The organism is Weizmannia acidilactici (assembly GCF_008974225.1).
GTDB classification, from domain to species: Bacteria; Bacillota; Bacilli; order Bacillales; family Bacillaceae_C; genus Weizmannia; species Weizmannia acidilactici.
Genome location: NZ_BKZR01000019.1, coordinates 1 through 55,075, shown reverse-complemented (window position 1 = coordinate 55,075; position 55,075 = coordinate 1). Strand labels below are relative to the sequence as shown.

The following is a 55,075-nucleotide window of genomic DNA, read 5'->3' as shown; positions in this document are numbered from 1 at the left end:
GACATGTCAATCTATACATATTAATATAAAAACATAATGTAAGCGCTTTAAAACGAAAAGGGGGGATCTTATGGTGGGAGTGCCTTGAAATGTTTGCCGGAATCGTTAATCAAATGGTGCACTGCTGTGATGTCTAAAGCATAAAACTAACCGGGGGGCTTTAAAAATGAAAAAAATGAAGCGGGTAAGAAATGTTTTGTTTTGTGCAATTCTTGTTTTAATGGTTGTTTTATCCGGTTGTTTAAGTTCAAAATCATCAGGATCCGGCAGTGGAAAAACAGAAATAAAAATTACATGGAGAGACCAGGGGGAGCATGACAACCTAAAACAATTCCTGACGAAAACTTTTATTCCTAAATTTGAGAAAGAAAACCCTGATATTAAAATTGTTTTGAGCCCGATCCAGGCAAGTGAAGGAGATTATTTCTCAAAGGTTGCGCTTGCGATGAAGTCAAGCAGTACAGCTCCGGACGTCGTGGCGGAGGATTCATTCATGTTAAATTCGGATGCAAACGCAGGCTATTTATTAAAGCTTGATCACTATTTGAAATCCTGGGATGAATGGAGCAAATATGAAGAAAACTTAAAAGCGGGTTCCAGAGCACAGAACGGGAGCTATTATGCGATACCTGGAACATCTGATTCGAGGGGACTTTGGTATAACAAGAGTGTATTTAAAAAAGCAGGATTGCCGACAAATTGGCAGCCAAAAAATTGGGATGACATCATCACTGTAGCAGAAACGATTAAGAAAAAACTTCCGGATGTTGTGCCATTATCAATGGGGGTAGCAAAGGCAAATGGCGAATCGGTTTCGATGCAGACGTTTGAAATGCTGCTCTATGGAACAAATGATACATTGTACGACGATAACATCAAAAAGTGGATTGTTTCAAGTAAGGGAATCAATGATTCTTTGAAATTTATAGATGAAGTATTTAATAAGAAGAAATTAGGTCCTCCTTTATCAATCGCGATGAATAGTAATTATGGTTCTGTTATGTTTCAAGATAAACTGCCGAAAGGAAAAGCGGGAATTATTTTAGACGGCTATTGGAATTTAGGAAACTATAAACCTGATGGTGCGGTTCCGATTAAAAATGTAGATAAAGTATTCGGGTTTGCCGCAATGCCGACACAGTACGGGCAAAAACCGGGCACCACGACAATGGTCGGGGGATGGACCTGGGCAATTCCGGCTAAATCACAGCATCATGACGCAGCATGGAAGGTCATTAAAGCATTGGGAAGTAAAGAAAACCAGGCGGCCAGAGCCATTTCTGAAGGAAACTTAACAGTACGTTCCGATTCGGCTGCTATGCCTGCTTACAAAAACAGAACCTTTATTCCTGAAGCTACCAAATATTTGAAAAACGGGCATTTCAGACCGGCGAATGACAAGTATCCAAATGTTTCTACAGAAATCCAGAGTATGGTCGAATCGGTTGCTAGCGGAAAAGCAACACCTAAAAAAGCAGCCCAAACATTTAAGAAGAATGTAACACGAATTGTAGGATCGGACAATGTCATTACGCGATAAGTCATATTGGAAAGGAGTAGAATGGACGCAACATCTGCTCCTTTCTCAAAAAACTTCGGACTATGAATCGGGGTGGCAAAATGGCAATGCAGTATCAGGAGGCAAAACATCAGGTAAAGCAGATAACGAGGAAAAGAAATGATGGTTTAAAATCTGTTTTTTTCTTGGCACCATCGTGGGTTCTATTGCTCCTGTTTTTTATCACACCAATGCTGCTGACCATCTTTTTTTCCTTTACAAATTTATCTTTGACAGGATCCGCAGCAAGCAAATTGGAATTTGTTGGATTTCAGAATTTTGTAAATATTTTTGAAGACCCGCAATTTAGAAGCAGCATTTACAAGACAATTATTTTTCTGTTTTTTTCCGCTATTATTGGGCAATGCTTCTTCGGCTTCTTCATTGCATTTCTGATGAAAGAAAAGAACAAATTGTTTCGGCAAATCATCGGATTGATCATTATTGCGGCATGGGTAACCCCTGAAGTGGTTGTGTCTTTCTGCTGGGTGGCATTTTTGGGCGATAATGGTACATTGAATCAGTTAATTGAATTGTTTCATTTTAAGCCAATTGCCTGGTTATTCACTTTCCCAATGATTAGTGTCATCATTGCAAATATTTGGCGGGGGACCGCTTTTTCCATGATGGTTTTTCAGGCCGCACTCGATGATATTCCGAAAGAAATAGAAGAAGCAGCGATCATTGACGGTGCTTCAAAATGGAAAGTGATCACGAAAGTTACGATTCCGATGGTAAAAGGGACGATTGCTACCAATATGATGCTTGTAACACTCCAGACGCTAGGGGTTTTCACGCTAATCTATACGATGACAGGCGGGGGCCCTGGAAATGCTACGATGACCTTGCCGGTGCTTATGTATAAACAGGCTTTTGTAAGTTATCAGCTTGGTTACGGCACAGCCATATCTTTGACGCTATTATTAATCGGCGTTGTGGCGAGTTTGTTGTATATGAAAACTTTAAAGATGAAAGTGTAGGCGATCATTATGGCAAAACGTAGTCATCGCTTCGAGATAGCCATTCATTATCTGATCTTAAGCATTTTAGGCATTCTCTTTCTGCTGCCTCTATTATGGATGCTGTTTGCTTCAGTAGACCCGAATGCCATTCAGGCTTTGAAAGTTCCGGAAAAAGTGACTTTCCAAAACTTCAACTCCATTTTAACGGATCCGGGACTGATGCGTTCATTTGTCATTGGGTTTTTCATCTCCGGCGGGCAGGCTTTGCTGGTGGTGTTCTTATGCATTATTGCAGCCTACCCTTTATCCCGCTATACTTTAAAATATAAAAAATCTTTTATGATGACGATTCTTTTTCTGACTTCTTTACCGATCACAGCGGTTATGGTACCGGTCTATCAATTATTTTTGACGTTAAAGCTGCAGGATTCATTGATCGCTACAACATTGTTTCTCACCGCGTCTTCACTCCCGTACGGCATATGGATGATGAAGAATTTCATGGATTCTGTGCCGATCGAACTGGAAGAATCAGCTTGGGTTGACGGTGCATCCACATTGAGAGGGATCAGGTCCATTGTAGCACCATTAATGTTGCCGGGCATTTTTACAGTAGGGATTTTTACTTTTGCAGGAAGCTGGGGAAACTTTTTTGTTCCGTATATCCTCATTCAAACACCTGAAAAAATGCCCGCATCTGTTACGATCTTTCAGTTTTTTGGGAATTTCGGAATGGTCAACTATGGAAGGCTTGCTGCATTTTCGGTGCTTTACACCATTCCTGTTGTTGTGTTCTATGCATTTTCTCAAAGCTATATGTCGAAAGGATTTAGTTTGGGCGGCGCCACAAAAGGTTGATTTAACAAAGGGGAGTGAAGGAAATGTTTTTTTTTAAAGAAAAATTGAAAGCCAGAATAAAAGAATTAGAGCCTTACCGTTATATGGAACGGACGCCGGTTACAGGCTGGTTAAAGAAAGAGGATCCGACAAAATCGTTGAAATATCCTCCTGAAATAGACGAATCATGGGAACACTTGAAAATGGGGGAATATTGGGAGGGAAGAGACAAGTATCTCTGGCTTCGGGCTGAATTTCAAGTTCCGGACTGCAGGGGAAAAGAACTGGTTCTTTTATTTGATTTTGGAAAAACAGGCGGGGGTCATAACTCCGGTTTTGAATCATTGTTATTTATAAACGGTGAACCCTATCAAGGTGTGGATTCAAATCATAAAGAAGTTTTTCTGGACGAACAGTATTTTGGCAAAAAGATTGAACTGGCTTTAAAACTTTGGTCGGGCCTTGAGGGCGGGGGACCGCAGAAAATTATGAGACACCAGTTCAAATACGGGGATTGTGCTATTTTGAATCCTACGGTGGATGATTTGTATTACACGTCAAATAATATGTTAAAAACGGTCGAAGCCATCGATCCGAATCTGCCCGAAAGCGTGCGGCTATTAAATGCTTTGGAAAGGGCTTTCCGGGAAATAGACTGGTCCTATCCGGGTTCTGAAATATTCTATCAATCTTGTGAAAAGGCAAATGAAGTGTTAACGGCAGAATTGTCCTCGATGGAAAAGAATACTTCTGTGAATATTACAGCAATTGGGCACACCCATATTGATGTGGCCTGGCTGTGGCGGCTGAAACATACAAGGGAAAAAGCGGCACGTTCGTTTTCCACCGTTTTGCGCCTGATGGAAAAATACCCGGATTATGTTTTCCTGCAAACACAGCCGCAACTCTACAAATTTATAAAAGAAGATTATCCGGAAATTTTTGAAAAAATTAAATCGAAAGTTAAAGAGGGGAAATGGGAAATAGACGGTGCCATGTGGCTCGAGGCGGACTGTAATATTCCGTCCGGTGAATCCTTTGTCCGCCAGATTCTCCACGGCAGCCGTTTCATCAAAAAAGAATTCAATCAGGATATCCATTATTTATGGCTCCCGGATGTATTCGGCTATTCCTGGGCATTACCGCAAATCTTGAAAAAATCGGGCATCAACACATTTATGACAACGAAAATAAGCTGGAATCAATACAACCGGATGCCCCATGATACTTTTATTTGGCGGGGAATTGATGGAAGTGAAGTATTGGCGCATTTTATCACTACACCGGAACCGGAGAATATTGGGACGGGTTCATGGTTTTATACGTATAACGGTTTGCTTGAGCCGAGTACGGTAAAAGGGATTTATGACGGATACCGCGATAAGAATATCAATCAAAATTTGCTTTTGTCTTACGGTTACGGGGACGGGGGCGGCGGAGTAAATCGAGATATGCTTGAAAACCGGAGACGGTTGGATAAAATTCCGGGGTTGCCGTATGTGAAAACCGGAAAAGCTAAAGATTTTTTTGAGGAGCTTCACGAAACCATTAATGATACAGATCAATATGTTCACACATGGGATGGGGAGCTTTACCTGGAATATCACCGGGGGACCTATACTTCTCAGGCATATGTTAAAAAAATGAACAGAAGGTTAGAATTTGCTTATCGGGAAATGGAACTGCTGCAGTCGTGGGCGTACAAAACATTGCCAAATTGGGAATATCCCGCTGAAAAGCTTCATGCCGGCTGGGAAATCATTTTAAGGAACCAGTTCCATGATATTATTCCGGGATCTTCTATACATGAAGTATATCAGGATAATAAAGAGGATTACGCAAATGCTTTAAAAATCATCACTGAATTAAAAGAAGACATGGCAAAAAAATTGTTTAAGGCATCCGGCTGTTCCTGGACTTTTATGAATACCGCCGGCTGGGAAAGAAATGATATTGTCAAGATACCGGTTCACCAAGAAGGCTATTTTCTCGATGAGAACGGACAAAAGTTAAACAGTGTAAAAACGAATGAAGGCTATGAAGTTCAATTAACCGGTTTGCCTGCATTAGGAAGCAAACAAATTTCGTTTATCACGGGCCCGGAAAATGGGCAAAAAGAAATCCCGTTTAGGGCAAGGGAAAAAAGAATCGAAACGCCGTTTTATCATATTGAATGGAATAATGAAGGGCAACTAACAAAAATATACGATAAGGAATATCAAAGGAATGTCCTGGATGAAAGTGGGAGAGGAAATATCCTCCAATTGTTTGAAGACAAACCTATGAATTTTGATGCTTGGGATATTGATTTGTATTATATCCAAAAGAAAAAAGAGTTGAAGGCTTCATCTATTGAAATGATCGAAGTAAACGCACTGTATGCGGTGATCCAATTTACCTACGAATTCGGTAAATCCCGGATTGTGCAATATATGAAAGTCTATCGGGATAATCGGAGAATCGATTTTGAAACAAAAGTAGATTGGCACGAACGGCAACAACTACTAAAAGCTGCTTTCGAGGTTGATGTCCGTGCAACTCAGGCAACTTATGACATTCAATTTGGTAATGTAAAAAGACCGACACATTGGAATACAAGCTGGGATATGGCGAGATTTGAATCTGTGGCACACAAATGGGTTGATTTGTCGGAAAGAGATTACGGCGTTAGCCTTTTGAATGACAGTAAATACGGGCATGATGTAAAAGATCATACGATGAGAATTACGCTGCTAAAAGGTGCGATTTATCCGGACACAGAAGCTGACATCGGGGAACATGCGTTTACCTACAGCCTGCTTCCACACAAAGGTGATTTTGTGGATGGATGGGTTGAACAAGCCGCATGGGAACTGAACAATCCCCTTTTAGGAATGCAGGGTATTACTTCTTTTGGACATACGCCGTTTTTTGAAATTGAAAATGGCGAGCATGTTGTTATTGATGCGGTGAAAAAACAGGAAGACGGGGACGGCCTGATTGTCAGAATCCATGAATTTACGGGTTCAAAGACAAAAGTTAAGCTTCGCCCTACTTTTGCTTTTCATCAATGGGTAGAAACGGATCTATTGGAAAATATAATAGATGGCAAGGTTGCGCAACAGTCGGATGCCGCCGAACTGTCATTTAAACCGTATGAAATTAAAACCATTTTATTTCATTAAATCTGTTAAGGAACGGGATACCACTTAAGAGCTGAGAAGGCCGTTTCAGGAGAAAAAATTATGAGCAAACGGTCCAGAGAAGGCTGCTGAACTTGCTAAAGACCACTTCATGGAAAAAATGAAAAGGGGGTTTTGAGACAGCCCCTTTTCTTTACAGTTTTTAAAAATAAACCTGGCAATCATCCGTTCATTTGTAGACTCTTATTTAAAAAAAAATCACCTGATTGTGGAATTGGTTAAAATGGAATGATCGCCCTATTATACTAGATTTCATGCCGACTTTTCGAGATTGAGTGAAAATTTTGTCGCGGATTCATAAATGCAGACTCCTGCGGAACCAGCCATTTTCCTTTTCTCTCTTTAAAATGGCCCTCTTCATAAATCACTTCGCCGTTGGATAAGGTCATGCTGATTTTGCAAGGAAACGTATGCCCGGTATAAAGGCTTTGTTTATGTTTGGCAAAAAAGTTTTCTTCCGACACCGTAAACGTTTCGTCAAGGGCAACAACAGCAAAATCCGCATCCTTTCCTTCCGCGATGCTGCCTTTTCCGGAAAGGCCGAACCGTTTCGCCGGGTTTTCGGCCGTCCATTTTGCCACATTAGTAAGCGGAATGTCGTGTTTTTTGGCCAGCTCAATGGCAGAGAGAAGGGTAAACTGGCCGCCGCTGATTCCGCCCCATGCTTCAAAAAGGCTGTGTACGGCCGGATCTTTTAATGCATATGGGCAAGGGGAATGGTCGGAAGCAATCATATCAAACTTGCCTTCTATGAAGAGTTGAATCAGTTTCTCCTGCTCTTCTTGTTGGCGGAGCGGCGGTGCGCATTTCGCAACCGCCCCTTTTTCGTCAAGGTCATCATGCGTAAACAATAAATAATGCGGGCAAGTTTCGACAGTCACATCCACGCCTTCCTGCTTTGCCGCTTCAATTTTTTGAATGGCTGCTTCACTGCTGATATGGACGAAATGCAAGGCGCAGCCCGTGAGTTTCGCATAGGTGATGGCCCGTTCAACGGCTTCGGCTTCCGCAAGCACGGGGCGGGTTTCCAAATAATCATCCGCACTCAGCGCACCTTGCTGCTCCTTTTGCTGTTTTAACCAATCCGTAATCGCCGCGCTTTCGGAATGGAGTGCAAGGATTTTCTCAAATGCGGCAATTTCTTTCATGCCGTTTAACAGGGTAAAATCGTCCGCGCGTTCAAATTCCGGATTTCCGGAGTCGGATAAAAAAGCTTTAAAACCGATCACGCCGGATTCGGCCAAATCTTTTAAATCAGCGAGATTCCCGGGCACGAGCCCGCCCCATAAGCCGAAGTCGGTAACGGATTTTTGCGTAGCGATTTCCGCTTTCTGAAGCAGCGCCTCTTTCGTTACGGTAGAGGGGATCCCGTTTAATGGCATATCAAAAAAGACAGTGCCGCCGCCTGCAGCGATCATCTTTGAACCGGTTTCAAAACCTTCCCAGTCTTCCCTTCCCGGCTCGTTAAAATGCACATGGATATCAATCATCCCGGGAAAAACATATTTGCCGGCTGCGTCGATTTCTTTTTGGCCGTTTCCGGGTATTTTAGGGCCAATGCGGACAATTTTTCCATCTATCACGGCAATGTCGGCCTGCTTCACTTCATCCGGGAGCACTATAAAACCGTTACGCAGGAGAAGATCATAATTTGCCATTTTTCCACCTCAATTCATCACAACGGATTTTGTTTTTTCTGCTGCGTACACATCCAGTGCCGCCTGCAATCCTTCGCCGCGGTTTAACTTTACACCATGCCGGATCAGCACCGCTTCCAATGCGCCTAATAGTGTAAGAACATTATCTTTTCGGCAGCCGTACCCCATTGTACCGATCCGCCATATTTTTCCATGGAGCGGACCGAAGGAAGAGGCAATTTCAATGCCGAATTCGTCAAGGAGCATGCTGCGCACCGATTCGCCGTCCGTCCCGTTTGGAATTTCCACGCATGTCACGCAAGGCAGCTTATGCGCCGGATTGCCGAATAAGGTTAAGCCCATTGCTTCCAACCCGGCGATGAGCGCTTTTTCATGCAATTTATGGCGCAAAAACCGCGCTTTAAGGCCTTCTTCCAATACAAGCCGCAAGCCCTCCCTTAATGCATAGATCATGGAAGTAGCCTCTGTATGGTGGTTCAACCGGCGCGGGCTCCAATAATCCTGGAGCATTCCCAAATCAAAATAATTACTGGCAATCGGGCGCATGCTTCTCGTGTAAGCGTGGTCTTCATCTGTGGCGATCCCGCGTTCCACTTTTTTTCTCGCCAATACGATTTTTTCGACCCGTTCGTTGTACGTGATCGGAGCCATGCCGGATGGGACAGACAGGCATTTTTGTGTTCCGGCAACAAGGGCATCAATAAACCATTCGTCGGTTTTGACATCGACACCCCCGATGGACGCGACTGCATCGACGACAAGGAGGACGCCTTGTTCGCGGCAAGCCTTCCCGATTTCTTCAAGCGGCTGCATTCTTCCTGTGGATGTTTCGCCGTGCACCATTGCCAGCACTTTCGGGTTTACCCTTTTCATTTCAGCAATGACCCGGCCAGGTTCGAATACTTCTCCCCACTGGCATTCGATCGTGTGGACGTCTGCGCCGTACCGTTCGCAAATTTCCGCGAACAAGTGGCCGAATCTGCCGTAAATCGGGACAAGAACGCGGTCCCCCGGCTCAAGAATGCTGCATAATACCGCTTCGAGCCCTGAGCGGGAAGTGCCGTCGACCGGGAACGCCCAGTGGTTTTTTGTTTGGAACACCTGCCTGAGCATTTCCATTACTTCGTTCATGATCGCTGTAAAAGCAGGATCGAACTGCCCCAGGATCGGTGTGCTCATTGCCCGCAATACCCGGGGGTCGACCTCAACCGGGCCGGGTGTCATAATGATTCTTTTTGGAGTACATAATTCCGTGTAAGCCAAAATGATCCTCTCCCAACTTGTGTAAAATGTTTTGGCCGCAATGCCGGTGCCATTTTCCGGATTTCCAATTCGACACCTAATTTGTCAGTAATGAACGCCGTGTAACTTGTGCATTTTTCGTAACCCTGCTTTTTTCGTGAACCGGCCGGCAATGCCACATCTGTAATCTCCCGCAAATATTGCGTGAGCCGTAATGCGGACATATCATTCTGAAAATTTCTGGCGCCCCTTATCCACATGCCGCCGATTCCTTATTCATAAGCCAGCTTGTATAAAATATTTTCCAATAAAAGGATACCGGTTTCCAAGTCCCGGATGGCGGTGTATTCTTTCGGGGAATGGCTGATGCCGTTTTGGCTCGGGACAAATAACAGCAAAGTCGGGCAGAACGGGCCGAAGATTTGCGAATCATGGCCGGCGCCGCTGACTATATCCTGAAAAGCAATCTTTTGCTGTTTTGCAATTGACCGCGCCGTCTCGGCCAGTTCCCGGTCCAGTTCAACCGGTTCAGCATCCAGCCATTTCGTCACGGCCACGCCAACCCCCATTTTTGCGGCATCCCGTTCAAATGCCGCAAAAATATCTTCGCAATATTGCTCGATGACTTCCGATTGGTGGTGGCGGACGTCCAGGCTGAACGCCACCTCGCCCGCCACGACATTCGAGACATTCGGCTTGACATCGATTTGGCCGACTGTGGCAACCAATCGGGGATCCGTTTCTTTTGCCTTTCTTGTTAAATAAGAAATAAATTCTGCGGCTGCGCTGACCGCGTCTTTCCGCAACTGCATCGGTGTCGTCCCGGCATGGTTGCTTTCACCTTTGATCCGGACTGTATAGCGCCGCTGCCCGACGATGTGCGTCACAACCCCGATGGCTTTTTCATTTTTTTCCAGCACCATGCCTTGTTCAATATGAAGCTCCACGAATTTTTTCACATCCGGACGGACAGGAGGCGTATAGTGTTGCGGGTCAAATCCTGAGGCACGCATGGCATCCAAAAAGGCAATGCCATCCGTATCCTGTATCTTTTTGGCGACGTTCAGATTGTAGATGCCGCAAATATTTTTTGAGCCCCAAAATGTTAAAGGAAAGCGGCTGCCTTCTTCCTCGCACAAAGAAACGATTTCGATCGTTTTTTTCGGGGCGCCGTACTTCCGGAACAGCCTTGTAACGGCAATGAATCCGGCGATAATGCCGTACGCGCCGTCATATTTCCCGCCTTCCGCAACCGTGTCGATATGCGAACCGGTTAAAATCGTTCCGCTATTTTCCGTTCCTTGTAATCTCCCGAATAAATTGCCGACGCTGTCAAAATACGTTTGCAGCCCTTCTTCTTCCATTTTTGCTTTTAAGGCCTGCTGTGCTTCCTTCCAGGCGGGGGTGTACAAAAGCCTTGTGACCCCGCCGCTCTCTGTTTTGCCGAATGAAGCAAGCCACTCGATCATGGCACTGATTTGATTTGTTTCGGATATTGGATTGACGAGCATGGCGTTCCCGGCCACTCCTTTCACATTGAATGTTATTTTTCCTAACATAAACAATTATGATAAATCAAGTTTACCGACTGTTCGGGAAAAGTTCATTATGGATACTGCACAAATTTTCAAAGTTTTTTGTTCATGTTCACTAATTCGTGGTACAATAAGTCAAAATTAGAAATTTTGGAAATCGGAGGCGTCCCCATGAAAGTATACGAACTGTTCGAGATTCCAAAGCTCGCCGGCATGTCGCTCATCGCGGGAAAATCGGGAAAAGATCATGAAGTCCAGACGGTCAATATGATGGATGCACCTGATATTGTCCATTTTTTAAAACCGAATGTTTTTCTGGTCACTACCGCGTACCATTTTAAAGATGATCCGAAAAAACTTGCGGATTTGATCAGGACGATGTCTGATAAGGGGTGCGCTGCGCTGGGGATCAAAACAAAACGGTTTTTGCAGGAAGTCCCGAAAGATGCGCTTAATCTTGCCGACCAGTTGGCTTTCCCAGTGATTGAACTGCCGCTTGACTTGGCGCTCGGGGAAGTGGTGGACCTCACATTACGGGCCATCGTGGACAAAACGGCCCAGGAATTAACGATCGCCCTCGAGGCCCATAAGCGGTTTACGCATGTCATTATGCAAGGAAACGGCATCCGGCCGCTCCTCCATGAACTGTCGAAAATGATCCGTCACCCTTCTGAATGTATCGACCAGCACTTAAACGTGATTGCACGTAATCCGGGTGCCGGCGCCGTTTTTTCCGCACTGGAAACCGTCCTGCCCGTCCATTTTCCGGCAGAAACCTTATCCTCTCCTTTAATGTTTTCGGCTGCAGCGGAAAGGCAGACGTACACGCTATTTCCGATGCACATGAACGAAAAAAAGATCGGTTTTTTGGCGGTCCACGGGGAGCTGGACAAAACGGACCATTTGAGCGCCCTGATTATAGAGCAGGCGATGAATGTCATTTCTTTTGCTTTGATGAAAGAGCAGGCGATCAAGCAGCATGCGCGCAGCATCCGCAATGATTTTTTCCTGCATTTTCTCGAGGGGGCTTTTTCATCGCGGGAAGAAATGATCCACCGCGCTGCTGAATTTTCCTTGCGCAATGACCAGTCGTATATTTGTGTTGCCGGAAAAATCGACGGCAGTTGTGGGCATGCCGATCTCAGGCAGCAGGAGGAGATTTATGAATTTATCGAGGATGAGGTTGCGAAAACGGATCCGAAAGCCCATTTTTTTACAAAAGGAGACTACTGCATCCTGCTGTATGAAGTGCAGGAATACGGAAGCTTTTCTATTGAAGACCTGCTGCGGTATATCCAAGAGAAAGTCTCCGCTTATTTTGGACATACAATTTCGTTCGGAATCAGCAATTTGAGTCATTCTTTCCTGCAGGTTCGAAATGCTTATAAAGAAGCGGCCGATGCCCTTAAATCGGGGGAGATATCGAAAAAAACCGGTTACATCCAGACTTATTTGACAAAAGACGTGATGGCGCTGTTGCGGTTGATTCCGCGCCAAGATCTGGAAAATTTTTATGCATTCGCGCTTCAAAACTTCTATCATATGAAATCCGATGAACGGGAGTCCCTGCTTGCCACATTGTCCGTTTATCTGGAAACGAACTGCCAAATTTCCGAAACGGCAAAGCGGCTCTATGTCCACCGCAATACGGTCGTTTACAGGATTGAAAAATGTGAAGAGCTGCTTGGAAAAAGTTTAAAAGATCCGGATACCAACCTTCAGTTGAGGATCGCGTTGAGAATCCGCAACATGCTCGAGCCGATCGGTTAAGGGGCTGGCCTAAAATCCCCTTTTAAGCAGAAATTTTTCTCAATGGTCTTTATAAAACTTCTTGGGATCATTTTAGGAGTTTTATTTTGCTCTAACGGTCGTGACAAAGCTTCTCAGAATCGTTTCCACGGAAAAATATGTCTTGAGATAGACTGTACAGACTGCCCATTGAAAGAGAGGTGTACGAAAGCAAAGGCCAAAAAGATCCTTTGGTCTGGCGGGGGCGCGCAAATTCACGCCCGGAGAAAAATCGGGGTGGAAAACGCGTTCGGTCATATCAAAGGCAATCTGTCATTCCGTAGATGTTCATTGTGGGGGCCGGCCGCATCGCCACAACTTTCTAAAGGGGCTGTCCCAAAGGGCGGTAATCTGGCTGGGGGACGCCCCTTCTTTGTGTAAAGCATTGTTGGAGGTTGTTGATGATCGCGAAATTCACTCGCTTTCCGCATGCGTCGCGAGCCTCCTCGCTTGTTCCTCACGTCACTCGCTGCGGGGTCTCTTCTTGCTCGCTTTTCCCGCAGGAGTCTCGTAAATTTCGCGATCATCAACGCGTGCTAAACGAAGAAAGCGCAAAAAAACCGCCTTTTCCATTATAATGTAAGTGACTAGCAAACATTGAATGGAGGCGGTTTTTTTGAGTAACTATTCAGCTACCTTTATTGATTATAACATGGGACAACTCATTCTTCCATGGATTTCAGTGACATGATTCCAAAAGGCCATGTAGCCCGCGTTGTTAAGGATATGGTGAATCAAATCAGCGACGACTTCTTCTTCTCGTATTATAAAGGCGGAGGCCGTCCTTCGTATCACCCTAAAATGATGACAAAAGTAATTCTCTATGCTTACGCTGAAAAAAGTTATTCTTGCCGGGGTATCGCAAAAGCCCTTCTTGAAAATCTTCCGATGATGTGGCTGTCTGGGCAACAAACGCCAGATTTCCGAACCATCAACCGATTCCGTTCGGAACGGATGAAAGACATGATCGAGCCCCTTTTTACCGAACTCATTAAGCTTTTATTGGAACAAAATATATTACGATGGAAAACTATTTTATGGACGGCACGAAGATCGAAGCAAACGCCAATAAGTACACGTTTGTCTGGAAAAAAGCGACAGAAAAATATGAAGAGAAACTCCAATAAAATCTTCAAAAGACGTTTCAGTTGATCGAAGAAACAATCGAATTAGATGAAAAAAACGTTAAAAGAAATGAAAGAACAAGCTGAACGCGTTAGTGCAGAGCAGCTGGAGAATATTGCAAAAAAAGGTGGAGCAAAAAGTCAAAGAAGCTGAATCAGACGCAGACCAAGAAAAAGACAAAGAAATTAAGAAAGAGAAAAAGGCAGTGTATCGATCAAAACAAAAAGTTTACAAGAAACTCGCGGAAAAGAACCGCCTGCTTCAGAAAGAAGACCCTGGAAACAAGAAAAACCGTCGAGAAAAATTATGTTCTCAACGGTTTTTCTTGTTTAAAAAGGGGTTTTTGGGATAGCACCTTAGCTTTTCTTAATTATGTTAGATTTACTTACATAATTTTTTTGATTATTATCTAAATTCACCAGAAAAACACATTGATTTTAGTTAAGGTGTACATTGAATAGCGAGAGATATTTGGTTATTATGTGAAGTAATATAACTTGAAAATGTTATAAAATTCTACGGTGACAGTGAGGGAGGATTTGATGTGGATCAGAAAATCGGGATTTCGAAAATTTTTTCGCTTGGCGTGCAGCATGTGCTTGCGATGTATGCGGGGGCCATTTTGGTTCCGATCATTGTTGGCGGGGCATTGAAATTTACGCCGGAACAGCAGGCCTTTCTCGTCTCGGTCGATTTGCTGACATGCGGGTTGGCGACGCTTTTGCAGTCGTGGGCACCTAAGTTTTTTGGAACAGGCCTTCCGGTTGTGATGGGGACATCCTTTGTTGCCGTTTCCCCGATGATTACGATCGGCACCAGATACGGCGTTACCGCGGTTTACGGTTCCATCATCGCCGCCGGTTTGTTCATTATTTTGTTTTCCAAAGTGTACGGGAAATTATTGAAGCTTTTCCCGCCTGTTGTGACAGGGACCGTTGTCATGATTATCGGATTATCCCTGATCCCGACCGGCATCAATAATATGGGCGGCGGGCAAGGCAGCAAAGATTTCGGGTCCGCTGAGAATTTAACTCTTTCTTTCGGCGTCCTCGCGTTGATTTTGGTGATGAACCGTTTCTTTAAAGGGTTTTTCCGCGCCATTTCCGTTTTGCTCGGTATTATTGTCGGAACCATTGCGGCGGCATTCATGGGGAAGGTGGATTTCAAAACGGTTGCTGAGGCTTCCTGGTTCCGTGTCCCGGACCCTTTCCATTTTGGTGTCCCAACGTTCCACATTGTCCCGGTCATTACAATGATCATTGTCGGCACGGTGATTTTGGTGGAATCTACGGGGGCTTTCCTCGCGCTGGGAAAAATGACGAACAGGAAATTAACCGGGGATGACATCACGGACGGCTACCGCGCAGAAGGGCTTTCCTTTATTCTCGGCGGTATTTTCAACGCATTTCCGTACAGCACGTTCTCGCAAAATGTCGGGCTTGTCCAGCTTTCTGGCATTAAAACGAGAAAAGTGACGATTGCAGCCGGGCTGATTTTGATCTGTCTCGGGATGTTGCCAAAAATTGCCGCGTTGGCGACGATCATTCCAACAGCAGTGTTCGGCGGCGCAACCGTCGTGATGTTCGGGATGGTCGTATCCGCGGGGATCCGGATGTTGCGGGAAGTGGATTTTTCCGACAACAGCAATCTCTTGGTTATTGCCTGCTCAGTATCACTCGGGCTTGGTGCGACGGTTGTGCCGAATTTATTCCATGTTTTGCCTTCCATGTTCAGAATTCTCGTCAATGACGGGATTATTTGCGGCAGCCTTTGTGCCATTATTTTAAATCTCCTGCTGCCAAAGAAAGGGCGCAAACCGGCTGAAGCAGTTCCGGCTCCGGCAGTGGAAGCGGGCTTAAGGGAAGGCTAAAGGGGTTTTGGGCATGATGTTGACAATCCATGAGTTGAATCAAGCCACGCAGGATGAATTTGTGGAACAGCTCGGGGGGATTTTTGAACATTCCCCTTGGATTCCTAAAAAAGCTGCATCCTTCAGGCCATTTTCTTCATTGGATGAATTGCACCGGACGATGGTCCAAATTGTAGAAAATTCGGGTGAAGATTTGAAGCTTGCCTTGATCCGGGAGCATCCGAATTTGGGAGAGCGGATTGCGATGAGTGAGGATTCCGTATCGGAACAAAAAGGGGCCGGGTTGTGTGACCTTACAAGGGATGAATATGAAAAATTTAAAACCGCCAACGCGCAGTATATGGAGAAATTCGGGTTCCCGTTTATTTTAGCGGTGCGCGGTAAAAACAAAGGCCAAATTTACGGGGCAATGCTGGCTAGGCTGGACAACAGCCGGGAAGAAGAAATTGAAACGGCGCTCCAGCAAATCTATCAAATTGCGTACTTTCGGTTAGAGGAACTGTTCCGTACATCAATTGAGAATGAAAGGATGGAAGATCATGAGTTTAGAAGCGCTGAATGAGCGGGTACATAAAGATCTTTCCTGCCTTGCTTTTGGAGGGCCGGATTGGGTGCGCCCGTTCAGCCATCCGGAAGGGCATGTGTATGACGTGGTGATTGTCGGGGGAGGGCAATGCGGCCTCGGCGCTGCGTTCGGTCTGCTGCGGGAGCGGATCTCGAACATCCTGGTGATCGACGAAAATCTCGAAGGTTATGAAGGCCCGTGGGATACGTATGCACGGATGTTGACACTGAGAACCCCGAAGCATTTGACATCAATTGATTTCGGTATCCCTTCCCTGACTTTCAGAGCCTGGTGGGAAGCGCAATACGGGGAGAAGGCGTGGGACGATCTCGATAAAATCCCGCGCGGCGAATGGATGAATTATTTGCGCTGGTACCGGAAAGTGCTTCGTCTTCCTGTCCTGAACCAAGTTACGTTAAAACTGATTGAGCCGGAAAAAGGGATCCACCGATTGCATATCGGAGGGGAAGGCGCGCCGTCAAGCTTCCTGCTGGCCCGGAAAGTAGTTTTGGCAACCGGCATTCAGGGCGGAGGGGAGTGGCATGTGCCGCGGATGATCAAAGAAAAACTTCCTTCCTATTTATATGCCCATACCTCGCAAACGATGGATATGGAAAGGTTGAGGGGCAGGAAAATCGGCATTTTAGGCGGCGGCGCATCCGCTTTTGACAATGCGAATTATGTGCTGTCGGAAGGTGCGGCGGAAGCCCATGTGTTTATCCGCAGCGACGATTTAAAACGGATTAATCCGATCCGCCAGATGGAAGTTTCGGGCATGATTGAACGGTACCATGCTTTGTCTGATCATGACAAGTATGCGGTAATGGCCCATTTTTTCAAATACAATCAGCCGCCGACAAACGATATTTTTAACCGCGCTAGCGCATGGCCCGGATTCCGGCTGCATACCGGGTCGCCTTGGCTCGATGTAAAGGCGGAAGGCGGCGGGGCGGTTGTCACCACCCCGCATGGAGATTTTCAATTTGATTTTTTGATTCTCGCAACGGGGCTTGTTTCTGACCCATCGCTGCGGCCGGAATTGCGGCTTGTGGAGCCTTACATTGCCCGCTGGGGTGACCGGTACCGCGCGCCTGAAGATATCGCCAATCTTTTGATTGATGCCCATCCATATCTCGGCCCGGATTTTGCATTTGTAGGGCGTGATGAACGGGGGGAACATCGGTTGCACGGCTTGTTTGCTTTCAATTACTCGGCCTTGATCAGCTGCGGCCTCTCCGCTTCTGCTTTATCCGGATTAAGATTTGCGCTGCCGAAACTCGTGCAGGGCATCGCCGACCAACTATTTCTTGACGACCGCGCGGAAATATTAAAAGATTATTTTGCATACCGTGAAATCGAATTTACCGGAAAGTGGCCGGGAACGGAAAATGCAGTGTTTTTCGCGTCCGCTGAAAATTCATGATCGGAAAGGGAGATATGATGTCTGGTTTAACGACGCATATTTTGGATTTAACACATGGCAAACCTGCGGCCAATGTGGCAGTACGGCTGTATAAGTTTGAAGATTCATTGTCAGATTGGAAACTTTTGGAAGAATCCGTAACGAATGGGGACGGCCGGCTGGATGCCCCGCTTCTTTCCGGGGAAGAGATGAAGATCGGGGTGTATCAGCTTATTTTTTCGATCGGCAGCTATTTCCGCAGCCAGGAAACGAAACTGCCGGAACCGCCTTTTTTAGAAGAAGTGCCCGTCCAGTTCGGGATTTCCGACCCTTCCGCGCATTACCATATTCCGCTGCTCGTTTCTCCGTGGGGGTACCAATTGTACCGTGGGAGTTAAGTTAGCAACCTTCAGGCATGCGCCTTGTTTTTCTAGGGCAAAATGCGTGGCGGACTGCTTCGGGGCGGGGAGGGGCTAAGTCCGATTTCGGATAAAATATTTTGCTGAAATGTCTCTTAGGGAAGAGCTAAGGGACATTTTGGTAAAAAAATTGCTGTCAAAATGCTTCAAAAGCAGCTGGATCTAAAATTTATTACAGAAGTGACCGGCCTGAGTGAGGATGAAGTGCTGAAAATAAAGCAGCAGATGAAGGAGTAGTGTGATTTAAAAAATCGGTTTGACGGATCAGCAATCGTTTTGTCAGAAAAAAACAAGGCCCTTCGCGGACATTTGCGGAAGGCCTTGATTATAGTTCCAGAATCAATCATCAGGGGTAAAAGATGAGTATGTAAAAGGAAATTCTCCCCCTTTATCGAATAAAAAAGAAACATGTATGTTGATTAGATGAAATGGGGGAAGTGCAATTGCAAACTGCTTTTATCGCCGGCCACGCCAAGCTGCCTTCCGGGATGGCCGCCAAAAGTATTTATGAAACTTTGACAATCACTGCTGAAATTGAAATGAAGTATGGCGTTATCCTTGATGTTTCCTGCACATTAGCCACGGAACACGGCAGAAGATTTATTTCCAATCTGCTTAGAGGGTACAGCTTAAATGACGGGATTGAAGAGCCGCTTAAACAGCTCCAGGAATTTTATTTGGGAAAAGCTTCGAATGCATTGATTTCTGCTTTTAAAGATTTGTACAAGCAGTATCATATCATGCTGAAATCAAAACGGGGGGAGTAGCATCCCCCACAAGTTAAAGCGACATATCCATATCTTTTGTTTCTTTCCAAATCCATGTCATAAGAATAAGAAATGCTGCCGAAGACAGGACGCCGACCGTCATGACAGTTCCGAATCCGTACGTGCCGGAAAGCAGGCCGATGATCACCGGTGTAAGCATGCCGCCGAAGAAATTACCGGCATTGTATGTCAGCCCGTGTCCGGCAGACCGCATCCGGATCGGGAAATGTTCTGCGGTATAGGTCGCATTTATGCTCCAAACGCCGCCGGGGCCAAAAAATCCGACAATGATGGCGCCGATATAAAGAAGAATATTATTATGAAGCATGACAAACAATGGCGCGCCAATCATAGAACCGAGTGCTGAAATGGTGATCGTCCAGCGCCTGCCGATTCTGTCTGAAAAATAACCAAATATAATGCTGCCAATGACAGCTGATAAATTTAATAGAATTGTAACGATGCTGATCATTGTCACAGTGAAGTGGTGTTCGACCTTTAAAAACGTCGGATACCAGGAGCAAATCGAGTAAAACAACACCAAAAATCCGGCATTGACCAGAATGGAATGAATGGTGTTCCAAAACTGTTTTCCGACGAATAGATTTACAAGCGGAACTTTATCGATTCCATGCTGTTCCGTTTCTTGTTTTATCCAATTCTTTGTTTCTTTTAAAGTGAGCATGGTATAAATGCCCAACAGAATCGGAGGAACCGCAGCGATATAGAACATTTCCCGCCAGCTTCCCGTTGAATAAATGCCCAAATACAGGAGGCTTGCCAAAATCCCGCCGGCAGGAAAGCCGATTTCAAGCAACCCGGAAGCCAACCCCCTCTTGTTTGGAGGGACGGATTCCATAAGAAGCGGAACCCCTACGGAATACATTGAGCCCATCCCGAGGCCAAACAGAAAACGTACGGCATATAAGAATGTAAATGTTGGAGAAAAACCGGAAACGAATTGGAAAATGCCATACCAAATCATCGACACGATCAATGGGATTCTGCGCCCCCATTTATCTGCGACGGTACCGACCAACGCGCCGCCGATCAGTCTTGCAAGAACAGTGATCGAAGTGACGGTTCCAAATACAGCAGCGGTAACATCAAATTCTTTCATGATGTCGACCGCAATGTATGTCAGCATCAAATAATCAAATGCGTCGAAGATCCACGCCAATGTAACAATCACCAAAATATTGATTTGTGTTCTGCTCATTTTTTGGCTGGATTTACCCGGCGCATGATGGACAGGCATATTCATAATGGTAACCTCCTTAATCCGTTTGATATAAAACGCTTTCAATTCAGGAGAGATGTACCCAATCCCTTTTACAAAGAACTTCCAAAAGACAGTTTGCGACGGACGGCCCGCCGAATTGTCTTATTGAATGTTTTAAAAAGACAGATCGGGCGCGTGCTACCGCCGAATTGCCTTTTTTAAAAGGGGTACCGAGGTCGTCAATTGGCTTCTTAAACAGCCTTATTATTTTACGACTTCAACACTCCGCTGTCTTCAAACGGCCATGCCGGCAGGGTTTTGTTCAGCGGTTTGTCCGTGCGGTAGCCGAGGACGTATTCCGCCTGCATGATGGTATGGATTTCGCGTGTGCCTTCATAAATGACCGGGGCTTTCGAGTTTCGCAAGTAGCGTTCAACCGGATATTCACTCGAGTAACCGTAGGCGCCGTGAATTTGGACGGCATCGTTGGCGGCTTCGTTGGCGAAATCGCAAGCCTGCCATTTGGCGAGGGATGTTTCCCGTGTGTTCCGCTTGCCCTGGTTTTTCAGCTCGCCGGCGCGGAAGACGAGGAGGCGGCTCATTTGGTATCCGGCTTCCATTTTCGCGATCATTTGCTGGACAAGCTGGTGTTTCCCAATTTCACGGCCGAACGTTTTCCGTTCATGGCAGTATTTGACGCTCGCTTCAAGGCACGCCATGATCAAGCCGCACGCACCGGCAGCCACGGTGAAGCGCCCGTTATCTAACGCCGACATCGCAATTTTAAAACCTTCCCCTTCTTCGCCAAGGAGATTTTCTTTCGGCACTTTCACGTTATCGAAGAACAATTCCCCTGTATTGCCGGCGCGGATACCGAGTTTGCCATTGATCGCTTTGGAAGAGAAGCCGGGCATCGTACGTTCAACGATAAAGGCGGAAATGCCGTGATGCTTTTTCGATTTGTCCGTGTAGGCAAATACAATGAAATGGTCCGCTACGTCGCAGAGGGAGATCCACGTTTTCTGTCCATTTAAAATATAATGATCCCCTTCTTTCACGGCAGTGGTGCCAATACCGGCCACATCCGAACCTGCACCCGGTTCCGTCAGACCAAATGCGCCGATTTTTTCACCTTTTGCCTGCGGGACCAAATATTTCTGCTTCTGTTCTTCCGTTCCCCACTGCAAAAGTGTTAGGCTGTTTAAGCCGGTATGCACGCTGACCGCGGTCCGGAAGGCGGTGTCCCCTCGTTCCAGTTCCTCGCACACAATCGCGAGGGAGTTGTAATCCATGCCGCTCCCGCCGTATGCTTCCGGGATGCAGACGCCCATCAAGCCAAGATCTGCCAATTTTTTCAATAAGCTTGTTTCAAAATGGAGGTTTTCATCCCATTCCCGGATATAGGGCATAATCTCTTTGTCTACAAAATTTCTCACTGTTTTCCTTAAAAGCTCCTGTTCTTCCGTCAGTTCAAAATTCATTGTTCAAGCCTCCTAAATCACTTGTTTTTGTTGGTATTGGGCAATTTCCTCCGATGAATAGCCGAGTTCACGCAAAATTTCTTCGGTATGTTCCCCCGGAATCGGCGGATGTTTTTCATAGCGGACCGGGGTTTGTGAAAGTTTTAAAGGGCTGCCGACAAGTTTGATCTCCCCGGCAACAGGGTGGTCCAGTTGAATAAACATTTCCCTTACCTTCAGCTGCGGATCCGCCGCGACCGCCTGCAAATTTTGGATCGGCCCGCACGGAATTTTTTGCTTTTCGCAAGCTTTTTGCCAGTAAGCGGACGGTTTTGTTTGAAAAACTTTTTCCAGGATCGGGATCAGTGTTTTACGGTTTTCAACCCGCTTCGGATTTGTGGAAAATTTTTCATCAGCTGCGAGCTGCGGCAGGCCAAGGATTTGGCAAAGCTCTCTGAACTGGCGGTCGTTTCCCACGGCGATCGCGATCTCCCCGTCGCTTGTTTGGAAAGTTTGATAGGGGACGATATTCGGATGCCGGTTGCCAAGCCGCTCCGGGATGTTGCCGGACATAAGGAAATTGCCCGCAATATTCACGAGTGCGCTTACCGCTGAGTCGTAAAGCGATAGGTCCATTTTTTGCCCCTTCCCGGTGTGTTCCCTTGCCAAAAGGGCTGCCTGGATGCCGATGCAGGCGTACAGACCGGTTAAAACATCCGTGATGGCGACCCCGGTTTTGAGCGGAGGGCCAAAACGCTCGCCGGTAATGCTCATCAGCCCGCTCATCGCCTGGATGATAAAATCATAGCCTGGCAAATCTTTGTACGGACCGGTTTCCCCGAATCCCGTGATCGAACAGTAGATGAGCTGCGGATTCAGCGCGCCCAGTGTTTCATAGCCAAGCCCGAGCCGCTCCATTGTGCCGGTTTTAAAATTATGGATGACCACATCGCATTTTTTGGCCAACCTAAGGATGATTTCTTTCCCTTTTTCACTTTTTAAATTCACGGTCATGCTTTTTTTATTTCGGTTGGCACAAAGATAGTAAGCGCTTACGTTTTGCTGGAACGGCGGCCCCCAGCCCCGCGTTTCGTCACTTCCTCCCGGTGCTTCTACTTTGATGACCTCTGCACCTAGATCGCCGAGGATCATCGTGCAGAAAGGTCCGGCGAGCACTCTTGTCAAATCTAGGACTTTGATGCCTGATAATGCGGATGGCAAGCGATCACCTCCTTTCTTGATAGGTTCGATGTCTGCGAAATTCGCCTGCAGACAAAGCCTTTTGAGAATAGAAAAAGCCAATAATTTCCATTCCTTGTGCAACCATTGCAGGAATAAAAATTACTGGCTTTTTTCTGCCGGACGCTTTGTCTTGCGTGATAAGCAGGCAGAATAAACAGCGTTATTTTCAGCGTAATCATCCACGCGCTGGCTTTGTTTGCGTATCCCGGCATGGAACTTCGCACAAAGCTTGGCGGGTGGTTTGTATTTTTTATGATAAACAACTGAAAAAGATTTGTAAATAGTTTTTTAAACATTTTTTATATTTTATCTATCCACTTCATTTTTTTTGACCCCGCTTTTACGTGATGCTACATTAGAGGATATTAGACTGTTTTTCAGGAGGGGTTAAAATGGATGGGAGCAATAAACAAATCCGTTTGGCAAGACGGCCGGTCGGGACGCCAACTTTAGAAGACTTTTCTTTTACAGAAGCACCGATCGGTACGCCAGGTGAAGGGGAAGTGCTGATCCGGAATGTGTATATTTCAGTCGATCCTTATTTAAGGGGCAGAATGGAGGATGTCAAATCGTATATCCCGCCGTTTCAATTGAACGATGTCATCATAAGCGGGGTGATCGGCCAGGTGGTAGAGTCGAAATCCGCCCATTTTGCCAAAGGGGATATTGTGATTGGGATGCTCGGCTGGGAAGAATATTCCGTTGCCCATGAAAAAACGCTCCGAAAATTGGATCCTGCGCTCGCGCCGGTTACCGCAAATCTCGGGATTATCGGGATGACAGGTTTAACCGCTTATTTTGGCCTGTTGGATATTGGACAGCCGAAAGAAGGTGAAACGGTCGTTGTTTCGGGTGCTGCGGGCGCGGTTGGTTCGACTGTCGGCCAAATCGCGAAAATTAAAGGGGCGCGTGTCGTTGGCATTGCCGGATCCGAAGAGAAGTGCAGCTACCTTATCAATGAATTGGGATTTGATGCGGCGATTAACTATAAGACCGAAGAGGTTGGAAAGGTGCTGGAAAAAGCATGCCCGGATGGAATTGACGTTTATTTTGACAATGTCGGCGGGGAAATTTCCGATGCGGTCTTCCCACTGTTAAATAAATTTGCGCGCATTCCGGTTTGTGGTGCGATTTCAGCTTACAATAAAACGGAAGCGGATATCGGGCCGCGCGTGCAAACGTATTTAATTAAAACAAGTGCGTTCATGAAAGGTTTTACTGTAGGAGATTACAGTTCCCGGTTTAAAGAAGGCGGTGCCCAGCTTGCTGCATGGTTAAATGAAGGGAAATTGAAATACGAAGAAACCATTAAGGAAGGATTTGATTCGATTATTGAGGCTTTTCTGGATCTGTTTAAAGGAAAAAATCTGGGGAAACAGCTTGTGAAAATCAGCGAGTTTGAGTAAAAATTCCAGGCGCAGCCGATACATTGATGGCACCCATAAGTGGAGATCCCTCCATTTATAGGTGCTTTTTTCTTAACAAAACATCAAAATATATTAATCTCCCTATTTTCTCTATCTGCCCTTACGTTTAATTAAGGTATATTGCGCGCCTTTACCGCGTACGCTTATTCCTTCATCATATAAACCGTTGCACTTGTTTTTGATTCATATTCGTATTTTCACAGTATCATCATCCAAAGATATATGCCATGTCTCCTCTAAGCTGTTTTGATGCTTTTAATAATGCCCCCTTCCACGGCCTCATTCATCTAATAACACATTATTTCAAAGACCGTTTTCACGGATCTTCCTCTCTCTTAACTCTGCTTAATTGAGAAACGATATATTTAAAATATTAGGTAGCATGCAACGGATACTCATATTAGGTGCCAAAAATGGATACATGTAAGTCTGAATTTTTTCGGATGAGAGATGCAGCCTGCATTTCTTAGAAAACTCTCCATTGCGTACAACCGGCAATTCGGGTATGATAAGTACACGATGAAGTACACAAGTCTTTTGGGTAAAGGGGAATGCCAATGGGCCGGCTATGGAAAAACAGGTTTGTCCGGATGGTGTTTGTTTCCGCATTGTTTTTGCAAGTGGGAATTTGGGTGCGGAATTTCGCCGTCCTTTTGTTTGTGACGGAAAAAACAAATGGAGATGCGCTGGCGGTATCCATGATATCCGTTGCGGAATTCCTGCCGATTTTTATTTTTAGTTTTATTGGAGGGACTTTTGCAGATCGCTGGCAGCCGAAGAAGACAATGGTTTGGTGCGATTTGCTGAGTGCGGTGTCTATTTTTGCCGTAATCGGCGCACTGATTTTCGGCTCGTGGCAAGCTGTCTTTTTCGCAACGCTTATCTCATCCATTTTATCACAGTTTTCGCAGCCGTCCGGGATGAAGCTGTTTAAAATACATTTAGAGGAAAATATGATTCAGCAGGCGATGGCCGTTTATCAGACCATTTTTGCCGTATTCATGATTTTAGGCCCTGTGATTGGAACGTTCGCCTATCAGAAGTTCGGGATCAATATTTCCATTTTTATTACCGGGATCGCCTTTCTGCTTTCCGCCGCTTCTTTATCGTTTATTCCGCGTGACCGCGCTTCAGAAAAAGAAGCGGAGAAAACAACTCATCTTTGGCAGGAGATGAAAAGCGGTATCCGCTATGTGCTGTCGAAAAGGGAACTGAAGCTGCTTGGCCTTGGTTTTCTGGCTGCCGGGCTTGGTGTCGGTTTTATTCAGCCAATGAATATTTTCCTCGTGACCGATCGCTTGGGCCTGCCGAAAGAAAATTTGCAGTGGCTCGTAATGGTCAACGGAGTCGGCATGATCACAGGCGGGGCCTTTTCAATGGCTTTTTCAAAATCCACGCCGCCGCAAAAAATGCTTTTAACTGGGATGCTTGCAAATGCTGTAGGGCTTGCGGTGATCGGCGCGTCGACTTCCCTCTGGCTGACGCTTACTGCGGAATTGCTCGCAGGCTTCTTCATGCCATGCATCCAAATCGGCATCAACACGATGATCCTGCAAAATACGGAAGCGGACTTCATCGGCAGGGTCAACGGCACATTGAGCCCGTTATTTACCGGCTCCATGGTGATTACGATGAGCTTGGCCGGCCTTTTAAAGGAACTGCTGTCAATTACCGCTGTATTTGAACTGGCCGCCCTGTTTTTTATCATCGGCCTGTTCTTTGTTTTCCCGATGCTGAAAACAGCGGCTCCGGAAAATGCGAAATCAATAGGGGACTAATTAAAATCCATGCTGGGGGCATGGGTTTTTGATATAGGAAGACTAATCCTAGTGAATCACGGCTTTTATTACAATGGTCACAAGTGTCCAAAACATAAGATTAAGTAATAACCCGTTAAAAAATTCCATAAGTGTTTCCTAAATTGATCATTATGTTTATCTTACCCCTTTATTGCTTCCTTAAAATAGTAAATAAGGTTGATTTCGATAGGTGGTTGACCAATTAATTATGTTAAAATGATAGGGATGACAGCGCTTTTACGGAGGGAATCTTTATGAAAACATACCACATCGCCGTCATTCCCGGGGATGGGATTGGAAAAGAGGTTGTACCTGCTGCGGTCAAGGTGTTGCACACGGCGGCGGAACTGCATGGCGGGATCAAATTTGAGTTTACCGAGTTCCCGTGGAGTTGCGATTTTTACATCGAACACGGAAAGATGATGCCGGATGACGGGCTTGAAATTTTAAAAGATTACGAGGCCGTTTTTCTCGGGGCAGTCGGCAATCCGCGGCTGGTGGAGGATCATGTGTCGTTGTGGGGGCTGCTGCTAAAAATCCGGCGCGGGTTTGAGCAGGTGCTCAACATCCGGCCGGCAAAGTATTTCAAAGGGTTAAACTCGCCGCTTGCCGATCCGAAAAATTTTGATTTTGTCGTTGTACGGGAAAACAGCGAGGGCGAGTACAGCGAAGTCGGCGGCAGGATTCATAAAGGCGAAGATGAAATCGCGATTCAAAACGCCATTTTTACGAGAAAAGGTACCGAGCGGGCGATGCGCTATGCTTTTGAGCTTGCGCAAAAACGCAACCGGCGTCTGACAAGCGCAACGAAATCAAACGGCATTTTCCACACCATGCCGTTTTGGGATGAAGTGTTTAACGAATTGAAAGCGGATTATCCCGATGTCGCCGTAAACAGTACGCATATTGATGCCCTGTCCGCGTTTCTTGTGATTAAGCCGGAATTGTTTGATGTGATTGTCGCAAGCAATTTGTTCGGTGATATTTTAACAGACATCGGTGGTGCGATCATGGGTAGTATCGGTATTGCCCCGTCAGCAAATATTAATCTGAACGGAAAATACCCATCGATGTTTGAACCGGTCCACGGCTCGGCGCCGGACATCGCCGGAAAGGGCATCGCCAACCCGATCGGGCAGATTTGGACGGCAAAGATGATGCTCGACCATTTCGGCGAAACAGAACTGGGTGGAAAAATATTGGAGGCTGTCGAATGGGTGATTGCAAAAGGCATTAAGACGCCGGACATCGGCGGGACGGCTACAACGGCTGAAGTAACGGAAGCGGTCTGCGGGAGGATTTTGGAGAAGTGAGCGTGGTTATCTTGTCGGATCAGGATGTATTTTAATAGGGGAGAGCTTCCCTTTTTCTTATAGTAGGAAAAGAGATATGATTTTATCTGGTTCAAAGATCTGGAGTCAAAGAGAATAAGAGCACTTGCCGAGATTAAATGGATTATTTCTGTTGTTTAACAAAACTCAATACAAGGATAGATCTAGTATGAAATGGCCGGAATAAGGGCAGGTATCCGAATTTTGTTAAGTTAATAGCATTATCATCAATGATGGGGAACGGGGCAAGAAATCATTGAAGGAGTAGCACTCAATGGGACAATGACAGAAAAAGATACGACAAATGAATTGCTGAAATCTAAAGGGGATAAGTTTATATACAGCACCTCCCATGAAAAAATTATTCTTACATTCGAAAAGGTATTGGACTTAAATAAAGAAATATGTTAAAGAGGACTACTTAACATGTTGAAACATTGCAGTCCTCTTTTTTATTTTCATATCTTCATATCCCAAATGATGTTTTTATATATTCAGTAAAATGAAAACGCTCTATAGTTTGAACCGATAAGGTACCAGAAAAATAAGGGGGATAGACTGATGGGGAAAATGTTAAATTCTGTGGATGCTGTAATAACGGTTCTGGTTGTGATGGCGGGCGCATGGTTCTCCAATTCCGGTGATTCCTATGCGAAATCTAATAAGGAAACGCTGAAAGAGACTTTTATCAAAGGGGCAGTTATTTCTACATTAAAAGCAATTGAAGACCACGGCGGCAAATATTATGACTATGGAAAGCAGGAAGATTGCTGAAGATCTTAAAGAAACACGGGGTGAATTATATCCGCCTCAGACTGTGGTATAACCCTGTGCAGGCTAACGGTTACAATGATTTGTCCAATACGATCGCAGTTGCAAAAAGGGAAAAGACAAGGGGATTTAAGTTTTTGCTTCGATATCCATTACTCTGACTTTTGGGCTGATCCGGGAAAACAGAGCAAGCCGGCAGCCTGGAAAAACTTGAATTTTGACCAATTAACTGCTGCGGTTCGTGATTATACGAGCAAAGTAGTAGGGCATTGAAAGAAGCCGGTGCTGCACCGGATATGGTTCAAATTGGAAATGAAATAACAAGCGGAATCCTCTGGCCGGATGGCAAGACATGGGGAGAAGGATCGGGCGATTTTGACAAACTTGCAGTATTGTTAAAAGCAGGTGTCCAAGGTGTTTATGACCAGATTGACCCGAAATATGTTAAAATCATGATGCATATTGATGGCGGGGGAGACAACAGCAAATCGCGTTGGTTTTTTGATCAACTCGCGGCTAGGGGAGTGCCGTTTGACGTCATTGGGCTTTCCTATTACCCGTATTGGAATGGTGCACTTGCCGATTTGCAAAACAATATGAACGATATCAGCCAAAGATACAATAAAGACGTCGTCATCGCGGAAACAGCTTATGCCTACACTTTGCAGGAGGCGGACAATGAGCCGAATGTGTTTATTGCAAGTGATGCCGTTGAAGGTTGTGATGTGTCTGTGCAGGGCCAGGCAAAATTCCTGAAAGACTTAATGAAAACTATTTATAGTGTTCCGGACGAGCGCGGGTTGGGCTTCTTTTATTGGGAACCGGCCTGGATACCGGTTCCTGGTGCCGGGTGGATTTCCGGCGGCGGAGACGGATGGGAGAATCAAGCCTTATTTGATTTTAATGGCAATGCGCTGCCGTCTTTGAACGTATTTAAGGAAAACCGGCCAATTATTGTAAAACGTAATTAATGTAGATTCGTTTCCGGGGTTGCTGCAAAAGCGGCAGCCCTTTTTCTATGTATGAATATAAGAATATCAAAAAAATAGCCAAGTTTAATATTTTTATATTTTTTTGGTTGATTATTATATTCAAATGAATATGAAAACGTTTTATAATCGATGTGTAGCGAAGAGAGCCCCATCGGCTGCAGCAGTTATTTTGTTTAAGGTTTTTATATTTTTAAAAAGAATAGGAGGAAATGATGGTGAAGAAATCGATCGCAATTTTAGCCAGTTTCATGTGCATCCTTGTGTTGGCGCTTTCAGGATGCGGCAGCAGTAGTTCAAGCGGCGGCAAAAATACTACCATTACGATTTGGGCAACGAACATTAACGTCCCGCTGCTGAAAAAAGCGGCTGCAACGTATAAGAAAGACCATCCGAATTTTAATGTTAAAGTTGTAGAAATGGCAAATGATGACATCCGTTCAAAATTTACCACCGGACTGCAGGCGCAGGGGCAGGGGCTTCCGGATGCGGCACTTTTGGTAGATGACGGCATTAACGGTTACCTTGAAAAATTTCCGAACGCTTTCGTGAACATTTCAAGTAAAGGATTTGAGAAAAAGTACGCGAAGGATTTTCCAAAATATAAACTGGACAGTGTAACCTATAAAGGCGACCTTTATGCGCTTCCTTTTGATGCGGGTCCGGTCGGTTTGTTCTACCGTCAGGATATTTTTGAAAAAGCCGGCGTGGATCCAAACAGCATTAAAACTTGGGACGATTATATTGAAGCCGGTAAAACAATCAAGGCAAAAACGGGCGTGGACATGCTCAGCTATGACAACACAGATATTACCGTATACACAATTTTATTGAGCCAGCAAGGGTTGGGATATTTTGACAAAAACGGGAATGCCAATTTAGGGACATCGGAATCGATCAAGGCTGCCCAGCTTTTGCAGGATATGGCAAACAATAAAATTTTGTTAGGCGCATCCGGCTGGAACGCGTGGGTATCTTCGCTGCAGAACAGCAAGACTGCAACAGCGATTGCCGGTGCATGGCTGGTTGGAACATTGGAACAGCAAATGCCGAAGTTGTCCGGAAAATGGAGAGTCATGAATCTGCCTGCCTTTGAAGAAGGCGGAAGCCGATCAGCGAACCAGGGCGGAAGTTCCTTCGTCATCTCGAAATCAAGCAAAAATATCGATGCTACTTATAATTTCCTGAAATATTTCACAACCAATTACAACGCGCAGGAATTAGCAATGAAGGGCGGCTTATTCCCGAGCTATCTGCCGGTTTATAAATCAAGCTTATTCACACAGCCTGAAAAATATTTTGGCAACCAAAAAGTATGGACGTTCTTCTCTGGTGAAATGAAGAAAATTCCTTCCGTATTATATACGGCTAATGATGCTGTAGGACGGGACGAAGCCATTAACATGCAGGCGGAAATTGTCAGAGGCAAAGATGTGAAAACGTCTGTAAATGCCGCGAAGAAACGTGTTGAAAACCACGTGCAGTAAACGGAAACCGATAGCAGATAACGAGAAGTTCTTGTTATCTGCTGTTTCTTAGTGAGGTGGGTAAATTGAGCAGAAGTAAAATGATTCCGTATTGGTTTGTCGCCCCGGCAGTTATATTGTTTTTATGTTTTACGATATACCCGATTATTTCCTCCCTGCTTCTCAGCTTTCAAAAAATGGATGGAGGGAGATATGTTTTTGCCGGTTTTGCAAACTATATCAGATTATTCCATGATTCTGTATTTTTAAAGGCATTGTATAACACGTTTATTATTCTAATTATCCAAGTGCCGATTATGTTAATTTTGGCTTTAATCCTCGCTTCGGCTCTAAACAGCCAGCTGCTTAAACTGCGCGGATTTTTCAGGGTTGGATTTTTTATGCCGGCTGTCACATCGCTTGTTGCGTATTCCATTTTGTTTTCGATATTGCTGCAGGACAGCGGTTTGATTAACGACTTTCTTGGTTTATTCGGAATCCATAAGATCCCTTGGTTAACAGATCCGTTTTGGGCAAAGGTATCCATTATTCTCGCTTTGACGTGGAGATGGACAGGCTATAACATGGTCATTTATCTTGCGGCTATGCAAAATATTCCGGAAGAACTTTACGAAGCAGCTTCACTTGATGGAGCCGGCAGGATTAGAAAATTTTTCAATATTACCGTGCCGCAGTTAAAGCCGGTTATTTTATTTACAGCCATCATCTCAACGATCTCAACGCTTCAATTGTTTGATGAACCTTACAACTTGACAAAAGGCGGCCCGGCGAACGGCACGATGACACTTGGGTTGTATATTTACCAGAACGGGTTCAAATATTTTGATTTCGGATATGCTTCGGCAATTGCCTATGTGGTCGTAATTATTGTAGGCATTTTGTCGTACATTCAGATGAAAGTGACAGGAGATGATTGACGATGCCGACCAGCAGAATACGCAGGATCAGAGATACGATTGGTTTATATGTCCCTTTGATTATTGCGCTCTTTATATCAATTTTTCCTTTCTATTGGATGTTAGTGGGTGCAACGAATAATACAAGTAAAATGTTTACCAATCCGCCGACATTATCGTTCGGGAACCGGTTAATGGAAAATCTTCATAACTTGAATGATTCAATCGGGATTTACCGTGTGTTGTTCAACTCATTGTTTGTTTCCCTGATGTTTGTTTTGTTGTCTTTAACCGTTTGTACACTTGCTGCTTACGCGTTATCGAAATTCAGGTTCAAGGGCGACAAGATCATCTTTACCGTGCTGATGCTTTCGATGATGATTCCTTATCAGGCTACATTAATCCCCTTATTCAGGATGCTGGGCTCACTGCATCTATTAAACACGTACTTTGCGCTGATTGTGCCGCAGCTTTGCTATCCGTTTGCGATCTTTTTAATGCGGCAAAATTTCCTTGCTTTTCCGGATGCGCTGATTGAATCGGCACGGATTGACGGTGCGGGAGAATTGAGGATTTTTTTTCGGATCGTGCTACCTTCCATGAAACCGGCACTGGCTGCCACTGCCATCTATCTATTCATGATGCAGTGGAATAACTTCATGTGGCCGCTCGTTGCTACGACCTCCAGTGATATGTATACATTCCCAGTTGCTTTGTCGAGTTTAATCGGTATATCCATTATCGATTACGGCCAAGTGATGATGGGCATTACCATTGCCACTATTCCAATCATAATTTTCTTTTTAGTTCTTCAAAAGCAATTCATTTCGGGAATGCTTGGAAGTGCTGTCAAGTAGTAAACACAAATTTTTAAGGAGAACACGCATATGAACAATCGATATTCCACCGTCCGCAAAAAAGTGAAAGGTTTCTTGCACGGCGGTGATTACAACCCTGAACAATGGCTCGATTATCCGGAAATCCTCTCGGAAGATTTCCGCCTGATGCAATTGGCCCATTGCAATACGTTTTCTCTTAATATTTTCGGTTGGAGTGCGATTGAGCCTGAAGAAGGAAAATACAATTTTGGCTGGCTGGATGACATCATGGACAGGCTCGCTGCACAGGGGGCACACGTGATTCTTGCCACACCGAGCGGGGCAAGGCCGGCGTGGCTGGCACAAAAATATCCAGAGGTGCTCCGCGTGGGCCCGGATAGGAAACGGAATTTATTTGGCAAGCGCCACAACCATTGCTATACATCGCCCGTTTACCGGGAAAAGACCCGGAACATCAATCGGCTGCTTGCTGAGAGATATAAAGATCATCCGGCGCTTATCATGTGGCATGTCTCCAATGAGTACGGCGGAGAATGCCACTGTGACCTTTGCCAGGAAGCGTTCCGGAATTGGCTGAAAAAGAAATATCAAAGTTTGGAACGGCTGAACCATGAATGGTGGACCGCTTTTTGGAGTCACACTTTTACGGACTGGTCACAAATCCAATCTCCGGCTCCGCAGGGCGAAAATGCCATCCATGCACAAAACTTGGATTGGAAACGTTTTGTGACGGACCAGACAATCGATTTTTATTTGAACGAAATTGCGCCACTGAGGGAAGTCACACCGGATATACCGGTTACAACAAACTTTATGGGGGACTATCCTCATATGGGCCCTTACCTTGGCCTTGATTACCATAAGTTTGCAAAAGAAGTGGATGTTGTCTCCTGGGATGCTTATCCGGCTTGGCACATTCCAATGCAGGCAACGGCGGAGTTGGCTGCGGATGTAGGGTTTATGCATGACCTGTACCGTTCAATGAAAAAAGACCAGCCGTTTCTCGTGATGGAAAATACGCCGAGCCTTGTGAATTGGCATCAAGTGAATAAAATAAAAAAACCGGGCATACATATGCTGTCTTCCTTGCAGTCCATTGCCCACGGCGCGGATTCTAATTTGTATTTCCAATGGCGGAAAAGCCGGGGGGGACCGGAGAAATTCCACGGCGCCGTTGTCAGCCATGCCGGTCATGAACATACACGTGTGTTTCAAGAAGTAGCAGATGTTGGTAAAGCTTTGGAGGAAATTTCAGAAATTTCCGGGACAACGATCCAGTCAGAAGCGGCTGTAATCTATGACTGGGAAAACCAGTGGGCCATTGATGATGCACAGGCTTTGAAACTGGGTCGTAAAGATTATATCCAACTTTGCCAGGAACATTATCAATCGTTACGAAAACAAGGCATTTCTGTAGATGTGATATCACCGGAAAAACATTTGGATGATTACAAACTTATTATTGCCCCGATGTTGTACATGGTCAGGGCAGGCACGGCAGAACGGCTGGAGTCTTTTGTGAAAAAAGGCGGTACCCTGGTGATGACCTATTGGAGCGGAATGGTCAATGAAAATGATCTCTGCTTCTTGGGCGGAAGTCCTGGACCGTTGCGGAATTTATTGGGAATTTGGTCGGAAGAAATCGATTCCTTATATGATGAAGAGAAAAATACAATTATAATGAATAAAAACGGTTACTTTCCGCTGAAGGGTAAGTATGAAGTCAAAGATTATTGTGAAATCATTCACCCGGAAACAGCCCATGTACTGGCTGAATATGAAAACGATTTTTACAAAGGCGGAGCGGCTTTGACGGTAAAACGATTAAAACATGGCGAAGCCTATTATATGGCTGCCCATTTTGAGCAGAAATGCCTTGATGATTTTTACCGGATATTAATCGAAAAATTGCAGCTGCAAAAAGTGCTGAATGTTGAACTTCCGGATGGCGTAAGTGTTTCAAAGAGAACGGGTAAAAATCACGAATATATTTTTATAATGAATTTTAATGAAGCAGAAGTAAAGATGGGATTGCCAGCCGGATTTGATGGCGTTGAAATGTTGTCCGGCAACCGGATGAAGAACGAATTTGTTTTGAAGCCATATGGGGTTTCGGTCATTAAAATAGAGAAGTAGAATGGCAGGTGAGCAGGAAGAATGAATGGGGAGAAAAAGCGCTATACCTTTTTATCAGTAGGAAAACCGCTTCCTTTATTTATTGAAAGCGTCGGTTATAACCCGAGGGAAGAGGATTTCGCAAGGCCTGAAGGTTATCCTTATTACCACTGGCTACAAACGGTAAAAGGTGAAGGTGTTTTTACGTATGGGGGTCAGGAATATTTGTTAACCCCGGGAAAAGGCATTCTTTTGACACCATTTACTCCCCATTCATACTATGCGAACGAAGGCGACTGGTCGACGCTCTATATCACTTTTGGCGGGGACGTTACCGAAGCCATCATGAATTCCCTTGAGATCAATTTTTCATCAATGTACATTGAGAGCGCGGAACTGGCTTTTTCTAAAACGATTGAAAAAATTCTGGATACGGTAAAGAAAGACAATGAACTTTCCAGGTTGGATTCTTCGGAGTACTTATACCATTTCCTTATTTTACTGAAAAAATATAATCAGTTTCGCAATAAAGGGTCTCAAAACGTGGATCGGATGAGGTCTATTGTACAATGGCTGAAAACGATGTATTCCGAAAATATCGGCCTAAGGGAAATCGCGGATTATGCCCAAATGAGCCCCCAATATTTAACCTCTTTATTCAAGGCAGCGTTTAACGTCAGCCCGTATGCCTTTTTGATCAATATCCGGATACGCGAGGCAAAGAAACTGTTATACGCAAGTTCCGAACTTTCTTTAAAAGAAGTGGCAGAAGCAGTCGGATTTAATGATACGAGCCACTTTATCGCTACTTTTAAAAAAATAGAAGGCATAACACCAAACAAATATCGCCATCTTTTTAACAAGTTATAAAGCTGGCGATATTTGTTTGTCATTCAATCATTCTTTTCATTTGTACTATTTTCGTGCTTGCGACTTTATCGCATTTCGGAATATGACGCTTAAGGAAAGGTACAATATCATCGATATATTCTTCTACTTTCAGTCCTGGTGTTTTTTCGGGAATATACAGCATCAGTTTGGCAAGAACGCTGGATTCAATCGCCATGTTATCCGGATTTATACTTGGTTTTGATATCGAGATAATTTGTTCGGATTTGATATGCGGCTCAAGTTTGGCGAAAAGCTCCTTGATAAATGCTTCATAATGATTTTTTTCGGGAAGCCGTACCGTGATATCGGCATATGTAATTACTTCAATCATTGTGTTTCCTCCGTATTGATTGTTTCACCGCTGTGGACAAACGCAATAAATCTATTTCAATTATATAATGAAAAGACGATTATGAAAAAAACTTTTCATCTGCCTTTTTATACACTCGCCCATTGACACTGGCTGAAAAACTCTATATATTTATTTTCGTGAAATATTACTTAGGGTAACGAATAAGTTTGAATTCTTTTTCGCTTGGGGCCGGTCATTTCCGGGGGACGCCGCGGTTGTGGATGGCCGGAAAGCATCGGGACAAGAGCAATCCGGGAGCCAGATTCGCATACCGGACGACACACGGTCATTTAAAACAGCAATCGGACAACAAGTGATCAAGGAGGTTTCCTTATGCAGGGATTTTTTTACCGCTATATTCGTTTATACCGGCCATTGGTCAAAAAACTGAACGGATTGCTGGGGGAATATGATTTGTCGTATTCGCTTTGGCAGGTCATTTTTTACGTGCGGAATTTCGGACCCTGCACGCTTGTTGAAATCTGCAAATACTATGAAGTCGAAAGGCCAAATGTGACAAGGATGGTGCACAGGCTGGAAGAACAGGGAATTGTCGAGCAGATCCCGGGGAAAGACCGTCGCGAAAAAGTGATCCACATGACGGAAAAAGGGGAAGGCATTTACCTGGCCTGCCGTACGGAAATCACAAGTTTGGAACGGCAGGCCATGAAGGGGATTCCGGAAGCACAACAAAAGATATTATTCGAACTGCTTCCGCAAATCAGGGAAAATTTGAATGATCAAGGGGAGGAGATACATTGAACAGGCCGAAATTATGGACGAAAGATTTTTTAATTGTTTCGACCGCAAACTTTTTTCTTTATTTTACTTTTTATTTATTGATGGCAACCATTACGCTTTATGCAACGGAACAATTTCATGCCTCACCAAGTATTGCCGGGCTGGCATCGGGCATTTTTGTCGTCGGGATTTTAATCGCGCGGCTTTTTGCGGGCAGGTCGATTGACCGGATCGGCAGGAAAAAAATGCTGTATATCGGCTTTATTTCGATTTTAATCATTACGCTGTTTTACTTTTTTACTGAAAATCTTGCTGTGTTGCTAGCTGTCCGTTTTTTAAACGGTGCGGCACTCGGGATTGCTTCAACCGCAACCGGGACGATCGTGGCGGGGATTATCCCGAATGAACGCAGGGGGGAAGGGACTGGTTATTATGCGTTGAGCGTAACGCTGGCTGCGGCTGTCGGACCGTTTGTCGGCATGTTTATGATCGGACATGCCGGTTTCAATATGATATTTATTTTATGCCTCGTGCTGCTTGCATTGAGTTTTGTTTCGTCGATCTTCTTAAATGTGCCGAAGATCGAATTGTCCAAAATGGAACTGGAAAGAATGAAAGGACTCAAGATTGGCAATTTCTTTGAACCGAAAGTATTCCCGATCGCCATCATCAGCGCGTTTGTCGGGCTTGGCTATTCCAGCATTTTGTCTTTCCTCACTTCCTATGCAAAAGAAATGAATCTCGTCGATATCTCCAGCTTTTTCTTTATCGTCTATGCCGGGACCGTCCTTGTATCAAGACCGTTTACCGGGCGCTGGTTTGACACAAAAGGCGAGAATTTCGTGATGTATCCGTCGTTTATTTTGTTCGCAGTTGGCCTCCTGCTGTTGAATCAGGCTGATCAAGGGTTCATGATTTTGCTTGCTGGCATTTTTGTCGGCCTCGGTTACGGGACGTTCTCTTCAAGCGGCCAGGCGATTGCAGTCAAAGTATCGCCGAAACACCGTATCGGGCTTGCGACATCGACGTTCTTTATTTTCCTGGATGCGGGCGTCGGGGTCGGGCCATTCCTGCTCGGACTATTGGTCCCGTTTGCCGGCTACCACGGATTGTACGCCATTATGGCTGCCGTGATCTTCATCTGTGTGTTCCTTTATTATTTTGTGTACGGGAAGAAAGCAGCGGGTGCGGAGCGTTTGATGGAAAGAGCGGAATAATCATTGTTTAGAAACGGGCCTGGAGACGATCTCCGGGCTTTTTTTCCTTTGATTTCATTGTATAAGAATAAAGCCGCCGTACTGGATATTTTATAAGAAGAAATGTCTATCTGGCCAATGTAGTACCGCTCTGGTTTTTATCATCAGTCAACCCGATGGATTCCGGCAAAAATTGGATGCGGTACTCCGTATGGATGGAGCTTCAACATATGAAGGGAGGGAATCAACCCGTGCGTTTTATTAACCGCTTTTATGATTCCTCAGAGCAATGAAATCGTAAATACTTGACAACAAACAATGGGTGGCTTATTATTATCTTGAAGTAAAGATATATGAATTGAAGATAAATCGCTTAGACATATTGGTCGAGGTAAAGTGTCCGTATTTGTCCGATATCTTTTTCTAGCTGCAGCTTTCTAAAGAGATTCACTAGTATTCATGATTTTTAGAAGTTTTTTAAGAAAGGCAGGAAAACCATCCGTTTCTTGCCTCACTTAAGAAGAAACATGAGAGAAAGTTTCTTTGCATTAGACGCGCGGATCTATCAGGATTGCTGGTGCACCTTTTGGAGAAAATAAGAGATCAATTTGAAAAAAATCTTGATTTCAAGATAAAGATGCTGGTCGACGGTCATGTTTTCTTTATAAAGGAAAAGGGCCGGAATATATCTGTCCAGTGAGGGATTTGATACGGATCAAGCGGAAATGATTCATTTTATATATCAAATAAAACAACTGCTTAATTCCTCGGATATGAGGAATAATAGAGATTGTGAATACCAATGGGGTTTTTATCCAAATAATTTGGAAATCAATCAATAAAGGAGACGAAAAAAATGACAAATGTGAAATTAGCAGTTATTTTTTACAGCATGGGTGGAACGAATGTTCAATTGGCCAAATGGGCTGCAGAAGCTGCTGAAGAAGCCGGTGCAGAAGTTAAAATCTTTAAAGTCCAAGAATTGGCGCCGCAATCGGTTGTTGAAGGAAATGAAGGATGGAAACGTACAACAGAAGCAACCAAAGACATTCCTGTTGTTACTTCAGCCGATATTGAGTGGGCAGACGGCATTATTTTTAGTGTTCCGACCCGCTTTGGCAATATGCCTTCGCAAATGAAACAATTTTTGGATATGCAAGGCGGGTTATGGGCTTCCGGAAAAACAGTCAACAAAGTTGTAAGTGCCATGTCTTCTGCTCAAAACCCGCACGGAGGACAGGAAGCAACCATCTTATCATTGTATACTTCAATGATGCACTGGGGTGCGATTATTGCAGCACCGGGCTATACGGATCCTGCATTATTTGCAGCCGGCGGCAATCCGTATGGCACCAGTGTCACTGTTGGTGAAGACGGAAAAATGAAAGATGATGTACAAGCCGCTGTCAAACATCAGGCGAAGCGGACGGTTCAAGTTGCGGAATGGGTGAAAAAAGGGCAACAGTGAGCTTTTAAAAAGTCGACACGCAAATATCTATTTATTTAAGTGAAGGACGAAGAAACGATGAGAGGATATAGCCAAAGTTGTGCTATATCTTTTCATCATTCTTATTGTCTTGAATTCGAGATTTGATTTTAACCTTCATGTCTATATCAAAACAGGAGGATCATTTCATTGAATGAACCAAAAGGTCTTCGCCATGTAACAGTCTTTTTGGTCCTCCTGCTTCCATTATGCTTCTTAAAAAACGCATCCTTTCCAGGCTTTCTCCGGATAACTTTCCGCCATGGGCCCACCAAATGGTGCTGTCTTCATTTAAATAAGTTTCTCCATGGGTGACATATGTCCCGCGGCGACACCCTCCCAAAATTGTTGCACCAGTTTCTTGGGTGTCATGTTTCCCCGGCCGTTGTTAGATTGCCTTCATACCAGCACTCATTGATTATGACTGGCTTTTTCAGTTTTTTCATCCATTTTGGGACAAAGAATAAGTCATCATGCTGAATGGTGGCGTGTGTAATATTTGGTTTTGTGTGGTTGTACCAATGGCTTGTATTTGTATTGTGCAACGGCGGGTGATGCCAGTTATGAATGGAAAGGTAGATGGCGTAAGGATCTTTATCAACAACGCATTAGATGAAATCATCCCATGCATCTTTACTTTTTTTGCCCAACGATATCCACTAAGTCATACTCATTTGCCATTGACCATTGAATATTCCGGAAAGATTCGAGCCTTGCGATTAAGTCATTTAAATTATTTGGAAGCGATATCATTTACAAATAATTAGAATCGGTCTATACTTCATTTTAGGAAAAAATATATTTTTTTTCCTAAAATATTTACCGTTTTTTGCAATCGTTATCAAAAAATGAAGAATCGAGGGGAAACCATGCCAACAAAACAAAAGAAATTTTACTACGGCGGAGATTACAATCCTGAGCAGTGGGATGAATCGGTTTGGGAAGAAGACATGCGCTTGATGAAAAAAGCCGGCGTCAATTATGTAAGCATCAATATTTTCAGCTGGGCAAGGCTGCAGCCGAATGAAGAGACTTACGATTTTTCGACGCTTGATAAAATCATGGACATGCTGGCAGAAAATGGCATTGGAGCGAATCTTGCCACTGCCACTGCGGCGCCGCCGGCCTGGCTTTCGCGGAAATATCCGGACTCGCTGCCGATTGACATCAATGGAACCAGGCTTTTGCCTGGGTCGCGCCAGCATTATTGCCCGAACAGCAAAGACTATGCGCGGCTTGCCGGAAAACTGGTTGAGAAAATTGCGGAACGTTATCAAAACCATCCGGCGCTTGTGATGTGGCATGTGAACAACGAATACGGCTGCCATATTTCCGAATGCTACTGCGATCATTGTAAGCACGCATTCCAGCAGTGGTTGAAAGAAAAATACGGGACGATTGAAAACTTAAACCAAAGCTGGTCGACCGATTTTTGGAGCCAACGTTATTATGAATGGGAAGAAATCTGCTTGCCGGGAAGAACGCCGACATTCGCCAATCCGAAACAGCAGCTTGATTACAAGGCTTTTATGGATGATTCGCTTTTAAAGCTGTATAAGATGGAGCGTGATATCATCAAAAAATATACGCCGGATGTGCCGGTGATGACGAATTTAATGGGGCTACATAAACCGATTGACGGCTTTAAATGGGCGAAAGAAATGGATGTCGTGACATGGGATGCATATCCGGATCCTTTCGACCGTATTCCGTATGCGCAGTTTATGGCCCATGATTTAATGCGGAGTTTGAAAAAGCAACCGTTTTTGTTGATGGAACAGGCGGCGGGCGCAGTCAACTGGCGTGCGCAAAATGCCGTGAAAACACCAGGGCAGATGCGGCTCTGGAGTTATGAAGCCGTGGCGCACGGGGCGGACGGCATCATGTTTTTCCAATGGCGGGCATCCCAGGGCGGCGCGGAAAAATTCCACAGCGGGATGGTGCCACATTCCGGAGATGAAGAAAGCCGGAATTTCCAGGAAGTCGTCCAGCTTGGCAATGAGCTGAAAAACTTGCAGAAAGTTATCGGTTCGGATTATGTTGCGGACGTTGCAATGGTATTTGACTGGGAAAACTGGTGGGCGCTTGAACTGGATTCGAAACCTAGCGCATTGGTGAAATATATCAAGCAGCTTCTGCCGTTTTACAGGGCGCTCCATACGCAAAATATCGGCGTAGATTTTATTCATCCGAATGAAAAATTGGACCGTTATAAAGTTGTTTTTGCGCCGGCAAGCTACCTGGTAACAAAAGCGTTTGCGGATAAAGCAAAAGCCTACGTGGAAAACGGCGGTATTTATGTCACGAATTTCTTCAGCGGCATTACGGATGAAAATGACCGTGTGTATCTCGGCGGTTACCCGGGCGCTTACCGCGACATGCTCGGCATCTATGTCGAAGAATTTGCGCCGATGGAAAAAGGTGCAGTCCATCAAATCCGGACCGGTTACGGCGATGCGGACATCCAAATTTGGGAAGAAAAAATCCATCTGAAAGGTGCAAAAGCGCTGGCGTATTTTAAAGACGGCTATTTGGCGGGATCCCCGGCTGTGACGGTAAATGCATATGGGAATGGCAAAGCGTATTATATCGGGACACATCCGGATGAACGGTATTTGTCGGATCTCATCAAAGATATTTTGCATGAAGCGGATGTCCGCCCGGTGCTGGATGTTCCTGCCGGCGTGGAAGCGGTCATACGCAAGAAAGGGAATGAAAAATATTTGTTCCTGCTGAATCATTCAGACAAGGATCAGTTTGTAAAGCTGGGCGGCCAATATGTTGAGCTGATTCACGGCCGGACCGGATCGCAAACCGTTCAGCTGGCCCCGCAGGACGTAAAAATTTTTCAAATGATAAAAGAATAGGGCGCGAAATCAGGCCCCTCTAAGAAAAGCGGAGGGGCATTTGTTTGGATCGAGGCAGTTTCATAAAAGTATACGGTTCTGCTTTTCTGCAGATCTGCATAAAAAATAATAGGAAAATAACCAAATATTTTTTAGTAAAATTATATTGAAGTTTTGAAAAGAAGGTAGAATACAAATATGAAATCGGTTTCTAATTTTTAAGCAGGACATGATCGTAGTTGACCGTTGAAAAGGAGGAATGTTGCATACTGAAATCCGTACAGCGATTGAACTTTATTATTCCAATGAATATTATTTAGGAGGATACAGCTATGCAGATTTTTACGATACTTTCGTTTCTTTTTGTCCTTGGTTTTGTCGCTGCATATACATATATGAAAATGCGCGGCTTCAATAAAAATGAATCGAAAGGCTCTTATTTTCTCGGGGGCAGAAGTTTGACCGGTGGTGTGATCGGGGCTTCTTTATTGCTCACAAACTTAAGCGCTACCAACTTTGTCGGCATGAGTGCCCAGGTTTTCAGCGGAAATATGACGAATATGGCGTATGAAGTTACTTCAGGTTTTGTGCTTGTTGTTGTAGCGCTGCTATTGGTGCCGAGATATTTAAAACAAGGGATTACGACCATCCCGGATTTTTTGGAGAGCCGTTATGATAAGCAAGTAAAAGGCATTGTATCTTTTCTTTTCCTGTTGATGTTTATTTTGAATGCGATTCCAATTACGCTTTATTCCGGGGCCATTGCGATTACTAGGATATTCAGGAAAACTTCGGGCTCAGCTATGAAGCAAGCATTTGGATTACCGTTTGGTGCATCGGTATTATCGGTTTCTTTTATGCGATTGTCGGCGGATTAAAAGCGGTCGCCATTTCGGATACGATCAATGGCATCGGCTTATTAATCGGCGGGCTGCTTGTTCCGATTTTCGGCTTGCTTGCGCTTGGCCACGGCAGCTTTGGTGAAGGCTTGTCTCATTTGTTCACCGCAACACCTGAAAAATTTAACGCGATCGGAAACAATCATGATGTTGTGCCGTTTGGCGCTGCACTTACCGGTTTGATTCTCGTAAACTTCTATTATTGGGGCACAGACCAGTCGATTATCCAAAGGGCATTGGCGGCGAAAAACCTGAAAGAAGGGCAAAAAGGCGTTATGCTTGCAGGTTTTTTCAAAGTCCTGACGCCAATCGTTGTATGTATTCCGGGGATTATTGCATTCCAACTGCTGGGCAGTAAAACAACAAACCCAGACTTAATGTATACGCAATTGGTGAATAAAGTGCTGCCGGCGCCGTTAGTTGGTTTTTTCGCAGCAGTCATGTTCGGATCCGTTTTAAGCGTATTCAACGGTGTCATCAACAGTACGGCGACTTTGTTTGCCTTAAACGTGTATGAACCGCTTTTCGGCAAAGGAAAAACAGACCAAGAAATTGTAAGGAACGGGAAACGGTTCGGATTTTTGCTTGGGATTGTTTCCATGTTCATTGCACCGCTCATCATGTATGCGCCGGATGGTTTATTCCAGTATGTCCAAGTTGTAAGCGGCTTCTTTAATGTGCCGATTTTCACTGTGATTTTCATGGGTTATGTGACAAAACGTGTTCCGGCCATTGCGGCAAAAATTTCCCTCGTGTTCTTTGTCGGCACCTATGCTGTGCTCCAATTGATCATTAAGCCTGAAATGAGTTTCTTGTACCAAGAAGCGATTCTGTTCGTGATCAGCTGTGCGATGATGCTGGTCATCGGCAAAATGAAACCGCGGGAAACGCCTTATGTGATGCCAATCAACAACCTTGTCGAAATTGAACCATGGGAGCACCGTTATGAAGCGGGTGGATTCATTATTTTCATGGTATTTGCGGCTTACATTTTATTCTCTAAACTCGGCTTTGCAGGGGCAAACGGCTTCACCACAATGACGGCATTATGGCTTTTGATTGCTGCAGTGGTCTCGTTTGCCGGCGTGCTGTATTTCAAAAAGCGGGACAAAGTTGCAGAAAGCCCTGTTACAGCAGCCGTAAAAGGAACCCAGGATGTCCGTGTAAAATAAAGATTAAGACTATTTGAGCCGGGAGTGTTTGATATGCCAATTTTCATCAATGAAGAGAATAAAGAATTTCATCTGCAAACGCAGCATACGAGCTATATTTTTCACGTGATGAAAAACAAACAGCTTGGCCAGCTGTATTACGGAAAACGGATAAACCACCGGGAGAGCTTCGGGCATTTATTTGAACCGCGTTTCCGGCCCAATGTTGTAAACGTTTATCCGGATGACCAGCACTTTTCGCTGACAACATTGAAGCAGGAATATCCGGCATACGGAACAGGGGACTTCAGGTACCCGGCCTATATGGTTAAGCAGGCAAACGGCAGCCGCATCACAAATTTTGAATACAAAGGCTACCGGCTGATCAAAGGAAAGCCGAAATTGGAAGGCCTTCCTGCCACATATGTTGAAAGCAGTGAAGAAGCGGAGACGCTCGATATTTTACTGACGGATGAGCTTTTGCAGGTGGATCTTCACTTGTTCTATACGGTGTTTGATCAATATAATGCCATTACAAGAAGTGTAAAATTTTTCAACCGCGGGGCTCAGACGATTGAGCTCCCGGTTGCCATGAGCATGTCGATTGATCTGCCGGATGCTGAATATGTCATGATGCAACTGTCCGGCTCCTGGGCAAGGGAACGGCACCTGTACGAGCGGAAACTGCAGCCAGGCGTGCAAAGCATATCGAGCACACGGGCGGCAAGCAGCGCTCAGCAAAACCCGTTCTTTGCTTTGAGGCGGCCGGATACGACGGAAGATTTCGGCGAAGTGTATGGCTTCAGCCTTGTCTATAGCGGCAATTTTCTCGCCCAGGTAGAAGTGGATGATTACCACGTATCGAGAGTGACAATGGGCATCAACCCATTTGATTTCAACTGGCGGCTCGATCCCGGGCAGGCTTTCCAAACGCCTGAAGCTGTCATGATATTCTCAAGCTGCGGCCTTACCGGCATGAGCCAAACATTCCATAAATTTTACCGGGAAAGGCTTGCCCGCGGCAAATGGCGGGATGTGGAACGCCCGGTTTTGATCAATAACTGGGAAGGAACGTATTTTGACTTTAATGAAGACAAAATTGTTTCCATTGCGGAAGAGGCCAAAAAGCTTGGCGTGGAATTGTTTGTACTCGATGACGGCTGGTTCGGCAAACGCGATGATGATACAACCTCTCTTGGAGATTGGTTTGTGGATAAGCGCAAGCTGCCGAACGGATTGAAAGGCTTGTCTGAAAGGATCCGGGGATTGGGCTTGAAATTCGGCTTGTGGTTTGAACCGGAAATGGTTTCGATCGGGAGTGAACTTTATCAAGCGCATCCGGATTGGGTGATCCGTACGCCGGGAAGAAGGATGTCACCGGGGCGGAACCAATATGTGCTCGACTTCAGCCGGGATGAAGTGGTGGACTATTTGTATGAACGGATTTCCTCGGCAATTGAAGAAGGCAGTTTGTCTTACATCAAATGGGATATGAACCGGCATATGAGCGAGATTTACTCTGCCGGGAGCGGACCGGAGCGGCAGCAGGAAACCGCCCACCGCTATATTCTCGGGGTGTACCGTCTCTATGACCGACTGACATCCGATTATCCGGACGTTTTGTTTGAGTCATGCGCAAGCGGCGGCGGCAGGTTTGATCCGGGTATCCTATATTATGCGCCGCAAACATGGACGAGCGATGATACAGATGCGGTGGAACGCCTGAAAATCCAATACGGCACATCATTTGTTTATCCGCTCAGCTCAATGGGTGCACATGTGTCGGCCGTGCCAAACCATCAGGTCGGGCGCTTCACTCCGCTTGAAACACGGGCTGCCGTGGCGTATTTTGGCACATTCGGCTACGAGCTTGATGTAACTAAGATGTCCGATGAAGAAAAACAAGCGGTCAAGAACCAGATTGCATTTTATAAAGAAAACCGCAAACTACTGCAATTTGGAAATTTTTACCGTATTGAAAGCCCGTTTGAAGGGGATGGTAATGTAACAAGCTGGATGGTTGTTTCCCCTGATCAAAAAGAGGCGGTTGCGGCGCGATACCAGGTACTGGCAAAGCCGAACCCGGCATGGGAACGCCTGTATTTTAAAGGCTTGGCTCCGGATAAGCAGTACAGGCTGGAAGGAAGCGGCAAAGTATTTTACGGGGATGAGCTGATGTATGCCGGCCTGCTGTTGGATGACCTTGTGCCGCAACAAGGAAAATCCGGGCAGTATCTCGATTTTAACGCGGTAATCTTTAAGCTGTCTATGGTGGAAGAATAAAAGCCAAGGTGCCCCAAAAAGGATCAGGGGCACCTTTTTTGGGTTATGTATTCTTTCAAATATTGGACAATTTCATTACGAAAGAAATATGTTGGGAAAATGATCTTTCACTACGTGGTGTCTTCGCTGCGGACTTTGCTGCTATTTTTTCGTCTTTTCTCGCTGTTTTTGCCTATCGCTGATTTTCCGCCATTTTTCGCCGATATTTTGACATAATCGTTGATTTTTTGGATAAGTCCGCTGATATTTCCGGGAGCTGTGCTGATTTCGTATAAACGGAAGGGAAGAACGTTCGTAGTCTTGGACAATCCCCTCCATTTTTTAGTCATTTTGTAAAAAGGCGGCGTTTTTTCCCCTGCTTTTCTGCCCTTCGCTGATTTTCCGCCATTTTCCGCCGATATTTTGACATAATTGCTGATTTTTTGGATAAGTCCGCTGATATTTCCGCGGTTTCCGCCGATTCCGCAAAATGAGAGGAGGCGCTCGGCCGCTGCTTCTGAACTACTGTGAGGAAGGCGAAATTTACTCTTTTTTCGCAGGAGTCCCGTAAACTTCGCTATTATCAAAATCGGATGATAGCTAAAAAAGGGGTGCTCCCAGGCCACTTTTACTGACTTGGGGACAGCCCCTTTTTTTATTCATGCCGCTGTCCCAATTCCCGTCTGTTTACGCGATTTCTTTTTCACAGGGGAGAGGCGGCGTTCGATCTGGGCCATGAAAAAGTCGGCGGCGACGGCCATTAAAGCGGTTGGAATGGCCCCGGCTAAAATCATATTTGTGCCGTTTGAAACACTTGTTCCGCGGACGATAATGTCTCCGAGGCCGCCCGCACCGACAAATGTGCCCATTGCCGCGATTCCGATTGCAATGACAAGCGCCGTCCGCAGCCCGGCCATGATGACCGATAAGGCAAGCGGGAGTTCAACCATCCGCAGTATTTGAAATTTTGTCATGCCCATTGCCTTGCCGGATTCGAGCAGAAATTGGTCCACGCTTGTGATGCCGGTGTACGTATTTTTTAAAATCGGTAAAAGTGAATAAAGGAACAGCGAAAGCACAACGGTGTTGGTGCCCAGCCCCATCACCAGCATAAGCATCGAGAGCATCGCTAAGGACGGGATCGTTTGGATGATGTTGGCGATCGCCAGAATCCACGAGCTTAATTTCCGGCGGCGGGCCATGAAAATCCCGAGCGGAATCGCCACAACTGCGGCAAATAATACGCCGTAAGCCGACATTAAAAAGTGGCGGTAAAACTGCATCCATACGTAACTGCCGTTTTGGGCGTAATAGTCCAGTATTCCTTTTAACGTTTCCATGTCCGGCCCTCCTTTTATTCAAAATAATGGTGTTTTTGAAGAAATTCTTTTGCCACAGTCGATGGTTCCTTCATTTTTACGTCACTTTCGTAGTTCAACTGCTGCATCGTTTTCGTGCCGATTTTCCCGACGAGTTTTTGCAAAACTTTCTTAATTTCCGGATGCTGTTTTAATATGTCATCGCGGACGACAGGGGAAGCGTCATAAGGCGGGAAAAAATGTTTGTCGTCTTTCAGCATGACGAGGTTGTAGGCATTGATTCTTCCGTCCGTTGAATAAGCGAGCACGACATCCGCCTTTCCGCTTTTTACTGCTTTATAAACCAGGCCAAGCTCCATCGGATACGTTTTGCCGAATTCAAACCCGTATGTTTTGACAAATCCTTCATAGCCGTCGCCTTTCCGTTTCAGCCAGGAGTTATCGACGCCGAGCCGCAAGTTTTTCGCAATCGGTTTTAATTGTGAAACTTCTGAAAGATGGTCTTTTTCAGCCAGAGCTTTGGTGATTGTAAAGACATAGGTATTCGCAAATCCGAAAGAGTCAAACCATGTCTGGTGGAATCTTTTTTCAAATTGCTTCTGCACAATCTTCAATGCTTTTTCTGGATCTTTTACCGGTTCCATGCCGAGGGCCCCTGCCAGGTCTGTTCCTGTGTAACGGACCGCTGAAATATCAATCTGGCCGCTTGTCATCGCTTTATGGAGCACGATAGAAGAACCGAGATTATTGACCATATCGACTTTTAAATTGGTGTAATGTTCAATCATATCTTTTTCCATGTAACCGAGTATTTGCGTTTCAGTGGAGTTTGTCATGCCGATTTTGACCGATTTTTCGCTTGATGCGCTTAATCCGGGCAGGGAGCAGCCGCCCGTGAAAATGGATAGGGATAAAATGAGAAGCATAATCGATGTGATTTTTTTCATGTGCCGTACTCCTTTCTAAGCGGCCTGTTTTTGTTTCCGGATGCCTTTTGGAGTGGAAAAATTTTCAAGTTTCCCGAGAAGATAATCGACGATCAAGGCTAAAAGGGTAACCGGGACAGCGCCGACTACAATCATTGCCGGCTGGTACAAATTCAGGCCGCTGAAAATATAGTCGCCGAGGCCGCCTGCTCCGATAAAAGAAGCGAGCGTAGCCCAGCCGATTAAGTAAACGGTGGACAAGCGGATGCCGGCCATGATCACAGGGGTGGAAAGCGGAAGTTCCACATGCAGGATCCTTTCCCATCCGGTCATCCCCATCCCGCGCCCCGCTTCAAGCAGGTTCGGGTCTATCCCTTTTACGCCGGTATACGTGTTCCGCAAGATAGGCAGGACCGAATAGAAAAATAATGCGGCAATGGCCGGGAGTTTGCCAACGCCTAAAACCGGGATGAAAAAAGCCAGGATGGCAAGGCTTGGAAATGTTTGAATGACACCGGCAATGCCCATGACGATATTGGCTGCCTTCGGATATTTTGTCAGCCAAATGCCGAGCGGAACCGCAACAAAAATGCCCAGTATCACGGCGATCATCGAGATATAGAAATGCTGCCACGTCTTCAGCAATAACTCGTTCCAATTTGATGCCATAAACTGCATGAATGCATCCATCTGTTTCCCTCCTAACCAATGTTTTGGGATAATGCCTCTTCTTCGTCCCCCCAGATCGAATCGTATACCATATCGACAAGGCTTGCCCTGGTGACGATCCCGACAAGCCGGTGTTCATGGTCGACAACGGGGACGTATTTGATTCCTCTTTTTAGAATTTTTCTGACCGTATCGCGGACGAGTGTATCTTTTTCGACTGCGATTAAGTTTGTTTCTAATACATCTTTGACATGGACCGGTTTTTTCCGGTTCTGGTCAATAATTTCTACATTGATATAGCCGAGCAGCACTTTCCGCCTGTCTACGACAAGCAGGGAGTCAACCCGTTTTTCTTTCATGATTTGGATCGCTTCGGACAAAGTTTTGTCGATCGTGACTGTCACTGCATTCGGGTTCATGATTTGTTCGACCGTCTGGATATTCGGCCGGGCCTGCAGCAGGCGTTCTTTGCCGATAAACGTTTCAACGAACTCATTTGCCGGTTCGCGGAGGATCTCATCCGGCGTGCCGGTTTGGACAAGTTTGCCTTCGCGCATGATGACAATTTGGTCGGCCAGTTTGATCGCTTCATCCATATCGTGGGTGACAAATACAATCGTTTTCCCCAACCGTTGTTGCAGTTTTTTTAATTCATCCTGCAGGCTGTCGCGCGTGATCGGGTCGAGTGCGCCGAACGGCTCATCCATTAATATCAGCGGCTGGTCTGCTGCAAGTGCTCTGAGGACGCCGATGCGTTGTTGCTGCCCGCCGCTTAGTTCATACGGGTAACGGTCCAAAAATTCTTCCGGCATATCGACGAGTTTGAGCAGTTCTTTTGCCCGTTCGCGTCGTTTTTCTTCCGGCCATTTCAATAGTCTGGGAACAAGAGAGATGTTTTGCTGGATGGTCATGTGGGGAAATAAACCGATTTGCTGGATGACGTATCCGATTTCCCTTCTGAGTTTCACGGGGTCTGTTTCTTTGATGTTTTTTCCATTGATGTAGATTGCGCCTTCCGTCGGTTCGATCAACCGGTTGATCATCTTCATTGTGGTTGTTTTTCCGCAACCGCTCGGCCCGATGAAGACGATAAACTGGCCGGATTCGAATTCCAGGTTCAAATCATCAACTGCCCTTTTGCCGTCTTTGTAAATCTTTGTGACATGCTCAAATTTTAACATATACTGCACCTCCAATATTTAGGGTGATAAAATAGCTACTCTATAAGTATAACTTAAAGTTTGTAAAATGAAAAGTTTACAGATTGTATATACTGTATTTATGATATATATTTGGAAGTGTGGACATATAGAGATTCTTGTATTTATTTTTGAAAGAAAATATGGTACAGTTTTCCCGGCATAAAATGAAAAACCGGTCTAAAGGAGCATTTCAGAAAAATGGAAGAAAAGACGTTGGACATGGTCGCCCAGGCGAAAGAACAATATATTGAAAAAATTGCGGATCATATCCGCGCTTTCGGGATACCGCCAACCGTCGGGCGTGTTCTCGGCATCATCTACATGAACCGCCGGCCGATGACGCTGGATGAACTGTCAAAGGCAACGGGCATGAGCAAAACAAGAATGAGCCAGGTTGTCCGGGAAATGGTCGATATGAATATCGCGGAGAAAGTGTTCGAAAAAGGGGTCCGAAAAGATCTTTACAACGTCGATATGGATTTTTACGACACTTTTGTGGCAATTTTCACGTCCAGCTGGCGAAAAATCATCAGCCGCAATAAATATTTTGAAAAAAAATTTGCGCGCGAACTCGCCCAAATGAAAGAAAAAGAAGAACTGTCCCCGGAAGAGGAAAAGCAGCTGAATGAATTTTTAAAGGAATTGGGTAAATGGGCGGAATATTACGAATGGCTGACACGGTTGGTCGACTTTTTCGAAAGCGGGAAAATTTTTGAGTATGTGCCGAAGCAAAAGCGGTGAACAGTTGAAAAAACTGGGGATACAGGGTCAAGGCCGTGCTGCTTTATAAGCGGGATCTTGCGCCGGAAAGATGGGAAAGGGGTTGCCTCAAAACGACCGGGGCACCCTTTTTTCATAAGCGGTTTGGGCTCCTGTTTTAAGTGCCATCACCAGCAAAAGATGAAAGGCATGAATACGCCCCTTGCCGGAAAGAAAAGCGGGGGCTGTCCCAAAAGCCCCTTTTAAGCAGAAATTTTCCTCTAGCGGTCGTGACAGAGCTTCTCAGAACCGTTTCTTCAGGGAATATTTGCTCAAACAGTCGTGAGTATGCTTCTCAGAACTGTTTCATTTGGGAAAATTTTAGCCCCCTAAGTCAGTTTACCGATTTTTGGGACAGCTCTGATATTCATCGGACGTTTTCCAATGCCTTTTTTAACTGGATTGATAATAAATGGAGATTTTGCGATTCTGAAGAAACGTCCTCCATAAAGGCGTTTTGTTCCTGGGCGGCCGCGGCCGCGTTTTCGGTATTCAAGAAGAATTGCTTGGCGATCCCGGCAATCTTCTCCATTTCTTTCACTTTCTTTTGCGTTTCCTGATCTACTTTGTCGATCGCACAGAACACTTCATTGCTTTCTTTTGAGACGGTGCCGACAGAACGGGTAATGCCTGAAAAAGCTTGTTCTGTTTCATTTACTTTTTCGATACCGTTCATTAATAAGGCGAGGCTTTCTTTCATGGTTGCAACGGCTTTGCCAGTTTCTTCCATAATTTTTTCAATGATCTCTTCTATTTTAATTGCGGATAATTTCGATTGGTCGGCAAGTTTTTGGATTTCCTGGGCAACGACATTGAATCCTTTCCCGTGTTCCCCTGCCCTTGCGGCTTCGATTGCCGCATTCAGGGACAATAAATTGGTCGCGTTGGCAATGTTTTTGATGAGTAAAATAATATCCTTGATTTGCGTGGATCCCTTTTCCAATGCAAAAATCACGTCTGAAGCATTTTGGACCGATTCCCTGGCGATTTCCATCCTCTCGACAGACAGTTTCGCCAGTTCTGTTCCTTTTGAAGATTGATTTTCCGCAATTTTCATGGATGATTGGACAGTACGGAGGCTGTCATGGATAAGCCGGATACTTTCGGAAATTTGCGTAAACTCTTCCACCATTTCATTTACGGTATCTAGCTGTTTTTCCGCGCCTTCTGCCACAGCATTCATTGAAACCGCAATTTGTCCGGAAGCATGTTTGGATTCCGAGGCATAATTTCTCAACTTGTCCGATGCCGCAGCCAAATGACCGGTGCTTTGTTCAAGATGCCGGATTAACGAATGGAGCTGGCTGATCATCGTATTATATCCGGCGGCAAGCGCAAGGATTTCTTTTGAAGAAGAGGAAATTTCGATGCGGCCGCCGAAATTGCCGTTTGAAACATTTTTCATGGTATCGGTTAATTTTATGATTGGATACATAGCCCTTTTTGTAATGAAATAACAAATGGTACCCATAGCGGCAATTGTCAATACAGTAATCCAAATCATCGTATTCCGGTTTTGGCGCACCGGTTTCAAGTAATCGGAGTCTTTTAAAGCAAAAACGAGGATCGCCCCGCTGATTTCATTTTGGTCGGAGTAAGCAATCAACATGCCATCCTGATGCAAGATGCCTTTTTTGTTCTTTAAAATTTCCCTGCGCACCTGCCTGGACAAACCAATGCCGCTGTTTTTTTTATTTTCGAATGCTTTAACGGCGCCGTTTTTTTGGAGTTGGAATTGTGCAAGGCCCAGCCCGTTTTCCATAAAACTGTTCCTGTTGATTTTCAGGGCGTAAGACAGTTCCTGGTCAAATTGTTCTTTCGGGACGGTGGACTTTAACAGGGTAATTTTTTCTTCCATCGTATTTAAAGAAGTGGTCAAATCCCGTTCTACAGATTGAACAATCATCGCCTTGTTTTTCTCATAACTGATGAAAGCAATTAATGCCGATGAAATTAAAATGGAGGCAACGAACGGCAGGATGAGCATGGTGGATAATTTAAAAGTATGATGTTGCAATTTTTTCTGCATTTACAAATCCTCTATTCTTAGAAAAATTTTCCTAACTTTATTTAATCTGCCCTTTGTTAAGAAAAGATGAAGGATTTGTAAATATTATGTAAGCAGAAAAACAAAAAAATGGCGCCAATCCAGACACCATATTATTTCCGCTTGGCGAAAGCAAGCAAAGCCGCCCCGGGCCCGACTGCGACCGCGGCTGGGGCGGGAGGATATTTGCTCATTTTGAAATAAAAGTTGTTCTTTCACATCCAGCTTTTGTTCGTGCCCCTTTCAAGCAGGCCGTATCCGGGATGGTACAGGGCGCTGTCCGCTTTCGACTTCGGGCGGTCGTTATGCCGGGTGTGGTACATCATCAGTTCCATGATTTTTTCCATAAGCCCCGGCAAAAGCCGGCCGGGGATGAAAACAATTTTTTGCCTGTGAACCGACGTACATATCCTGTTTCGGATGTTCCACCGCAAAAGGAAGTCCCCGGCAACGGCTTGCGGCGGGAAAATCATCGACATGTAATGGGCCGGCTGCTTCTCGAGATCGCTTCTTGCATGTTCAGCCAAAAGGCAGTGTTCCGGTTTTTGTGACACCCATTAAAAATGGGGTTGTCCCAAAAGTCGTGTTTAAACAAGAAAAACCCGTTAAGAAAACGAATTTTTCTCATTTTCCGGATCTTCTTTCTGAAGCAGGCGGTTCTCAAACCTTGTGACACCCAAGATTAGAAAGGATCGTTATTTGTGGTGCCCGAGAACGACTCGATGGCGTGTTCCAGCGCGTTGTAGGCCTGGCCGAAAGCGGATGCGGATGATTCCGTGCCCACGTGCCGGTGCTCAGGAAGCGAATTTTTTGCCTGCTCCAGCGCTGTGATCGCGTCTTGGATCATGGTGCCTTTATCCCCGTATTGCTGCCGGGCTTCCTGGAGCTGTCGGATGCATTCCTCCAAATCGGCGGATTCGGGATTGTTGTAGGCATTTTCCAGTTTTTCTTTGATTTGTTCCAAAATTTCCTTCATTGTTCTCCCCATTTCTTTTTATGATATACAGGGGTAGTTTTTTCGGACGGCGTGTTTTTATGCATGACAGCAAGATATGCAGTATATTATAATAATAAAAAAAGTCTTACGGTGTGGTGTCAAGTGATAAAAACAGTTGAATTGGAAATTCTTCATACCAATTAAGCTGAAGAAGGCAATACTTAACAAGCCTCCAGATATATGTAATTATCTGGAAGTTGTGTCATTGTGTATCGATGAAGGAATTACTTCATCGCGTCACCTCTCCCTTTTGCGCCACATAGATTTGATTGTTGCGTAGTAGCGCATCAATCAGGCGCACGAGTTTTCTTGCGGTTAAGACGAGGGCTCGTTTGTGCTGATGCTTAGGGACTTCTCGATATTTTTTCGAGTAGTAGGCGTTGTAAGTCGAATCACGCCGACGCACCTGATTGGCAGCTTCAATCAGATAGTACCGGAGATACCGATTGCCTTCTTTCCTAGGTTTGCGATCAGCGGCCTCGAAGTCACCAGACTGATGGCGACCCCATGTGAGGCCAGCATACTTAGCAATGGCGGCTTGTCCGTCAAAACGTTCAATGTCGCCGATTTCGGACAAAATACCTGCACAGGTCACTGGGCCAATTCCGGGTATGGTCATCAAAGTATTTGGAATCCCGCCTATCAAGCGAGTAAGGGCTTTATCAAGCTGTTTTAACTGCCCGTTCAAGCTGACGGATGGCCTCAATGGATGATGCCAATAGGATATTCACAGAGCCCTCCACGCACTTAGAAAGGTGGTAAGAAGAACGGGCCGCCCTAAGCATTCCGGGTCTGCAAAACGATCTCGCCCCTTTGTCTTGAGGTATTCTACGAGATTTTTGAT

Annotated in this window: 44 protein-coding genes and 2 pseudogenes; 31 read left to right on the top strand and 15 right to left on the bottom strand. The window is 45.2% G+C overall.

Going from position 1 to position 55,075, the window contains the following annotated elements; genetic code table 11:
* Nucleotides 1–166: 166 nt before the first annotated feature.
* The 4 genes from GBH70_RS08845 to GBH70_RS08830 all read left to right on the top strand — a co-directional run bounded on the left by GBH70_RS08845 (nucleotide 167) and on the right by GBH70_RS08830 (nucleotide 6,521).
* On the top strand, nucleotides 167–1,540 hold the full coding sequence (locus GBH70_RS08845; protein WP_253693668.1) for an extracellular solute-binding protein: 1,374 nt from the start codon (nucleotides 167–169) through the stop codon (nucleotides 1,538–1,540).
* 86 nt (nucleotides 1,541–1,626) lie between these two features.
* On the top strand, nucleotides 1,627–2,538 hold the full coding sequence (locus GBH70_RS08840; RefSeq protein ID WP_151680697.1) for a carbohydrate ABC transporter permease: 912 nt from the start codon (nucleotides 1,627–1,629) through the stop codon (nucleotides 2,536–2,538).
* A gap of 9 nt (nucleotides 2,539–2,547) precedes the next feature.
* Nucleotides 2,548–3,378, top strand: coding sequence for a carbohydrate ABC transporter permease (locus GBH70_RS08835; protein WP_151680693.1), 831 nt, complete (start codon nucleotides 2,548–2,550; stop codon nucleotides 3,376–3,378).
* Nucleotides 3,379–3,401: 23 nt separating this feature from the next.
* The gene (locus GBH70_RS08830; RefSeq protein WP_151680692.1) at nucleotides 3,402–6,521 is read left to right on the top strand and encodes an alpha-mannosidase; all 3,120 of its coding nucleotides are present in this window, start codon (nucleotides 3,402–3,404) and stop codon (nucleotides 6,519–6,521) included.
* A 263-nt stretch (nucleotides 6,522–6,784) separates the two neighbouring features.
* Here GBH70_RS08830 and GBH70_RS08825 read toward each other — a convergent pair whose 3' ends face one another.
* From GBH70_RS08825 to allC, 3 genes are all read right to left on the bottom strand, one after another.
* On the bottom strand, nucleotides 6,785–8,197 hold the full coding sequence (locus GBH70_RS08825; protein WP_151680691.1) for an allantoinase: 1,413 nt from the start codon (nucleotides 8,195–8,197) through the stop codon (nucleotides 6,785–6,787).
* Between the two features lie 9 nt (nucleotides 8,198–8,206).
* On the bottom strand, nucleotides 8,207–9,421 hold the full coding sequence (locus tag GBH70_RS08820; RefSeq protein ID WP_151680696.1) for a pyridoxal-phosphate-dependent aminotransferase family protein: 1,215 nt from the start codon (nucleotides 9,419–9,421) through the stop codon (nucleotides 8,207–8,209).
* 290 nt (nucleotides 9,422–9,711) lie between these two features.
* A complete protein-coding gene (gene allC, locus GBH70_RS08815; protein ID WP_151680695.1) occupies nucleotides 9,712–10,950 on the bottom strand; it encodes an allantoate deiminase in 1,239 nt (412 codons plus the stop codon).
* Nucleotides 10,951–11,145: 195 nt separating this feature from the next.
* On the opposite strand from allC, the gene GBH70_RS08810 reads away from it, so the two are divergent.
* From GBH70_RS08810 to GBH70_RS08775, 9 genes are all read left to right on the top strand, one after another.
* The gene (locus GBH70_RS08810) at nucleotides 11,146–12,744 is read left to right on the top strand and encodes a PucR family transcriptional regulator (protein WP_151680690.1); all 1,599 of its coding nucleotides are present in this window, start codon (nucleotides 11,146–11,148) and stop codon (nucleotides 12,742–12,744) included.
* Between the two features lie 705 nt (nucleotides 12,745–13,449).
* The gene (locus GBH70_RS08805; protein WP_172967467.1) at nucleotides 13,450–13,914 is read left to right on the top strand and encodes a transposase; all 465 of its coding nucleotides are present in this window, start codon (nucleotides 13,450–13,452) and stop codon (nucleotides 13,912–13,914) included.
* A gap of 88 nt (nucleotides 13,915–14,002) precedes the next feature.
* Nucleotides 14,003–14,239 (top strand): hypothetical protein, encoded by a 237-nt coding sequence (locus GBH70_RS08800; RefSeq protein ID WP_151680688.1) that lies wholly within the window; start codon nucleotides 14,003–14,005, stop codon nucleotides 14,237–14,239.
* Nucleotides 14,240–14,431: 192 nt separating this feature from the next.
* The gene (locus tag GBH70_RS08795) at nucleotides 14,432–15,757 is read left to right on the top strand and encodes a nucleobase:cation symporter-2 family protein (RefSeq protein ID WP_151680687.1); all 1,326 of its coding nucleotides are present in this window, start codon (nucleotides 14,432–14,434) and stop codon (nucleotides 15,755–15,757) included.
* A gap of 13 nt (nucleotides 15,758–15,770) precedes the next feature.
* Entirely contained in the window at nucleotides 15,771–16,319 is a 549-nt protein-coding gene (gene uraD / locus GBH70_RS08790) for a 2-oxo-4-hydroxy-4-carboxy-5-ureidoimidazoline decarboxylase (RefSeq protein ID WP_253693665.1), read from the top strand.
* Nucleotides 16,297–17,745: an NAD(P)-binding domain-containing protein gene (locus GBH70_RS08785; RefSeq protein ID WP_151680686.1), complete on the top strand. Its 1,449-nt coding sequence runs from the start codon at nucleotides 16,297–16,299 to the stop codon at nucleotides 17,743–17,745. Before uraD ends, GBH70_RS08785 begins: the two co-directional genes overlap by 23 nt.
* Before the next feature lie 17 nt (nucleotides 17,746–17,762).
* Complete coding sequence (gene uraH / locus GBH70_RS08780; RefSeq protein ID WP_151680685.1) at nucleotides 17,763–18,122, top strand: hydroxyisourate hydrolase; 360 nt, start codon at nucleotides 17,763–17,765, stop codon at nucleotides 18,120–18,122.
* Nucleotides 18,123–18,272: 150 nt separating this feature from the next.
* Complete coding sequence (locus GBH70_RS17990) at nucleotides 18,273–18,380, top strand: Rpn/YhgA-type helix-turn-helix domain-containing protein (RefSeq protein ID WP_503827273.1); 108 nt, start codon at nucleotides 18,273–18,275, stop codon at nucleotides 18,378–18,380.
* Nucleotides 18,381–18,586: 206 nt separating this feature from the next.
* Nucleotides 18,587–18,910, top strand: a complete 324-nt coding sequence (locus tag GBH70_RS08775; RefSeq protein ID WP_151680684.1) for a DUF3870 domain-containing protein — start codon at nucleotides 18,587–18,589, stop codon at nucleotides 18,908–18,910.
* Between the two features lie 13 nt (nucleotides 18,911–18,923).
* Here the strand turns inward: GBH70_RS08775 and GBH70_RS08770 are convergent, their stop codons facing one another.
* From GBH70_RS08770 to GBH70_RS08760, 3 genes are all read right to left on the bottom strand, one after another.
* Nucleotides 18,924–20,174: an MFS transporter gene (locus GBH70_RS08770; protein WP_151680683.1), complete on the bottom strand. Its 1,251-nt coding sequence runs from the start codon at nucleotides 20,172–20,174 to the stop codon at nucleotides 18,924–18,926.
* 227 nt (nucleotides 20,175–20,401) lie between these two features.
* Nucleotides 20,402–21,613, bottom strand: a complete 1,212-nt coding sequence (locus GBH70_RS08765; protein WP_151680682.1) for an acyl-CoA dehydrogenase family protein — start codon at nucleotides 21,611–21,613, stop codon at nucleotides 20,402–20,404.
* Between the two features lie 12 nt (nucleotides 21,614–21,625).
* Nucleotides 21,626–22,813: a CaiB/BaiF CoA transferase family protein gene (locus GBH70_RS08760; RefSeq protein WP_151680681.1), complete on the bottom strand. Its 1,188-nt coding sequence runs from the start codon at nucleotides 22,811–22,813 to the stop codon at nucleotides 21,626–21,628.
* Nucleotides 22,814–23,226: 413 nt separating this feature from the next.
* Between GBH70_RS08760 and GBH70_RS08755 the strand changes: the two genes are divergently transcribed.
* From GBH70_RS08755 to GBH70_RS08695, 10 genes and pseudogenes are all read left to right on the top strand, one after another.
* The gene (locus GBH70_RS08755; protein WP_151680680.1) at nucleotides 23,227–24,240 is read left to right on the top strand and encodes an NADP-dependent oxidoreductase; all 1,014 of its coding nucleotides are present in this window, start codon (nucleotides 23,227–23,229) and stop codon (nucleotides 24,238–24,240) included.
* A gap of 578 nt (nucleotides 24,241–24,818) precedes the next feature.
* Nucleotides 24,819–26,039 carry an MFS transporter gene (locus GBH70_RS08750; RefSeq protein ID WP_151680679.1) on the top strand — a complete coding sequence of 407 codons (1,221 nt, stop codon included), beginning with the start codon at nucleotides 24,819–24,821 and terminating at the stop codon, nucleotides 26,037–26,039.
* 275 nt (nucleotides 26,040–26,314) lie between these two features.
* Entirely contained in the window at nucleotides 26,315–27,373 is a 1,059-nt protein-coding gene (locus GBH70_RS08745; RefSeq protein WP_151680678.1) for a tartrate dehydrogenase, read from the top strand.
* A gap of 579 nt (nucleotides 27,374–27,952) precedes the next feature.
* A complete protein-coding gene (locus tag GBH70_RS08735; protein ID WP_151680677.1) occupies nucleotides 27,953–28,165 on the top strand; it encodes a hypothetical protein in 213 nt (70 codons plus the stop codon).
* A 20-nt stretch (nucleotides 28,166–28,185) separates the two neighbouring features.
* Nucleotides 28,186–29,133: pseudogene (locus tag GBH70_RS08720) on the top strand (glycoside hydrolase family 53 protein).
* Nucleotides 29,134–29,369: 236 nt separating this feature from the next.
* Nucleotides 29,370–30,638 carry an ABC transporter substrate-binding protein gene (locus GBH70_RS08715; RefSeq protein ID WP_253693663.1) on the top strand — a complete coding sequence of 423 codons (1,269 nt, stop codon included), beginning with the start codon at nucleotides 29,370–29,372 and terminating at the stop codon, nucleotides 30,636–30,638.
* Nucleotides 30,639–30,703: 65 nt separating this feature from the next.
* Nucleotides 30,704–31,555, top strand: coding sequence for a carbohydrate ABC transporter permease (locus tag GBH70_RS08710; protein WP_151680672.1), 852 nt, complete (start codon nucleotides 30,704–30,706; stop codon nucleotides 31,553–31,555).
* 2 nt (nucleotides 31,556–31,557) lie between these two features.
* Entirely contained in the window at nucleotides 31,558–32,391 is an 834-nt protein-coding gene (locus GBH70_RS08705; protein WP_061086913.1) for a carbohydrate ABC transporter permease, read from the top strand.
* Nucleotides 32,392–32,421: 30 nt separating this feature from the next.
* Complete coding sequence (locus tag GBH70_RS08700) at nucleotides 32,422–34,509, top strand: beta-galactosidase (RefSeq protein ID WP_151680671.1); 2,088 nt, start codon at nucleotides 32,422–32,424, stop codon at nucleotides 34,507–34,509.
* A 21-nt stretch (nucleotides 34,510–34,530) separates the two neighbouring features.
* Nucleotides 34,531–35,358: an AraC family transcriptional regulator gene (locus GBH70_RS08695; RefSeq protein ID WP_151680670.1), complete on the top strand. Its 828-nt coding sequence runs from the start codon at nucleotides 34,531–34,533 to the stop codon at nucleotides 35,356–35,358.
* A 19-nt stretch (nucleotides 35,359–35,377) separates the two neighbouring features.
* Here GBH70_RS08695 and GBH70_RS08690 read toward each other — a convergent pair whose 3' ends face one another.
* Nucleotides 35,378–35,710, bottom strand: a complete 333-nt coding sequence (locus GBH70_RS08690; RefSeq protein WP_151680669.1) for a hypothetical protein — start codon at nucleotides 35,708–35,710, stop codon at nucleotides 35,378–35,380.
* A 354-nt stretch (nucleotides 35,711–36,064) separates the two neighbouring features.
* Between GBH70_RS08690 and GBH70_RS08685 the strand changes: the two genes are divergently transcribed.
* The 7 genes from GBH70_RS08685 (at nucleotide 36,065) to GBH70_RS08660 (ending at nucleotide 46,333) form a co-directional block, all read left to right on the top strand.
* Nucleotides 36,065–36,493, top strand: coding sequence for a MarR family winged helix-turn-helix transcriptional regulator (locus GBH70_RS08685; protein ID WP_151680668.1), 429 nt, complete (start codon nucleotides 36,065–36,067; stop codon nucleotides 36,491–36,493).
* Nucleotides 36,490–37,689, top strand: coding sequence for an MFS transporter (locus tag GBH70_RS08680; RefSeq protein ID WP_061086993.1), 1,200 nt, complete (start codon nucleotides 36,490–36,492; stop codon nucleotides 37,687–37,689). Before GBH70_RS08685 ends, GBH70_RS08680 begins: the two co-directional genes overlap by 4 nt.
* Nucleotides 37,690–38,524: 835 nt before the next feature.
* Nucleotides 38,525–39,136, top strand: coding sequence for an NAD(P)H:quinone oxidoreductase (gene wrbA, locus GBH70_RS08675; RefSeq protein ID WP_151680667.1), 612 nt, complete (start codon nucleotides 38,525–38,527; stop codon nucleotides 39,134–39,136).
* A gap of 887 nt (nucleotides 39,137–40,023) precedes the next feature.
* Entirely contained in the window at nucleotides 40,024–42,021 is a 1,998-nt protein-coding gene (locus GBH70_RS08670; protein ID WP_151680666.1) for a beta-galactosidase, read from the top strand.
* A gap of 311 nt (nucleotides 42,022–42,332) precedes the next feature.
* Nucleotides 42,333–42,878: a sodium:solute symporter family transporter gene (locus GBH70_RS16970; protein WP_216643880.1), complete on the top strand. Its 546-nt coding sequence runs from the start codon at nucleotides 42,333–42,335 to the stop codon at nucleotides 42,876–42,878.
* Nucleotides 42,779–44,071 carry a solute:sodium symporter family transporter gene (locus GBH70_RS08665; RefSeq protein ID WP_216643881.1) on the top strand — a complete coding sequence of 431 codons (1,293 nt, stop codon included), beginning with the start codon at nucleotides 42,779–42,781 and terminating at the stop codon, nucleotides 44,069–44,071. Before GBH70_RS16970 ends, GBH70_RS08665 begins: the two co-directional genes overlap by 100 nt.
* Nucleotides 44,072–44,104: 33 nt before the next feature.
* On the top strand, nucleotides 44,105–46,333 hold the full coding sequence (locus GBH70_RS08660) for an alpha-galactosidase (protein ID WP_151680665.1): 2,229 nt from the start codon (nucleotides 44,105–44,107) through the stop codon (nucleotides 46,331–46,333).
* 638 nt (nucleotides 46,334–46,971) lie between these two features.
* On the opposite strand, the gene GBH70_RS08655 is transcribed toward GBH70_RS08660, so the two are convergent.
* The 4 genes from GBH70_RS08655 to GBH70_RS08640 are packed head-to-tail and all read right to left on the bottom strand — an operon-like array spanning nucleotide 46,972 to nucleotide 50,407.
* Nucleotides 46,972–47,652 (bottom strand): ABC transporter permease, encoded by a 681-nt coding sequence (locus tag GBH70_RS08655; protein ID WP_151680664.1) that lies wholly within the window; start codon nucleotides 47,650–47,652, stop codon nucleotides 46,972–46,974.
* A gap of 14 nt (nucleotides 47,653–47,666) precedes the next feature.
* On the bottom strand, nucleotides 47,667–48,578 hold the full coding sequence (locus tag GBH70_RS08650) for an osmoprotectant ABC transporter substrate-binding protein (RefSeq protein ID WP_151680663.1): 912 nt from the start codon (nucleotides 48,576–48,578) through the stop codon (nucleotides 47,667–47,669).
* A 15-nt stretch (nucleotides 48,579–48,593) separates the two neighbouring features.
* Nucleotides 48,594–49,247, bottom strand: a complete 654-nt coding sequence (locus GBH70_RS08645; RefSeq protein WP_151680662.1) for an ABC transporter permease — start codon at nucleotides 49,245–49,247, stop codon at nucleotides 48,594–48,596.
* An 11-nt stretch (nucleotides 49,248–49,258) separates the two neighbouring features.
* Nucleotides 49,259–50,407 (bottom strand): betaine/proline/choline family ABC transporter ATP-binding protein, encoded by a 1,149-nt coding sequence (locus tag GBH70_RS08640; protein WP_151680661.1) that lies wholly within the window; start codon nucleotides 50,405–50,407, stop codon nucleotides 49,259–49,261.
* A gap of 219 nt (nucleotides 50,408–50,626) precedes the next feature.
* Here GBH70_RS08640 and GBH70_RS08635 point away from each other — a divergent pair, with 219 nt between their 5' ends.
* On the top strand, nucleotides 50,627–51,169 hold the full coding sequence (locus GBH70_RS08635; RefSeq protein ID WP_151680660.1) for a GbsR/MarR family transcriptional regulator: 543 nt from the start codon (nucleotides 50,627–50,629) through the stop codon (nucleotides 51,167–51,169).
* Nucleotides 51,170–51,554: 385 nt separating this feature from the next.
* Here the strand turns inward: GBH70_RS08635 and GBH70_RS08630 are convergent, their stop codons facing one another.
* From GBH70_RS08630 to GBH70_RS08615, 4 genes and pseudogenes are all read right to left on the bottom strand, one after another.
* Entirely contained in the window at nucleotides 51,555–53,216 is a 1,662-nt protein-coding gene (locus GBH70_RS08630; protein ID WP_151680659.1) for a methyl-accepting chemotaxis protein, read from the bottom strand.
* Nucleotides 53,217–53,449: 233 nt separating this feature from the next.
* Entirely contained in the window at nucleotides 53,450–53,761 is a 312-nt protein-coding gene (locus tag GBH70_RS08625; RefSeq protein WP_253693660.1) for an SDR family oxidoreductase, read from the bottom strand.
* A 155-nt stretch (nucleotides 53,762–53,916) separates the two neighbouring features.
* Nucleotides 53,917–54,210, bottom strand: coding sequence for a hypothetical protein (locus GBH70_RS08620; RefSeq protein WP_151680658.1), 294 nt, complete (start codon nucleotides 54,208–54,210; stop codon nucleotides 53,917–53,919).
* Nucleotides 54,211–54,460: 250 nt separating this feature from the next.
* Nucleotides 54,461–55,075, bottom strand: a pseudogene (locus tag GBH70_RS08615) (IS110 family RNA-guided transposase); the annotation flags it as partial.

Coding starts and splice junctions, on each gene's coding strand:
- GBH70_RS08765 (WP_151680682.1), bottom strand. CDS start 21,613: ATGAATTTTGAACTGACGGAAGAACAGGAGCTTTTAAGGAAAACAGTG.
- GBH70_RS08755 (WP_151680680.1), top strand. CDS start 23,227: ATGGATGGGAGCAATAAACAAATCCGTTTGGCAAGACGGCCGGTCGGG.
- GBH70_RS08695 (WP_151680670.1), top strand. CDS start 34,531: ATGAATGGGGAGAAAAAGCGCTATACCTTTTTATCAGTAGGAAAACCG.
- GBH70_RS08685 (WP_151680668.1), top strand. CDS start 36,065: ATGCAGGGATTTTTTTACCGCTATATTCGTTTATACCGGCCATTGGTC.
- GBH70_RS08840 (WP_151680697.1), top strand. CDS start 1,627: ATGCAGTATCAGGAGGCAAAACATCAGGTAAAGCAGATAACGAGGAAA.
- GBH70_RS08635 (WP_151680660.1), top strand. CDS start 50,627: ATGGAAGAAAAGACGTTGGACATGGTCGCCCAGGCGAAAGAACAATAT.
- GBH70_RS08835 (WP_151680693.1), top strand. CDS start 2,548: ATGGCAAAACGTAGTCATCGCTTCGAGATAGCCATTCATTATCTGATC.
- GBH70_RS08750 (WP_151680679.1), top strand. CDS start 24,819: ATGGGCCGGCTATGGAAAAACAGGTTTGTCCGGATGGTGTTTGTTTCC.
- uraD (WP_253693665.1), top strand. CDS start 15,771: ATGATGTTGACAATCCATGAGTTGAATCAAGCCACGCAGGATGAATTT.
- GBH70_RS08700 (WP_151680671.1), top strand. CDS start 32,422: ATGAACAATCGATATTCCACCGTCCGCAAAAAAGTGAAAGGTTTCTTG.
- GBH70_RS08630 (WP_151680659.1), bottom strand. CDS start 53,216: ATGCAGAAAAAATTGCAACATCATACTTTTAAATTATCCACCATGCTC.
- GBH70_RS08705 (WP_061086913.1), top strand. CDS start 31,558: ATGCCGACCAGCAGAATACGCAGGATCAGAGATACGATTGGTTTATAT.
- GBH70_RS16970 (WP_216643880.1), top strand. CDS start 42,333: ATGCAGATTTTTACGATACTTTCGTTTCTTTTTGTCCTTGGTTTTGTC.
- GBH70_RS08820 (WP_151680696.1), bottom strand. CDS start 9,421: ATGACACCCGGCCCGGTTGAGGTCGACCCCCGGGTATTGCGGGCAATG.
- GBH70_RS08645 (WP_151680662.1), bottom strand. CDS start 49,247: ATGGATGCATTCATGCAGTTTATGGCATCAAATTGGAACGAGTTATTG.
- GBH70_RS08745 (WP_151680678.1), top strand. CDS start 26,315: ATGAAAACATACCACATCGCCGTCATTCCCGGGGATGGGATTGGAAAA.
- GBH70_RS08825 (WP_151680691.1), bottom strand. CDS start 8,197: ATGGCAAATTATGATCTTCTCCTGCGTAACGGTTTTATAGTGCTCCCG.
- GBH70_RS08690 (WP_151680669.1), bottom strand. CDS start 35,710: ATGATTGAAGTAATTACATATGCCGATATCACGGTACGGCTTCCCGAA.
- GBH70_RS08620 (WP_151680658.1), bottom strand. CDS start 54,210: ATGAAGGAAATTTTGGAACAAATCAAAGAAAAACTGGAAAATGCCTAC.
- GBH70_RS08640 (WP_151680661.1), bottom strand. CDS start 50,407: ATGTTAAAATTTGAGCATGTCACAAAGATTTACAAAGACGGCAAAAGG.
- GBH70_RS08785 (WP_151680686.1), top strand. CDS start 16,297: ATGAGTTTAGAAGCGCTGAATGAGCGGGTACATAAAGATCTTTCCTGC.
- GBH70_RS08845 (WP_253693668.1), top strand. CDS start 167: ATGAAAAAAATGAAGCGGGTAAGAAATGTTTTGTTTTGTGCAATTCTT.
- allC (WP_151680695.1), bottom strand. CDS start 10,950: ATGCTCGTCAATCCAATATCCGAAACAAATCAAATCAGTGCCATGATC.
- GBH70_RS08770 (WP_151680683.1), bottom strand. CDS start 20,174: ATGAATATGCCTGTCCATCATGCGCCGGGTAAATCCAGCCAAAAAATG.
- GBH70_RS08805 (WP_172967467.1), top strand. CDS start 13,450: ATGATTCCAAAAGGCCATGTAGCCCGCGTTGTTAAGGATATGGTGAAT.
- GBH70_RS08655 (WP_151680664.1), bottom strand. CDS start 47,652: ATGGAAACGTTAAAAGGAATACTGGACTATTACGCCCAAAACGGCAGT.
- GBH70_RS08650 (WP_151680663.1), bottom strand. CDS start 48,578: ATGAAAAAAATCACATCGATTATGCTTCTCATTTTATCCCTATCCATT.
- wrbA (WP_151680667.1), top strand. CDS start 38,525: ATGACAAATGTGAAATTAGCAGTTATTTTTTACAGCATGGGTGGAACG.
- GBH70_RS08670 (WP_151680666.1), top strand. CDS start 40,024: ATGCCAACAAAACAAAAGAAATTTTACTACGGCGGAGATTACAATCCT.
- GBH70_RS08810 (WP_151680690.1), top strand. CDS start 11,146: ATGAAAGTATACGAACTGTTCGAGATTCCAAAGCTCGCCGGCATGTCG.
- GBH70_RS08830 (WP_151680692.1), top strand. CDS start 3,402: ATGTTTTTTTTTAAAGAAAAATTGAAAGCCAGAATAAAAGAATTAGAG.
- GBH70_RS08735 (WP_151680677.1), top strand. CDS start 27,953: ATGGGGAAAATGTTAAATTCTGTGGATGCTGTAATAACGGTTCTGGTT.
- GBH70_RS08660 (WP_151680665.1), top strand. CDS start 44,105: ATGCCAATTTTCATCAATGAAGAGAATAAAGAATTTCATCTGCAAACG.
- uraH (WP_151680685.1), top strand. CDS start 17,763: ATGTCTGGTTTAACGACGCATATTTTGGATTTAACACATGGCAAACCT.